This is a genomic window from Thermostichus sp. MS-CIW-23 (genome assembly GCF_054059455.1).
On record NZ_JBSSCC010000018.1, the window covers coordinates 1 to 55,181 of the forward strand.

The 55,181-nt window shown below is 59.6% G+C and carries 53 protein-coding genes and 1 pseudogene (1 of these 54 running past the window's edge); 22 read left to right on the plus strand and 32 right to left on the minus strand.

Translation table 11 applies throughout. From position 1 onward, the window contains the following. Nucleotides 1-122 precede the first annotated feature (122 nt). Nucleotides 123-719 (plus strand): hypothetical protein, encoded by a 597-nt coding sequence (locus tag ACVW0B_RS07915; protein ID WP_414426185.1) that lies wholly within the window; start codon nt 123-125, stop codon nt 717-719. Nucleotides 720-750: 31 nt separating this feature from the next. Next, a complete protein-coding gene (locus tag ACVW0B_RS07920) occupies nt 751-1,617 on the plus strand; it encodes a hypothetical protein (protein WP_457491394.1) in 867 nt (288 codons plus the stop codon). A gap of 129 nt (nt 1,618-1,746) precedes the next feature. Here the strand turns inward: ACVW0B_RS07920 and ACVW0B_RS07925 are convergent, their stop codons facing one another. The 15 genes from ACVW0B_RS07925 to rpmJ all read right to left on the minus strand — a co-directional run bounded on the left by ACVW0B_RS07925 (nt 1,747) and on the right by rpmJ (nt 14,179). Next, complete coding sequence (locus ACVW0B_RS07925; RefSeq protein WP_457491395.1) at nt 1,747-3,018, minus strand: class I SAM-dependent methyltransferase; 1,272 nt, start codon at nt 3,016-3,018, stop codon at nt 1,747-1,749. A gap of 52 nt (nt 3,019-3,070) precedes the next feature. Next, complete coding sequence (locus tag ACVW0B_RS07930) at nt 3,071-4,192, minus strand: ABC transporter ATP-binding protein (RefSeq protein WP_457491396.1); 1,122 nt, start codon at nt 4,190-4,192, stop codon at nt 3,071-3,073. A 261-nt stretch (nt 4,193-4,453) separates the two neighbouring features. Beyond that, nucleotides 4,454-4,894: an Hsp20/alpha crystallin family protein gene (locus ACVW0B_RS07935; protein ID WP_011433199.1), complete on the minus strand. Its 441-nt coding sequence runs from the start codon at nt 4,892-4,894 to the stop codon at nt 4,454-4,456. 196 nt (nt 4,895-5,090) lie between these two features. Beyond that, entirely contained in the window at nt 5,091-5,384 is a 294-nt protein-coding gene (locus ACVW0B_RS07940) for a PepSY domain-containing protein (protein WP_414355795.1), read from the minus strand. A gap of 67 nt (nt 5,385-5,451) precedes the next feature. Next, a complete protein-coding gene (acnB, locus tag ACVW0B_RS07945; protein ID WP_457491397.1) occupies nt 5,452-8,076 on the minus strand; it encodes a bifunctional aconitate hydratase 2/2-methylisocitrate dehydratase in 2,625 nt (874 codons plus the stop codon). Between the two features lie 102 nt (nt 8,077-8,178). Further along, on the minus strand, nt 8,179-9,261 hold the full coding sequence (gene prfA / locus ACVW0B_RS07950) for a peptide chain release factor 1 (protein WP_011433196.1): 1,083 nt from the start codon (nt 9,259-9,261) through the stop codon (nt 8,179-8,181). Nucleotides 9,262-9,315: 54 nt separating this feature from the next. Continuing rightward, nucleotides 9,316-9,540, minus strand: coding sequence for a 50S ribosomal protein L31 (gene rpmE / locus ACVW0B_RS07955; protein WP_011433195.1), 225 nt, complete (start codon nt 9,538-9,540; stop codon nt 9,316-9,318). A gap of 76 nt (nt 9,541-9,616) precedes the next feature. Then, on the minus strand, nt 9,617-10,027 hold the full coding sequence (gene rpsI / locus ACVW0B_RS07960) for a 30S ribosomal protein S9 (RefSeq protein WP_011433194.1): 411 nt from the start codon (nt 10,025-10,027) through the stop codon (nt 9,617-9,619). Continuing rightward, nucleotides 10,024-10,479, minus strand: coding sequence for a 50S ribosomal protein L13 (gene rplM, locus ACVW0B_RS07965; RefSeq protein WP_011433193.1), 456 nt, complete (start codon nt 10,477-10,479; stop codon nt 10,024-10,026). The genes rpsI and rplM overlap by 4 nt, the downstream gene beginning before the upstream one ends. 45 nt (nt 10,480-10,524) lie before the next feature. After that, the gene (gene truA / locus ACVW0B_RS07970) at nt 10,525-11,382 is read right to left on the minus strand and encodes a tRNA pseudouridine(38-40) synthase TruA (RefSeq protein ID WP_457491398.1); all 858 of its coding nucleotides are present in this window, start codon (nt 11,380-11,382) and stop codon (nt 10,525-10,527) included. 13 nt (nt 11,383-11,395) lie between these two features. Next, nucleotides 11,396-11,746 carry a 50S ribosomal protein L17 gene (gene rplQ, locus ACVW0B_RS07975; RefSeq protein ID WP_414355790.1) on the minus strand — a complete coding sequence of 117 codons (351 nt, stop codon included), beginning with the start codon at nt 11,744-11,746 and terminating at the stop codon, nt 11,396-11,398. A gap of 95 nt (nt 11,747-11,841) precedes the next feature. Beyond that, nucleotides 11,842-12,849: a DNA-directed RNA polymerase subunit alpha gene (locus ACVW0B_RS07980; protein WP_457491399.1), complete on the minus strand. Its 1,008-nt coding sequence runs from the start codon at nt 12,847-12,849 to the stop codon at nt 11,842-11,844. 135 nt (nt 12,850-12,984) lie between these two features. Beyond that, nucleotides 12,985-13,371, minus strand: a complete 387-nt coding sequence (rpsK, locus tag ACVW0B_RS07985; protein ID WP_011433189.1) for a 30S ribosomal protein S11 — start codon at nt 13,369-13,371, stop codon at nt 12,985-12,987. A gap of 84 nt (nt 13,372-13,455) precedes the next feature. Next, nucleotides 13,456-13,839 (minus strand): 30S ribosomal protein S13, encoded by a 384-nt coding sequence (rpsM, locus tag ACVW0B_RS07990; protein ID WP_011433188.1) that lies wholly within the window; start codon nt 13,837-13,839, stop codon nt 13,456-13,458. A gap of 223 nt (nt 13,840-14,062) precedes the next feature. After that, nucleotides 14,063-14,179, minus strand: a complete 117-nt coding sequence (gene rpmJ / locus ACVW0B_RS07995) for a 50S ribosomal protein L36 (RefSeq protein WP_011433187.1) — start codon at nt 14,177-14,179, stop codon at nt 14,063-14,065. A gap of 412 nt (nt 14,180-14,591) precedes the next feature. Between rpmJ and ACVW0B_RS08000 the strand changes: the two genes are divergently transcribed. Together ACVW0B_RS08000 and ACVW0B_RS08005 are read left to right on the plus strand one after the other, a co-directional pair. Next, a complete protein-coding gene (locus ACVW0B_RS08000) occupies nt 14,592-16,625 on the plus strand; it encodes a carboxypeptidase regulatory-like domain-containing protein (RefSeq protein WP_457491400.1) in 2,034 nt (677 codons plus the stop codon). A gap of 88 nt (nt 16,626-16,713) precedes the next feature. Beyond that, on the plus strand, nt 16,714-17,775 hold the full coding sequence (locus tag ACVW0B_RS08005) for a carboxypeptidase-like regulatory domain-containing protein (RefSeq protein ID WP_414351124.1): 1,062 nt from the start codon (nt 16,714-16,716) through the stop codon (nt 17,773-17,775). A gap of 733 nt (nt 17,776-18,508) precedes the next feature. Here the strand turns inward: ACVW0B_RS08005 and ACVW0B_RS08010 are convergent. The 3 genes from ACVW0B_RS08010 to ACVW0B_RS08020 are packed head-to-tail and all read right to left on the minus strand — an operon-like array spanning nt 18,509 to nt 21,044. Next, the gene (locus ACVW0B_RS08010) at nt 18,509-19,084 is read right to left on the minus strand and encodes a hypothetical protein (protein ID WP_457491401.1); all 576 of its coding nucleotides are present in this window, start codon (nt 19,082-19,084) and stop codon (nt 18,509-18,511) included. Continuing rightward, nucleotides 19,063-19,521 (minus strand): thioesterase family protein, encoded by a 459-nt coding sequence (locus ACVW0B_RS08015; RefSeq protein ID WP_457491402.1) that lies wholly within the window; start codon nt 19,519-19,521, stop codon nt 19,063-19,065. The genes ACVW0B_RS08010 and ACVW0B_RS08015 overlap by 22 nt, the downstream gene beginning before the upstream one ends. Continuing rightward, on the minus strand, nt 19,485-21,044 hold the full coding sequence (locus tag ACVW0B_RS08020; RefSeq protein WP_457491403.1) for a hypothetical protein: 1,560 nt from the start codon (nt 21,042-21,044) through the stop codon (nt 19,485-19,487). The genes ACVW0B_RS08015 and ACVW0B_RS08020 overlap by 37 nt, the downstream gene beginning before the upstream one ends. Nucleotides 21,045-21,269: 225 nt before the next feature. On the opposite strand from ACVW0B_RS08020, the gene ACVW0B_RS08025 reads away from it, so the two are divergent. The 3 genes from ACVW0B_RS08025 to ACVW0B_RS08035 all read left to right on the plus strand — a co-directional run bounded on the left by ACVW0B_RS08025 (nt 21,270) and on the right by ACVW0B_RS08035 (nt 25,642). After that, nucleotides 21,270-23,372 (plus strand): tetratricopeptide repeat protein, encoded by a 2,103-nt coding sequence (locus tag ACVW0B_RS08025; RefSeq protein WP_457491404.1) that lies wholly within the window; start codon nt 21,270-21,272, stop codon nt 23,370-23,372. Between the two features lie 102 nt (nt 23,373-23,474). Further along, nucleotides 23,475-24,656 (plus strand): 3-dehydroquinate synthase, encoded by a 1,182-nt coding sequence (gene aroB, locus ACVW0B_RS08030; RefSeq protein ID WP_457491405.1) that lies wholly within the window; start codon nt 23,475-23,477, stop codon nt 24,654-24,656. Next, nucleotides 24,635-25,642 (plus strand): aspartate-semialdehyde dehydrogenase, encoded by a 1,008-nt coding sequence (locus tag ACVW0B_RS08035; protein WP_457491406.1) that lies wholly within the window; start codon nt 24,635-24,637, stop codon nt 25,640-25,642. The genes aroB and ACVW0B_RS08035 overlap by 22 nt, the downstream gene beginning before the upstream one ends. A gap of 1 nt (nt 25,643) precedes the next feature. On the opposite strand, the gene ACVW0B_RS08040 is transcribed toward ACVW0B_RS08035, so the two are convergent. After that, a complete protein-coding gene (locus ACVW0B_RS08040) occupies nt 25,644-26,654 on the minus strand; it encodes a DUF7933 domain-containing protein (RefSeq protein WP_457491407.1) in 1,011 nt (336 codons plus the stop codon). A gap of 329 nt (nt 26,655-26,983) precedes the next feature. Here ACVW0B_RS08040 and ACVW0B_RS08045 point away from each other — a divergent pair, with 329 nt between their 5' ends. After that, nucleotides 26,984-27,757, plus strand: a complete 774-nt coding sequence (locus ACVW0B_RS08045; RefSeq protein WP_011433177.1) for a ZIP family metal transporter — start codon at nt 26,984-26,986, stop codon at nt 27,755-27,757. Nucleotides 27,758-27,798: 41 nt separating this feature from the next. Continuing rightward, nucleotides 27,799-28,605 (plus strand): alpha/beta hydrolase, encoded by an 807-nt coding sequence (locus ACVW0B_RS08050; protein WP_457491408.1) that lies wholly within the window; start codon nt 27,799-27,801, stop codon nt 28,603-28,605. Here ACVW0B_RS08050 and ACVW0B_RS08055 read toward each other — a convergent pair. Continuing rightward, the gene (locus ACVW0B_RS08055) at nt 28,571-29,380 is read right to left on the minus strand and encodes a DUF3598 family protein (RefSeq protein WP_457491409.1); all 810 of its coding nucleotides are present in this window, start codon (nt 29,378-29,380) and stop codon (nt 28,571-28,573) included. The genes ACVW0B_RS08050 and ACVW0B_RS08055 overlap by 35 nt on opposite strands. Nucleotides 29,381-29,432: 52 nt before the next feature. Between ACVW0B_RS08055 and ACVW0B_RS08060 the strand changes: the two genes are divergently transcribed. Together ACVW0B_RS08060 and ACVW0B_RS08065 are read left to right on the plus strand one after the other, a co-directional pair. After that, nucleotides 29,433-29,795 (plus strand): hypothetical protein, encoded by a 363-nt coding sequence (locus tag ACVW0B_RS08060; RefSeq protein ID WP_457491410.1) that lies wholly within the window; start codon nt 29,433-29,435, stop codon nt 29,793-29,795. 4 nt (nt 29,796-29,799) lie between these two features. Beyond that, a complete protein-coding gene (locus ACVW0B_RS08065) occupies nt 29,800-30,450 on the plus strand; it encodes a cadmium resistance transporter (protein WP_457491411.1) in 651 nt (216 codons plus the stop codon). Between the two features lie 49 nt (nt 30,451-30,499). On the opposite strand, the gene ACVW0B_RS08070 is transcribed toward ACVW0B_RS08065, so the two are convergent. The 3 genes from ACVW0B_RS08070 to murC all read right to left on the minus strand — a co-directional run bounded on the left by ACVW0B_RS08070 (nt 30,500) and on the right by murC (nt 33,368). Continuing rightward, entirely contained in the window at nt 30,500-30,766 is a 267-nt protein-coding gene (locus ACVW0B_RS08070; RefSeq protein ID WP_414342676.1) for a hypothetical protein, read from the minus strand. A 110-nt stretch (nt 30,767-30,876) separates the two neighbouring features. Further along, nucleotides 30,877-31,863 (minus strand): UDP-N-acetylmuramate dehydrogenase, encoded by a 987-nt coding sequence (gene murB, locus ACVW0B_RS08075; protein WP_457491412.1) that lies wholly within the window; start codon nt 31,861-31,863, stop codon nt 30,877-30,879. A gap of 29 nt (nt 31,864-31,892) precedes the next feature. Then, on the minus strand, nt 31,893-33,368 hold the full coding sequence (murC, locus tag ACVW0B_RS08080) for a UDP-N-acetylmuramate--L-alanine ligase (RefSeq protein ID WP_457491413.1): 1,476 nt from the start codon (nt 33,366-33,368) through the stop codon (nt 31,893-31,895). A gap of 294 nt (nt 33,369-33,662) precedes the next feature. Between murC and ACVW0B_RS08085 the strand changes: the two genes are divergently transcribed. The 3 genes from ACVW0B_RS08085 to ACVW0B_RS08095 all read left to right on the plus strand — a co-directional run bounded on the left by ACVW0B_RS08085 (nt 33,663) and on the right by ACVW0B_RS08095 (nt 36,967). Beyond that, nucleotides 33,663-34,814, plus strand: a complete 1,152-nt coding sequence (locus ACVW0B_RS08085; protein WP_457491414.1) for an ABC exporter membrane fusion protein — start codon at nt 33,663-33,665, stop codon at nt 34,812-34,814. 9 nt (nt 34,815-34,823) lie between these two features. Continuing rightward, nucleotides 34,824-36,008, plus strand: coding sequence for an ABC transporter permease DevC (devC, locus tag ACVW0B_RS08090; protein ID WP_457491415.1), 1,185 nt, complete (start codon nt 34,824-34,826; stop codon nt 36,006-36,008). Between the two features lie 221 nt (nt 36,009-36,229). Next, complete coding sequence (locus ACVW0B_RS08095) at nt 36,230-36,967, plus strand: DevA family ABC transporter ATP-binding protein (protein ID WP_414383324.1); 738 nt, start codon at nt 36,230-36,232, stop codon at nt 36,965-36,967. Here ACVW0B_RS08095 and ACVW0B_RS08100 read toward each other — a convergent pair. The 4 genes from ACVW0B_RS08100 to hisG form a co-directional block, all read right to left on the minus strand. Then, entirely contained in the window at nt 36,964-37,935 is a 972-nt protein-coding gene (locus ACVW0B_RS08100) for a GDP-L-fucose synthase family protein (protein ID WP_041436472.1), read from the minus strand. The genes ACVW0B_RS08095 and ACVW0B_RS08100 overlap by 4 nt on opposite strands. 97 nt (nt 37,936-38,032) lie before the next feature. Further along, nucleotides 38,033-39,217, minus strand: coding sequence for an NAD(P)/FAD-dependent oxidoreductase (locus ACVW0B_RS08105; protein WP_457491416.1), 1,185 nt, complete (start codon nt 39,215-39,217; stop codon nt 38,033-38,035). A 367-nt stretch (nt 39,218-39,584) separates the two neighbouring features. Next, entirely contained in the window at nt 39,585-40,379 is a 795-nt protein-coding gene (locus ACVW0B_RS08110; protein WP_457491417.1) for a photosystem II manganese-stabilizing polypeptide, read from the minus strand. A gap of 108 nt (nt 40,380-40,487) precedes the next feature. Beyond that, the gene (gene hisG / locus ACVW0B_RS08115) at nt 40,488-41,195 is read right to left on the minus strand and encodes an ATP phosphoribosyltransferase (RefSeq protein WP_011433162.1); all 708 of its coding nucleotides are present in this window, start codon (nt 41,193-41,195) and stop codon (nt 40,488-40,490) included. A gap of 283 nt (nt 41,196-41,478) precedes the next feature. Here hisG and ACVW0B_RS08120 point away from each other — a divergent pair, with 283 nt between their 5' ends. The 3 genes from ACVW0B_RS08120 (at nt 41,479) to ACVW0B_RS08130 (ending at nt 44,130) form a co-directional block, all read left to right on the plus strand. Further along, nucleotides 41,479-42,600 carry a sugar phosphate nucleotidyltransferase gene (locus ACVW0B_RS08120; protein ID WP_457491418.1) on the plus strand — a complete coding sequence of 374 codons (1,122 nt, stop codon included), beginning with the start codon at nt 41,479-41,481 and terminating at the stop codon, nt 42,598-42,600. Next, nucleotides 42,566-43,324, plus strand: coding sequence for a GvpL/GvpF family gas vesicle protein (locus ACVW0B_RS08125; protein WP_457491419.1), 759 nt, complete (start codon nt 42,566-42,568; stop codon nt 43,322-43,324). The genes ACVW0B_RS08120 and ACVW0B_RS08125 overlap by 35 nt, the downstream gene beginning before the upstream one ends. Nucleotides 43,325-43,467: 143 nt before the next feature. After that, nucleotides 43,468-44,130, plus strand: a complete 663-nt coding sequence (locus ACVW0B_RS08130; protein WP_457491420.1) for a hypothetical protein — start codon at nt 43,468-43,470, stop codon at nt 44,128-44,130. Nucleotides 44,131-44,217: 87 nt separating this feature from the next. Here ACVW0B_RS08130 and ACVW0B_RS08135 read toward each other — a convergent pair whose 3' ends face one another. Next, a complete protein-coding gene (locus tag ACVW0B_RS08135) occupies nt 44,218-44,460 on the minus strand; it encodes a hypothetical protein (protein WP_457491421.1) in 243 nt (80 codons plus the stop codon). 170 nt (nt 44,461-44,630) lie between these two features. Between ACVW0B_RS08135 and pyk the strand changes: the two genes are divergently transcribed. The 4 genes from pyk to dnaN all read left to right on the plus strand — a co-directional run bounded on the left by pyk (nt 44,631) and on the right by dnaN (nt 51,412). After that, a complete protein-coding gene (pyk, locus tag ACVW0B_RS08140) occupies nt 44,631-46,490 on the plus strand; it encodes a pyruvate kinase (protein WP_414408711.1) in 1,860 nt (619 codons plus the stop codon). A 138-nt stretch (nt 46,491-46,628) separates the two neighbouring features. After that, complete coding sequence (locus tag ACVW0B_RS08145; protein WP_011433156.1) at nt 46,629-46,859, plus strand: DUF4327 family protein; 231 nt, start codon at nt 46,629-46,631, stop codon at nt 46,857-46,859. A 152-nt stretch (nt 46,860-47,011) separates the two neighbouring features. Continuing rightward, entirely contained in the window at nt 47,012-49,294 is a 2,283-nt protein-coding gene (locus tag ACVW0B_RS08150; protein WP_457491422.1) for a RelA/SpoT family protein, read from the plus strand. Between the two features lie 741 nt (nt 49,295-50,035). Next, a complete protein-coding gene (gene dnaN / locus ACVW0B_RS08155) occupies nt 50,036-51,412 on the plus strand; it encodes a DNA polymerase III subunit beta (protein ID WP_457491423.1) in 1,377 nt (458 codons plus the stop codon). 493 nt (nt 51,413-51,905) lie between these two features. Here the strand turns inward: dnaN and ACVW0B_RS08160 are convergent, their stop codons facing one another. From ACVW0B_RS08160 to ACVW0B_RS08170, 3 genes are read right to left on the minus strand one after another with little or no spacing between them, the layout of a single operon-like run. Beyond that, a complete protein-coding gene (locus ACVW0B_RS08160; RefSeq protein ID WP_414380595.1) occupies nt 51,906-52,097 on the minus strand; it encodes a hypothetical protein in 192 nt (63 codons plus the stop codon). Between the two features lie 26 nt (nt 52,098-52,123). Then, the gene (gene queG, locus ACVW0B_RS08165; protein ID WP_457441908.1) at nt 52,124-53,125 is read right to left on the minus strand and encodes a tRNA epoxyqueuosine(34) reductase QueG; all 1,002 of its coding nucleotides are present in this window, start codon (nt 53,123-53,125) and stop codon (nt 52,124-52,126) included. A 2-nt stretch (nt 53,126-53,127) separates the two neighbouring features. Further along, nucleotides 53,128-54,543 carry an amidohydrolase gene (locus tag ACVW0B_RS08170; RefSeq protein ID WP_457441909.1) on the minus strand — a complete coding sequence of 472 codons (1,416 nt, stop codon included), beginning with the start codon at nt 54,541-54,543 and terminating at the stop codon, nt 53,128-53,130. Between the two features lie 118 nt (nt 54,544-54,661). Here ACVW0B_RS08170 and ACVW0B_RS08175 point away from each other — a divergent pair. Continuing rightward, nucleotides 54,662-54,845, plus strand: a pseudogene (locus ACVW0B_RS08175) (hypothetical protein); the annotation flags it as partial. Nucleotides 54,846-55,044: 199 nt separating this feature from the next. On the opposite strand, the gene tsf reads toward ACVW0B_RS08175, so the two are convergent. Continuing rightward, a protein-coding gene (gene tsf, locus ACVW0B_RS08180; protein ID WP_457384367.1) for a translation elongation factor Ts crosses the window boundary here: on the minus strand, nt 55,045-55,181 show its 3' portion. 655 nt of this gene lie beyond the right edge of the window; only the last 137 of its 792 coding nucleotides appear in the window; its start codon lies off the right edge, out of view; it ends in the stop codon at nt 55,045-55,047.

Consider the following 55,181-nt stretch of genomic DNA (forward strand, 5'->3'; position numbering starts at 1 on the left):
GCGGGATACCGCCATTCTGGTTGGAAACAAACAGAATGCTATCGCTGCATAGTTGAACAGTGATGTTCAGCAGTGTTCAGCGTAAATGTATCAGCGATGCCGCTTGTGGTTGAGGGATGTTCATGGTACGCCGTTTCCCCGTCTGGATTGCTGCTGCCGCCTTGGCAGGAGGGATCGCCTGTACGCAGGCAGCTCCTGTGCAGACTCCTGACCAGGTGGTGAGCACTTTCATCGCTGCTGCCGAGAAGGGGGACTGGGGCACGGCAGACAGCTACCTGACGGAGCGCTTCAGCAATGCCCTCAGGCCGGGATCCCTGCCTTCGATTTGGGGCACGGTGGGGGAGAACGTGCAGGTGCGCAACCAAGAGGTGACCGGGAAGACGGCCTATGTCTGGGTGGAGGGCACCGACTCGCTGGAGGATGCGGCCCAGCGCCTGGGGCTGGATCCCTTGACGTTGCGCAAGTATTTGACCCAGCCGGATCTGGCGGATCCCACCTATCAGCAGTTGGCCCCCCAGTTGGTGGGGATGCGCCTGGAGGGAGAGACGGTAACCTCCCGCGTCAAGATCACCCTCTACCAGCAAGATCGCGGCTGGCGAATTGAAGTGTGGCAGCCGGATAAGCCACCTGCTGCTTCGGGATCCCAGTCGGAAAACCCAGAAGAGACAGAAGCAGCGGATCCCGGTGAAAATTCTGCATCTCCAACCGAGAACCCCTAGGACTGCTACCTGCAGGGAGATTGGGGAGGGTGTGGATGTGAGAGCGTGGTTTTTCTTGGTGCTGGCTCTGCTGCCTCTGGGGGGCTGTTGGCAGGCCAAAACGGCTGAAGAAACGCTGCGGGAGTTTGTCCAGGCGGCCAATGCCCGCGATTTTGCCACCGCAGAAGCCCTGCTCACTCCGCGGCTGCTAAAAGGGATCCCTCCTGGAGCCTTGGATCAATCGTGGCCCTCGGCGGAGGAGTTTACCCTCACCCCCATTCAAGCGGTGGGCAATACAGCCGTTTTCCGGGTGGACTCGATCCTAAAGCCAGAAGCGGTGGTGCCAACGCTTCGCTTCCAGTTCACCGCCGAGGAGCTGCAACGATTTTTAACAGAGCCGGATCGGGAGGATCCCCGGTTTCGCCCTTTTCGCTCTCAGTTGGGCTTCTACGAGCCTTTGCCGGAGGGTCGGCTGCGCGCAGTTATGGAGGTTACCCTCTATCGCCAGGCCCAAGGGTGGCGGGTGGAGTTGGCTCGGCTGCAGCCTTTAAATACAGAGGTTCTCTACGAGCCAATCAAGTTAGCGGAAGAAGCACAGCCTTTCCAACTAACTGGGACGGTGCGGCTGCTCAACCGCAAGGAGGGCTGGATTGGGGTCAACTTGGAGAAAGTCAGTCCCAGCTTGGAGCGCTACGCGGGCACGTGGGTCTCGGTGGTTCCTGCTGAGGAGGTGCAAGTGACTCGCCTTGGCCGCTCTGCCAGCTGGCTGGATCTGCTCCCGGGAGATGTGGTGGAAATGGAAGGCACCGTTCGGTTCGCCGTCAACGTCGATGCGGAAGGATCGATCCCAGCGGCCATTCGGGCCGAGCAAATCAGGGTACTCAAAGCAGACTCAGAGGGATCCGGATCCCAGCCTTAGGTGGGACAGCGTGTGTGGCCATTGCAATTCCAACTGGGACACTGCACCCATACCTCAACCGTTTCTCCCAGAATGAGATAAGGGGGCGTCATAAATTGGGAAGGACAGCTCCTGGGGGAGCAACTCCTGTTAACGCAGAGGAGAGTCCAACAGCACCACCAGCCGCTCTTCCAGGAACTTGAGATTGGCCACCACTTGGTTAAAGGCCTCTTCGGGGGTCCAATCCATGAGATCTACCGCCTTGGCCGCCAGGGCCTGTACAGGAACAGGCTCTTCTCCAAAAACATCGATCAACCAGCGCACCGAGAAGGGATCGATGGTGATGTTGCCCTCGGAGCCGGGCCAGCCGTTGATGTTGACCGGGCCATTGTCGCGGATGGCATTCTCAAAGGCAGCCTTGGCGTTGAGCCTCAGCAGCAGAGGATGCGCCTGTACCAAGCCATTTCTCCATTCCTCGCTGCTGAAGGGTTGAGGAGAAGTCGCTCCGGTGGGGTGGCCACACCAGAAGTCGATCAGGCGGGTCAGGTTAGGAAAGATTAACTCGATAAAGTGCAGCAGCTCCTCTTGGTTGAGCTTTTTGATTTGGCGCAGAGCGTAGGGAACGGGCTTGGTGAGGACTCGCTCCAGCTTCCACTGCTGCCAATTGACCATGCTGATGAACTCCAGCCCGGCTTGGCGGAGCATCTCAAAGACCTGAGGTACGGTAAAGCCTTTGTCGCTGCGCAGCAGGAAGTTGGCCAGGATCCCATTGGTGGTTTTGATGGCATCCCCCTGCCAGTGGCTTTTGACGAAGCTGCCCTCGTGGAGGGCATCCATCACTTCCCTCAAGATGGGAACGGCTTTGGCAGCCGGCTCATCCATCACCCCCAGCAGCTCCATGGCATCCTGCATGTTGAAAATAAACTGGCGCTGGTAAAGGCTGTGGACATTGGTGCGGATGATGCCGTCCGGTTTGAGCACCTGGCGCATGCCTTTCAGCCCTGCCACCGGATCGTCCAGTAGGTAGAGCACATCGTTGCAGGCGATGAAATCGAACTGCTCCCCCAAGGCTTGCAGGTCGGTGATGTCCATCACCTCGAAACGCGCCTCTTTGATCTGGTGGAACTCGAAGCGCTGCCGGGCCATTTTCAGGGATTCTGCCGAGATGTCCACCCCGACGAAGGTGGCACCCGGATTGGCCGTGGCCAGCACGAGGGTCTCCCAGCCGGAGCCACAGCCGGCGTTGAGCATCACTTTGCCCTCGGGCTTGACCACCTTGCGGTTGCGGCGATAGTAAGCGGTGGTGAGGCTGTTGGCAAACAGCGCGAAGTTATCCGTAACCGTCTGCTCAATCGGGACATTCGGGTAGGGAAATTCGTCAAACTGCGCCTGAACCAACTTGGAAGTGGATTGCTCCGGCATAGGGATCCCTGCCTTTCTCAGCTTATCTAGGATTCTAAGGCGATCCCAGCGCTTATCCCAGCCGCTGCTCGGTTTCGGGATCGAACAGGTGGAAGCGATCCATGTCGAAGATCACTTCCGCCCACTGGTTGACGCGCAGCTGGGTACGGGGATCCACGCGGGCAATAAACTCCTGCTCGGCCAGGATCCCCTCTCGGTCGCTGGTGCTGAGATAGAGGATTACTTCATGGCCCACCAGCTCCGTTACCGAGACCTTAGCCCGCACCGGGGCAGGTTGGATCCCTGGGGGTTGGTACTGGGGATCGTGGATGTTTTCCGGGCGGATGCCGAAGATGACCGACTTGCCGACGTATTGCCAATAGGGATCCGCCTGGTGGGGCGGGATGGCCACGCGGAAGGCGCCGGTATCGATCCAGAGGGTGCCCTCCTGCTCCCGCAGCTTGGCCTGGAAGAAATTCATGGCGGGGCTGCCGATGAACCCGGCCACAAACAGGTTGGCCGGGCGGGTGTAGAGGGTGTGGGGGGTATCCACCTGCTGCAGGCGGCCATCCTTCATGACGGCGATGCGGTTGCCCATGGTCATGGCCTCCACCTGGTCGTGGGTGACGTAGATAAAGGTGGTGCCCAGTTGCATGTGCAACTTGCTGATCTCGGCCCGCGCCTGTACCCGCAGCTTGGCATCCAAGTTGGAGAGGGGCTCATCCATCAAAAACACCGCCGGATTGCGCACGATGGCCCGCCCGACGGCAACCCGCTGCCGTTGCCCACCCGAAAGTTCCTTGGGCTTGCGGTTGAGCAAGTGCTCGATCCCAAGGCGCTTGGCCACCCCCCTGACCCGGCTTTCGATCTCCGCCCGTGGCAGGCCGCGCAGCTTGAGGCCAAAGGCCATGTTCTCGGCCACGGTCATGTGGGGGTAGAGGGCATAGGATTGGAAGACCATGGCGATATCCCGATCCTTGGGGGGGACATCGTTCACCACCCGGTCGCCAATGTAGATGGAGCCGGCGCTCACTTCTTCCAAGCCGGCCAGCATGCGCAGGGAGGTGGTTTTGCCGCAGCCGGAGGGGCCGACAAAGACGAGAAATTCCCCGTCTTCGACGGTGATGTTCAGGTCATGGACGGCGGTGGTGTCTCCGTACCGCTTGGTAACGTGTTCGTAGGTAACGCTGGCCATGCTCTCAACCTTGGCTCCGTTGCGCACTCAAACCCTATCCAAACCGGCAGGCAAAAGTCAAATGGGGTTCGGTTTAAGTTCGCTAGGGAAGGCTGGGGATCCCTGCAGCGAACCCGATTTATTCCTGCTTGAAATGAGCGCAAGCTGAAAAACCAAAACGCAAAAAAGGACTAAAAAAGGGTAGGCGATGAGCCTACCCCTATGGGATCTTTTTTCCTCATGGAAAATTGCCTAACCTCAGAGCAGCTTCAGCTACGCCCATCAGGAGACAACGCTCACTTTAACCACTTGGGCTTTTTCAGAGTCTGCCTTGGGCAAGGTGAGGGTGAGGATCCCATCTTTGTATTCGGCTTTCACCTGATCGTGTTTGATCCGGTTCGGCAGTGGGATCACCCGTTGGAAGCGCCCATAACGGAATTCAGTCCGGGTTACCCCTTTGTCTTCAGAGCGCTTCTCAAATCGCCGTTCCCCGGTGATGGAGACCGCTTCGGCTGTCGCTTGGATATCCAAGTCGTTGGGGTTCAAGCCGGGCAGCTCCAGCTTCAGGGTAATGGTTTCGGGATCATCGTGCATCTCCACTGCCGGCATGAAGGCAAAGCCGTCGGCCTCGGTGGTGCGAGGGATCAGCCGGTCGAACATCCGGTTCATTTCCCGTTGAATTTCGTCAATTTCACGAAATGGATCCCAGCGGACAAGAGCCATAGAGCATCCTCCTCCTCTATTACTTTGCTTTTTTGACTTCCAGTTCGAGTTTGGAGCTTAGCTTTTGGGGCTCAACTTTAGAGGTGCAAGCAAAACCTCTATGCTTCTAGTGTAGTCAAATCCGTTCCGGGAAATGTAGGGTTTTCTGGAATGTTTCTTAGGTATTTACCCTACAGGTTTATCTATCCAAAACCCTCTAGGACTCCGTATGTTTGGGGCGGCGATGGGGTTTTGTGGGTAACCACATACTGAGACCGGTGGCCACCATCACCAGCAGCCCCAGTCCGTTTAAGAACGGGTAAACCGCTTGCAGGTCGAGGGGGCCCCACTGCCCTTTGTGGATTTGGATCAGCCAGTAGTAGTCGAAGTTTTCGTTAAGGCGGGCAATTTGATACAGGGATCCCGTTAGCACCGTTACCACCAAAGGCAAGGCCAGGATGGGGGCAAGGGTGCGGTGGATGCGGCGGATCCTCTTTGGATTCAGGGCCATTGAGCTTTCTCCAGGGCAATGGGGCGATCCCCGCCATGCTATCAGGGCAGCTAGCCCCTATTCTCGCTCAAGAACGGCTCCTGGACAGCTCCTCCACGTGCTGCCGCGGGATGACCCGTCCTTCGTCCTCAAAGCCAGGGATCTCGTGGAAGTTGAGGTAGCGGTACAGCTCGCCGGCAAAGGGCTGGATCTTGGTGGAGACGATCTCTCGGTACTCCTCAGGGGTGGGGATCCGGCCCAAAAGGGCGCAGGCGGCGGCCAGCTCGGCGGATCCCAGATAAACCCGCGCGTCTTTGCCCATGCGGTTGTTGAAGTTGCGGGTGGAGGTGGACATGACGGTGGCCCCGTCTTCCACGCGGGCTTGGTTGCCCATACACAAGCTGCATCCCGGCATTTCCGTTCTGGCCCCGGCGGCAGCAAAGATGCCGTATACGCCTTCCGAGCGCAGTTGTGCCTCATCCATGCGGGTGGGCGGACAGATCCAGAATTGGCGCACCTTGGCCCGCCCTTGGCCTTCCAGGATTTTGGCGGCGGCGCGGTAGTGGCCGATGTTGGTCATGCAGGAGCCGATGAAAACTTCGTCAATCTTGATCGGCGTATCGGGGTTGCCGGCGGCGTGTTGGGCATGGACTTCGCTCAGGGTCATCACCTTGTCGGGATCGTTGGGGGCACAGACAATTGGCTCGGTGATGGTGCTGAGGTCGATTTCGATGACTTCGGCGTATTCAGCGTCGGCATCCGCCTCCAGGAGGGCGGGGTTGGCCAGCCAGGCTTCCATTTTGGCGATGCGCCGCAGCAAGGTTCTCGCATCCTGGTAGCCGCGGGCAATCATGTTTTTCAGCAGCACCACGTTGGAGCGCAGATATTCTGAGACCGTCTCGAGGCTCAGCTGGATGGTACAGCCAGCACAGTTGCGCTCTGCCGAGGCATCGGTAAACTCAAAAGCTTGCTCCACCTTCAGATGCGGCAGGCCCTCGATCTCCATGATGCGCCCGGCAAAGACGTTTTTCTTGCCTTTTTTCTCAACGGTGAGCAGCCCCCTCTGAATGGCCACGTAGGGGATGGCATGGACAATGTCCCGCAGGGTGATCCCCGGCTGCAATTCACCTGTAAAGCGCACCAGCACCGACTCCGGCATGTCCAAGGGCATCACCCCCATGGCGGCGGCAAAGGCCACCAGACCGGAGCCTGCCGGGAAGGAGATCCCCAAGGGGAAGCGGGTGTGGGAGTCGCCCCCGGTGCCGACGGTATCCGGCAGGAGCATGCGGTTGAGCCAGGAGTGGATAATGCCATCGCCGGGACGCAGGACAACGCCCCCGCGGGAAGCGAAAAAGTCGGGCAGCTCTTTGTGGATCTGGATGTCCACCGGCTTGGGATAGGCGGCGGTGTGGCAGAAGCTCTGCAGCACCAGGTCGGCGTTGAAGCCCAGACAGGCCAGCTCCTTCAGCTCATCGCGGGTCATGGGGCCGGTGGTGTCCTGGGATCCCACCGTGGTTATCAGGGGTTCGCAGCTTGTGCCCGGGCGCACGCCTGGCAGCCCACAGGCTTTGCCCACGATTTTTTGCGCTAGGGTATAGCCTTTGCCGGTGTCTGCCGGTGGAGTGGGGCGGATAAACAAGGTCGAGGGAGGCAAACCCAAGGCTTGGCGGGTTTTGTCGGTGAGGGCACGGCCAATCAACAGGGGAATACGTCCCCCCGCCCGCACTTCGTCGGGGAGGGTCACGGGCCGCAGGGAAAAGGTGGAGAGAACCTGGCCGGCCTCAGAGCGGATCACGCCTTCGTAGGGGCAAATGGTAACCACCATGCCGGTTTCCAGGCGGGAGACATCGCACTGGATGGGCAAGGCCCCGGCATCTTCGGCGGTGTTGAAGAAGATGGGCGCAATGGTGCCCCCCAGGATCACCCCCCCGGCCCGCTTGTTGGGCACATGGGGAATGTCGTGGCCGATGTGCCAGAGCAGCGAGTTGAGGGCGGATTTGCGGGAGGAGCCGGTGCCCACCACATCCCCCACAAAGGCAACGGGATGGCCGCGGCGCTTTAGCTCGGCAATGGTGACCAGGGATCCCGGAGCGCGGGACTCCAGCATGGCTTGGGCGTGGAGGGGGATATCCGGGCGGGTGGTGGCGTGGGCGGCGGGGGAAAGGTCATCGGTGTTGATCTCGCCGGCAACCTTGAACACTGTTACAGTGATTGCTGCGGCCAGGGGAGCTTTGGCGGTAAACCATTCGCCCTTGGCCCAGGACTCGATCACCTGTTGGGCATAGGCATTGCCGGACTGGCTCAGCTCCAGCACGTCGTGAAAGGCATCGAAAACCAGCAGGGTGTGGCTGAGGGCGCGGGCTGCTGCCGCTGCAATCTCACTCCGGGGATCCCGCAACAGATCCAGCAAAACCTGGACGTTGTAGCCCCCCAGCATGGTGCCCAAGAGCTCCACCGCCCGCAGGGGAGTGATCAACGGGGATTCAACCTCCTCCTTGGCCACAGCGGCCAAAAAGCCCGCTTTCACATAGGCGGCTTCATCGACCCCCGGCGGGACGCGCTCTGTTAAGAGGTGCAACAAAAAGGCTTCTTCGCCAGCAGGCGGGGCCTTCAGCAGCTCGCACACCTGGCTGGTCTGGGCAGCGTTTAAGGGCAGCGGCGGGATCCCTTGGGCCTCGCGGGCAGCGGCGTGTTGGCGGTATTCGGCCAGCATGGGGGTTTAGGCACTCGACGTGGGTATTTATTCTACCGCTAGCTCGGCAGAGGAAAGGTCCTCGAGAAGGGATCCCATTCGCTGGCGGTAACTCAGTTTGGCCTAGGATAGCTCCGCCAACAGCTCTTTTTGGTAAAGGCCAATACAAGCCTGGATCAAGTCGTCCAGCTCCCCATCCAAGATGGGCTGCAGAGGGAAATTCTGGTTGAGGCGGTGGTCGGTAACGCGGTTGTCCTTGTAGTTGTAGGTGCGAATTTTTTCCGAGCGGGATCCCGTTCCCACCTGCATGCGCCGAGCAGAGCTAATGGAGGCCTGTTGCTCCTGCAGCTTCATCTCGTAGAGTTTGGCCCGCAAAATCTGCATGGCCCGCTGGCGGTTCTGCAGCTGGGAACGCTCCTCGGTACAAAACACCCGGATCCCGGTGGGCTTGTGGAGAAGATCCACCGCCGTCTCCACCTTGTTCACGTTTTGGCCGCCTGCCCCCCCAGAACGTGCCGTTTTGATTTCGATGTCTTTCGGGTCGATGACCACCTCCACCTCGTCCACCTCTGGCATCACCGCCACCGTGGCCGTCGAGGTGTGGACACGGCCTTGCGCTTCGGTGACGGGCACCCGCTGCACCCGATGCACGCCAGCTTCAAACTTGAGCTTGCTGTACACCTGATCCCCTTGAATCTCCAGGATCGCCTCTTTGTAGCCCCCCAGCTCTCCTTCCGAGAGGCTCGCCAGACGCACCGACCAGCCCAGCTTTTCGGCGTAGCGGGTGTACATGCGGGCCAGATCCGCCGCCCACAGCGCCGCCTCCTCCCCACCGGTGCCGGCGCGAATCTCCAACATGATGTTCTTGTCGTCGTTGGGATCCCGGGGCAGCAGCAGCAGGGTGAGCTTTTCCTCCAGTTGTTCTTGGCGGGCCCGCAGTTGCTCAAGTTCTGCTCTTGCCATCGCCTCCAGCTCCGGGTCGGAGGCCGATTCCCGCAAAAGTTCTTCCGTCTGTTGCAGATCGCGATTCAGCTTTTGCCAGTCGTGAAAAGCCTGGACGGTGGCCTCCAAGGAGGAGCGGGCCTTGGCAATCCGCTGCAGCTCAGCCGGATCCGTGGCCACGTCCGGATCGGCCAAGCGCACCGTCAGCTCCTGAAAGGTGGCTTCGACATTCTTAAGCTGGTCGATCAGTTGAGCAGAAGCCATAGACTTGCGATACCCAGGAATCCAAGTATTGCCCACACCCAGATGGGGGAACCTCTACTTGGCCTTTTTGCCACCGCTCATGCCGTATTTGCGCATGAACTTCTCCACCCGGCCTTCGCTGTCGATGATCTTCTGGCTGCCGGTGAAAAAGGGATGGTTGCCCGACCAAACATCCACCTTGAGCTCCGGCTTGGTGGATCCCACCGTCATCACCACTTCGCCGTTGCAGATGACTTTGGCTTCTGGATACCACTGCGGGTGCAATCCTTTCTTGGGCATAACCCTTTCCTCCTCTGGGCCTGTTTCTATACCCTTGTCTATCAACATCTTCCTCTAAAAACAACGGCAGGGATCCCTAGCGCTTCGAGTACTGGGGAGCCTTGCGGGCCTTGCGCAGGCCGTATTTCTTCCGCTCCACGGCGCGCGGATCCCGTTTCAGATAACCCTCTACTTTCAAAGGGCCGCGATTGGCCGGATCCACCTCACAGAGGGCGCGCGCCACCCCCAGCTTGATCGCATCCGCCTGGCCGTGAACGCCGCCGCCATGGGCTCGCACCAGGATATCGTAGGAGTTTTCCAGACCAAGGATCTCCAGCGGCCCCTTCACACTGGCCAGCAGGGCTTCTTGATACTGCAGATACTGGTCTCCCGGCCTGTCGTTGATGATGATTTTGCCCGTGCCGGGCACCAGACGCACGCGGGCAACGGCGGTTTTGCGGCGTCCCGTTCCCCAATAAACGGCTCGTTGGCTGCTCGCTTGAGTCATGCTTTGGCTCCTGGGATCGTGTTGAGGGGATAAACTTGGGGCTGCTGGGCCTCATGAGGGTGGTTTGGCCCGACATAAACTTTCAGCTTGGTGAATTGCCGCCGGCCCAAACGGGTGTGGGGCAACATTCCCTTGACCGCTTTTTCCACCACCCGCTCCGGCAGGCGCGCCTGCAGTTGGGCAAAGGTTTCCACTTTCATGCCGCCAGGACGGCCAGAGTGGCGGCGGTAGAGCTTTTGGGTGCGCTTTTTGCCGGTGACCACCACTTTCTCAGCGTTGATCACAATTACATAGTCCCCCGTATCCAGGTGAGGGGTGAAGTCCGGTTTATGCTTACCCCGCAAGAGGGTGGCCACAGCGGCGGCCAAGCGGCCCAGGCGCTGATTGGCAGCATCCACCAGATACCAGCGGGGCGCCAGAGTCTCGGGGTTGGGAAGGGGAGTTTTGTTCATGGCAGCCAAGGAAACATATCAGGACAAGCTTGGAGATCGCCCAGATCAACCGCAGGAATGGGCCAACGCAGCCGGCGACCGGAGGGCGGAGGGAGGCTCTGTGGGCAAGGCCCAAAAGAGCGGCGAGTGGGCGAACTGTTGACCGAAGGGATCCGCAGCATAGCCCACATCCGTCAGGCACAGCCCTTGCGGAGGAGCGCTGTAGCGGGTGCGCATCTGGCTCCAGTCGTTGTGTTGCCACAGGTGGACAAACTGTGCCGGGCTGAGCTGGCCCCGGCCCACCACCTCTAGGGATCCCACCAAGAGCCGCATCATCCGGTAGAGGAAGCCGCTGGCCTGCACCTCGATGCTGATCAAGTCCCCCAGCCGCTGGCAGAGCACCTCCTGCACCTGTACCCGCGAGTGGGGCCGATCCGATCCCCGCCGCCGGAAGGCTTCCAAGCTGTGCTCCCCCAGCAGGGAATTCAGGGCTTCCGCCATCGGCTCCACCTGCAGAGGCCAACGCACTTGCCAGCTAAAGAGGCGCCAGAACACATCCGGTCGCTCCCGGTTCAGGATCAGGTAGCGGTAGCGGCGCCAGCGAGCCGAAAAGCGGGCATGCCAGGAGTCAGGCACTTGAGCAGAAGCCAGCACTACCACATCTTCCGGCAGACAGTCGTTCAGCACCCTCGACCACTCCGCCGCAGGGATGCCGGAGGTGGTGTCGAAGTGGGCCACCTGGCCTGCAGCATGAACCCCCGTATCGGTGCGACCGGCCCCATAGAGGGTTACCGGATGCCCCGCCCGCGACGCAATCGCCTCCTCCAGCACCCCTTGCACGGTACGGCGGGCTGCCTGGCGCTGCCAGCCACAGAACCCGCTGCCGAGGTACTGAATTCTCAGGGCAATGCGACGGTACGGCATGGATCCCTTTCCGCTACACCAGCTCGATGACCGCCATTTCTGCTCCATCCCCCCGCCGATGCACGGTGCGCAGGATGCGGGTGTAGCCACCGGCCCGATCCCGGTAGCGCTCAGGAGCCTGCTCAAACAGGGAGCGCACCAAATCCTTGTCGTAGATATAGGCCAGCGCCTGTCGCCGCGCCGCCAGGGATCCCTCTTTGGCCAGGGTAATCATCTTCTCAGTGGTGGCCCGAATGGCCTTGGCGCGGGCTTTGGTGGTGGTGATCCGCCCTTCCCGCAGCAGAGCCGTGGTCAGCGCCCGCATCAGGGCCTTGCGCTGGTCGGCGGGCTTATTGAGGTGGGGGGTACGACGGCGGTGGCGCATGGTAACCTCTGCCTTTTGTCCTACAGTCTTCGGGGATCCTTGCGTTTTGACGCGGTTGTGCTAGCGGTGCAGATGCTTGAGACGGAACCTAAACTCTAGGCCTTGCCTTTTTCGCGGGTGCGGGGCAGTGTCAGACCAAAGCGGGCTTTCAAAGCCTGCACCACCTCTTCGGCAGACTTCTGGCCAAAGTTTTTGATCTCCAGCAGATCTTCCTCGGTATAGAGCAGCAGATCGGCCACCGTGTTGATCTGAGCTCGCTTCAGACAGTTGTAGGCCCGTACCGAGAGCTGTAGCTCCTCGATGGGGATCTGGTTTTTTTGGTTGTCCTCGGCTGGCTGGGGCGGCACAGGAGCATCGAAGCTGACCTCCTGCAGCGGTGCGAACAAGCCCACCAAAATGCGGGCCGCTTGGCTGAGGGCCTCTTGCGGGGTGAGGCTGCCGTTGGTCCAGATTTCCAATACTAGCCGATCTTTTTCCAGGAATTGGCCCACCCGAGCTGCTTCCACAGCGTAGTTCACCTTGCGCACCGGCATGAAGACAGAGTCGATCTGCAGAAAATCAATCGCCATCGCTTTGCTGTCGGAGTAATCGACGGCGCGGTAGCCATGTCCCCGGCCAATCATGAACTCCATTTCCAAAATCGCCCCTTCCGCCAGGGTGGCAATGTGGTGACGGGGGTTGATCACCTCCACATCGCTGGGCAATTGCAGCTTCTCAGCAGTAACTTCCCCTGGCCCCTGAGCCACCAAACGGCCCACCTGAGTCTCGGGGGAACTGGAGCGCAGCACCAGCTCCTTCATGTTTAGAAGGATCTCCATCACGTCTTCCCGCACCCCCGGCACCGTGGAAAACTCGTGGGTCACCCCGGCAATGCGTACAGCAGTCACCGCCGTCCCCTCCAGATTGGAGAGCAACACCCGCCGCAAAGCGTTGCCCACCGTGATCCCTTGGCCGCGCTCCAGTGGCCCCAGAGCAAATTTGCCGTAGTGAACGCCGTTATCATCCCGATGAGATTCAACACACTCGGTCTGGTAAGCAACAGCGCTTGAGCTCGCTTTGCTGCCGAGAGAGTGGGGGAGGGTTCGGCTGGTTTGAATCGTCATGGTGGCCCCGTCCGTCTGGCTCGATATCCGTTTGGAGAACTGATGAAACTTCGAGGTCATCTCACGCTTGGGCAGACCTGTAGCTCTGGAGAAAACCCCCTACAGACGCTCGACCGGCCCTCAACGCGGGATCCTTCAGACACGCCGCCGCTTGGGAGGACGGCAACCGTTGTGGGGAATGGGGGTAATATCTCGAATCAGAGTAATTTCCAGGCCCGTTGCCTGTAGAGCGCGAATGGCGGTTTCCCGACCGGCTCCCGGCCCGCTCACCATCACTTCGATCTGGCGCATGCCGTTCTCCATGGCTTGACGCGCTGCGCTTTCTGCTGCCATTTGGGCGGCGAAGGGAGTGCCCTTTTTGGCCCCTTTGAAGCCCGTAGAACCTGCCGAGGCCCAAGACACCACATCGCCGTTGGGATCCGTGATGGTGACGATGGTGTTGTTGAAGGTGGACTGAATGTAGGCCACTCCATTGGGGATGTTCTTTTTGACTTTACGTCCGCGCCGTTGCTGCCGAGCCATGATCCAGGTGTCCTTGCAATCGACTGTTTGGGGTTGGGATTCGGGATGGTGGAAGAGTTTTGCCTTCCGCGCAAAGCCGAGCGATTACTTCTTGGCAGGAGCTTTCTTCTTGCCGGCCACCGTCTTCCTGACCCCCTTGCGGGTGCGGGCATTGGTGCGGGTGCGCTGGCCACGCACGGGCAGACCCAGGCGATGGCGACGACCTCGATAGGTGCCGATGTCGATCAGCCGCTTGATGTTCATCGCCTCCTGGCGGCGCAGATCCCCTTCTACCTGGTATTCGCCCTCCACCACCGTCCGTAGGGCGGCCACCTCAGCGTCGGTGAGGTCGCGGGTACGAGTATCCGGATTGATGCCGGTCTTCGCCAAAATTTGGCGGGAGCGGGTTAGCCCAATGCCGTAAATGTAGGTGAGGGCAATCTCCACTCGCTTTTCTCGGGGGATGTCAACTCCCGCAATCCGTGCCATAGTCAGGGGTACCTTTCAAATCAAACCAACTCGAACACACTTGCCCAGTAAGGATTGAGTTGCCTGCCTGAGATGGGATCCTCATTCAGAGAAATGTTGCTGTAGAGATGCCGGTCTTGGGATCCATGCTCACCGAGAGGTCTAGCCGACGTTTTGCTCGGTTGTGTCGGAAGCCTTTGCCTCTGTCTCCCGTTGCAGGCTGAACCCACCCACCATCGACCCTCTAGCCCTGCCGCTGCTTGTGCTTCGGGTTGGAAGAACAAATGACCATCACCCGACCGTGGCGGCGGATGACCCGGCATTTTTCGCAGATCCGACGGACGGAAGGCCGTACCTTCATGGTTGATCCTGACAAAACCAGCGAATATCCATTCTATGTTCGTCTGGGCAACCTGTCAAAATGTGTTTGGGTTTGCTGACAGCGAGCGGACAGTCGGGTTGGCTATACTGGTTGGGCGAGGATCTGATACATTCACGCTGAACTCTCCTGAACATGGTTCAGGAAAGAAGCGATCGCATCCTGCCTATCTCTGTTCGCGTCAGCGGGACGGAGTCCAAACAGGAAGGCGGTATCCCGCAAAGCCCTGAGGAATACCCCCCGAGCGCTTTCCCCCTTCACTTCCCGGCAACCGTTGCGGTGGACTCAAGGATCAGGGGGAAACTTGGTCTACTATATCCCTCTCAATGACTTTTGCCAAACCGCCTAAAGCTCAGTAAATTCAGCAAAGTTCAGGGTTTTGGGGGTTAGAGGCATGCTCCTGAGTCAAAGTAGGCGCGACTGTGGGGTGGAGAAGGCCATGCGGTGGCAATGGCTGGTTGTGCTGAGTGGTGTGCTGGGGCTGGGATCCCCCGTGTTGGGGCAAGGGATCCCTTTGCCGGCAGCAGGCTCTTCCTCTGCTGGGAGGAACTTTTCTGCGGATGGGAACGGCCTGAGGACAGAGGGGGATTGGCTTTTGCCGTTGCGCAGCTCTGCCGATCGCATCGATGGGGTACCGGATCGGGGCTGGGTTGCGGTTGGGCTGTTGGAGGAGCAGGCGGTGACTCTGCTGGATGGGGCCAGCGGGGATCCCTTGTGGCAGGTGGCGGTGGGGTTTGCCCCCAGTGTGGTGCGGGTGGATGAGGCGCGGCAGGTGGTCTATGCCTCTGGCCCCAATGCCCCTGGGCTGGTGGCCCTCGATCTGCTGACGGGGGAGCTGATTCAGGCCTATGGGTTGCCGGCGGGAGTTTTGGATATTGCCGTGGATGCGGCCACAGGGCGGGTTTTTGCCTCCCTGCCCTCTGCCCAGAGTTTGGCGGTGATGGCTGCTCCCCTTCGCAGCAGCGGTGCGGAGCACAAACGCCAAAGCGACCCCTCAGAGCAGCCGCAAGCCCGCAATTTGCCGATGCCCGGCCCCCCTTTGGCGCTGGCCTACGATGCGGAGCGGGGATCCCTGTTTGTGGGTCTAGCCGGGGAGGATCCCCTCAGTTTGCTGGTGGTCAACCCAGACAATGGGGAGTTGTTGGCCCGTTGGCGCGGCGGCAATACTCCGGAAGCGATGGCTTTGGATGTGGAACGGCAACGCTTGGTGGTGCTCAACTCGGGCAGCCAAGACCTGACGGTGCTGGATCTGAGCCGCAGCGGCGAGGCCCTGCAGCGGGTTGGCCTGGATTGGCGACCGACGCGGCTGGCCCTTTCCCCGGATGGACGTTGGGCTTACGTGACCTCCCGCGATAGCGACCGCCTGCAACTGGTGGATTTGCAGACGGGGCGATTGGTGGCCTCACTGCGGCTGCAGGGACAACCGACGGGTCTGGTGATGTTAGACGGTCGGGATCTGTGGGTGGTGGCAGCAGGGATCCCAGCTTTGCGCCGTTTGCAGGATATTCAGGCTCAAGTTGGCGACGGCGGGACAGAGGTCCTGAACGGGGGAGTCCCCTCTCCAGGCAACCGCGGTGTGGTGACCGGGCGGGTGCTGGATATTGCCGGCCAACCTGTTCAGACGGGGGTTTTGCACTTGGCCGCCACGCCAACCCAACCCCAGCAAACTGTTCGCATTGCTGCCGACGGCACTTACGTGCTGCCGGAACTGCCGGCCGGCCTGTATTTGGTAGATGTGGAGGTGCCGGGTTTTCCGCTGACCAGCACCCAGGTGGAAGTCCGGGCCGGCTTTGTCTCCACTCAGGATATTCGTCTGCCGCCCGGGGAACCGACCCGCCAGCCGGAGGGCATTGGCCTTTTGCCCGATGAACCCGTTTACTCGGATGAGCTGGCCCGCCACCTCAGCATGGCCCTGAAGGAGTTGCAGCCCCAGCGACCGGTGATCCTCTTGAAGGGACCTTTGGGGCCGGATCCCCGGTTTGAGCCGCTTCTGCCCCTCACCCAGGGCCTGACTTTGTTGGATCGGGATGAGCGCTACACCGCCGACTTGGCCAAGCTGAAGGTGATCGGGGATGCCCTGGGATTGCGCTACATCCTCTTGACCCAGATGCAGATCTCGCGGGACTACAACCGCCAGGGCAACTCTCTGCTGAATACAGCCTTACGCTTTGTGGCCCCGACGGTGCCGGTGGAAATTCCCAATTTCACCCCCAACCAGCTGCGCAGCCGCGGGGTGGTGGTGGTGGTGGACTTGCAGAGGGATCGGCCTGGGGATCGGGCTCGCTACTACGAAGCCTATGGGCGGGATGATGTGGGCGGGGATCCGATGTTTGAAGATGCGGCAGCGGGCCTATTTCGGCTGCAGGTGCGCAACATGGTGCCGGTGTTTGTCCAACAATGGCAAACCAACAACCCCTTTTCTGGGTGAGGATCCCTGCAGCAGGATCTTGCCCTGTTCGCGTCAGGGGTGCGGAGCAGAATAGAACCGACTGCTACTACCGGATGCAACCTTCGCCATGCCTTTTTTCTTCTTTCATCCTCTCCGGCACAGGATTAGCTATCGCTACGCAACGCTCTCGCGAACAGGCAGTCTGGCCCTCTGCGGCTGGCTGGCACTGGCTTCAGGAGCGCTGGCTCAGGCTCCGGCCACCCCCATTCCGCGGTTGACGCCGTTGTTTCCCTCCCAAAACAGAGGGCAGCCCCAGGGAACGGCACGGCTGGTGGGGCAGGTGAGCAACAGCGTGGGACAACCTGTGGCGGGGGCACAGGTGCAGTTGGAGGGCATGGAGAACCCCAATCAGCCGATTCAAACCGATGAGCGGGGCGCTTTTGAGCTAGACCAAGCCCCAGCCGGGCGTTGGCTGTTGACGGTGTGGCACCCCGACTATGAAAAGGCAGAGCAGGAGATCCTCCTGCAAGCGGGCCTGACCACCCCTGTGGATGTGGTTTTGCAGGTGCCGATTCGGCCTCAACCCCGCCGTCGCCTTGGCATTTTGGGGGTGGGAGGGTTGGAGCATACCCAACTGTTGGGCCAGCGCCTGGCCATAGAGGCGGTGCGTCTGGGCTTGATCCCCAACGGCGAGAAGGTGGTGCCCCTGGACAACCGTCGCATTCAGCCCATTTTGCAGAAGGTGGGCTGGCCCATCTACGAGCTGTTTGAGTGGGATCGCCGCAAGCCGGAGGCGGTGGGCCAATTTTTCGATTACCTGGGCCTGGAAGCCATCGTCATCGCCCGCGTCGATGTCCTCACCCGACCGGCTTCGCCAACGGAGCTGAGCCTGCGTTCCCGCAGCCGCCTGGAACTGTGGCGGTTTGATGAGCAAGGCAACCTTGTGGTAGATATCCTGGCCGAGGCCAGTCGCGATCAGGTGGAGCGGAGCAACCTCAATGCTGCCGAGCTGGCCCAGCTTTATCAAATCCAAGTCACCCAGATGGCTGCTGAGGTGGGATCCCGCTGGAAGGAGCATCACCCGCTGGCCCAGTACCTAGAACTGGCTCAGGGAGAAGCCCCACCCCCACGCTCTCGCCTGGATACGGCTGTGGAGCTGCGCATCCCCTCTGCCACACCGACTCCCTAGGTCTTAAGCAGAACAGCTCCGGGATCTCTTCTGTTGTCGTGAAAGGGATCGTCCTCTGAGTTCGTCTAGCAACGACGGGAGGAGCCGCCCGAAGAGTGGCGAGAAGAGCTGCCCCCCGATGAAGGGCGGGAGGAGGAGCCGAAAGAGCCAGAAGAGCGCGAGGAGCCGCCACAACAGGAGCTTGCAAAGCTTGGATCTGGTTTTGCAGTTGTCTGCAGCGACGCTGCCTGCGCCAGTACATTGTGCCGCCGATTATCCCTGCAGCACCTGCCCCCACCCCTACCAACGGCCAGGGCGAAGGGGGAGCATGACTCTAGTCAATAATAAGCTCAACTATACTGAAAATAATGTATGTAAATGTATAATATGTTCAGTACGGATTACTACCAGTTGATCTTTCTGTTTACTTTCGAGTCTGCCAACATGGTAGCCAAAGCAAAGCAGAAAATTGGTAGTAAGACGACACGGAAACTGCGCTTTGGGTATTCTACTCAAAGCTTTGCGGGATACCGCCATTCTGTTTGGACTCCGTCCCGCTAACGCGAATGGAAACAAACAGAATGCTATCGCTGCATAGTTGAACAGTGATGTTCAGCAGTGTTCAGCGTAAATGTATCAGGCGGGTAGGTCATGCCTCTGTTGAATTGCTGCCCGGCGCTGCAGCCGGCCTGACCGCGTCAGCGCTGCAGTTCCCCCCCCAGCGCTTTGCTCCTGACGCCAGCTGTCCCATGGGCTATTTTTGCCGGGGATCCCCCCTGGTTGCCCGCAGGACTCTGTCCCACCGGCGCGATAGGGCGAGCCACCCCAGTTTCAAGGCCGGCCCCAGCACCTGCCAGCCGCGCAACCGGATCACCAGGGATCCCCATCCGTGCCAACCGATGCGAGCGAAGGTCAAGCGCAGGTGTTGGGCCAACTGAGGGGGTAGAGCGGCGATTAGTCCCAAGCATTGCCCCGTCAAAGCCGGATCGGCAAAGCCAATTTCCACCCCTCCTTGCCAAGATTGGATGTGGAGCTGCTTGCCCAGCTTCCACAGGTAGGGCCAATCTCTGGGGGAGCAACGTTCTCCCCGCTGCGCCGGCCAACGGCCGCGAAGGCGCAGGGATCCCCAACGCCATTCCCAGCCACGGCGGCTGCCCCGCACAGTCCACCCCCCCCACCCGTGCCATTTCCAGATCCAGGCGAGGGGTCCCTGCCAGGGCTTGCGGTAGCGCAGAATGAGCTGTTGAGGCCAGAACAAGAGAGTTCCCACAAAGACGGCCAGCAGCAATCCCAAAGGACTCCGTCCCGCTAACGCGAACAGCTTGAGCACCGACTGGGATCCTCCGCGGTCAATCCATAGCGGGCCAGAAAACGGGGCAAATCGACCACCAGGCAGGTGTAGGATCCCTGCATCACCAGCCGCTCCTGCTGGGTGATCTCCACCTGAAACTGAATGCGTCTCCCCTCCACTGCCACGACTTCGACCCGAACCTGCAAGGGATCCCCCGCCACCGCTGCCGACCGATGTTCCAAGGCAAAGCGGATCCCGACCGCCGCTTCCTCCGGCTCGTAGAAGGGCTGCAAGGTGTTGTGGCCGCACCGCTCGATCAACGTCAACAAAGCCGGGGATCCGATCACCTTCACACCGGGGTTGCCCAGAGCCTCAGCGGTTTGTTCTGGGCCGAGGATCCCTTGCCAGGTGCCGAGGGTGCCCAGGGGAACAGGTTTCATCAGCGGGCGGGGGCGCGCATTCTCCCAGAGTGCCATAGGCTCCAGCCTTGCCAGAGCAGGAGAATCAACGCCAGGATCCCGACCACCCCGGCCAGCACCAGAGCCCGTTCCAGGCGGGTGGCATGGAAGCCGGTTACCGTCCAATCGCGGCTGAGGTTGGATCCCAGAATGGCAAGCACAGCCAGGCCCAAACCTCGGATCCCCAGAGATTCCGCCCCTCTTCCCTCCTGCTGCAGGAGGATGGGCTGCAGCGCCGCCAGGATCAAGGCGGTGGTCAAGGCTCCCAACAGGAAGGCCGCTTGCGGCTGAGCGTGAATGAAGTAGCCCACCCCCACCGGCAGAGCCAGGCTGGCCAGCGTCAGAGCGATCCCCGTCTGCAGGGGTTTGTCTGGCCCATACAGCCAGTGCAGGAGCGCCGCCAGCGCCATGGCCGCCATTCCCAGGTACAGCGCCGCCGACACATAGGGTTGGGTGAGGTCGATCCCGGCAACCTGCAGGTTGAACTGGTGCAACAGGTTTTGCAGCAGAGGGCGGGCCGACAAAAACAAAGCGGCCATGGCCCCCCAACGGCTGGGAAAAGCCAGACACCCCAGCCCCAAGAGGGCCGCCCCGTAGGATCCCCCCAGCCGCAACGCCAGCAGCGCTCCTCCGCCCACCAGCGTTAGGCCCACACAGGCCCGCCAGAGCAGCCGTCCTTGTTGCTCGGCAACGCTGACGCGACCGGCTAAAGCCTCCGGCCCGCTGACATGAGCAGGTTCCCCTGGCGCAGGGATCCCCCGTCCCGTCTGGTTCTCCAAGGCAAGCAAGGCCCACGAGAGCAGCACCCCTGCCCCGTAGAGCAAGGCCCAGAAGGGATCCTGGTATAGGCCGTTGCGGGTCAAGGCCAAGGCCAGCGCCAACGCCACCAGCCACCCCACCCCATGCCCCACTGCCGACAGCAGCCCGGGGGAGTCTTCTGAGGCGGTCAAGAGCGGCACAGTGCCTGCCACCAAGCTGAGGGCGGCCAGCCCCACCGGCAACAGCACCTGCCAAGGGAGATCCGGCTGGGATCCCATTTCCAAAGGGCTCTGCCCCGCTAGCGCGAACAGGCGGGATCCCCAGGTTAAGGCGGCAATGCCGCTCCACCCCTGGCCCAGCGCCATCAGCAAGGACAGGGCTTCTGTTTCGGCCAAGACCCCCAGCAAAGGGATCCCCACCAAGCCCATCCCCAGGCCGCAGCCCCACAGAAAGAGCATTCCATGCTGCTCCGCAATGCCGATGCGACTGGGGGAGCCGATAGCCAGACTTTGCCAGGCCGCCAAACTGAGCAACAGCACCACCAGCCCTTGCCCGGCCCGACCGCAGCCACTCAACCCCAGTAAACCCACCCCCACCAGGCCCCCCAACAACAAAGCCAGGGGGATCAGATCCGGCAACTGACCCAGCCAGCACCCCAGCGCCGCCAAGGCCACCAAGCCCAGCCCCACTGCCGGTTGCCAGCGGCGAACGGATCCCCAGCGGCGATATCGAATCGCTTCCAACAGCAAGACCACCAAGCCAATCGCGGCCGCAATCGCCAAAACTCCACCCAGCACGTGCTCCCTCCTTTCAAGCCCTGCACCAACTATCGCCTATCGCTGTCCGGTCATCATCGCCATTCAGAACCAATCGAGCGGAAGCGTTGCCTAGCATCAGGTTTGCTCCTTGCCCCAGACCCGATGGGGAGCAAATGCGTTTGCGTTTGTGAAAGCATCGCGCAGCGATAACGCGAAGATAAGCTGGAGAAGAGCAGCGAGCGGGCGTTCATGTCTTCAGAGCATTACAAGTTCGACCTTTTCTTGCGCTACCACCGAGAGCAAGCCCGGTGGGCGCGTCAACTGGCGGAGCGGCTGGATCGCGAGGGTTTCAAAGTCTGGTTTGACCGCTGGATGCTGCAGCCGGGGGACAACCGCAAGCTGGAGCTGCAACTGGCCATCGAACAATGCCGTTGGGTGGGAGTGGTGGCCTCTCCAGAGTGGGTTGCCGATCCCTGGCCAAGGGATGAGCTGTACAGCGGGTTTCCCCATGCCCCGGCACGACAAAACCAGCGCCTGCTGACGCTGCTGCACACCCCCACTGAGCTACCCCGCCCCCTGGAAGAGGCGCCCCTGCTGGATTTTACTGGCTCAGAAGAGGATCCGGTGCTGTTTGAGTACCGCGCCTTGGAGCTAATGCACTTTTTGGATCCCAGCTTCCCTGCCCCCGGGGATCTGCAGCGGTTCCGGCTGCAATACCGCCGCCGTGAGGGGAAAGAGTCCCTGGAAGATGAAGAGGTGCAGGGATTTCAGGCCTTTTTGCGGGCCATCCAGATGGCCATCCTGCGCATTGCCACAGGCGAAACCCCCTCCGCCACGCCAGAAGAAGGAGCGCGTCAGATCGCCATTTTGCAGTTCATTCAGCGGCTGTTTCAGTGGAACAGTGCCGACATCCAATTCGAGCGGGGGGAAGACTGGCGTCGCCGCGGCAACCTGACGGAAGCCCTGGCCGCCTACGACCGGGCTCTGAACATGGATCCCAACTTCGCCCTGGCTTGGAGCCGCCGTGGGGATGTGCTGGTGCAGCTGGCCCGCTACCGCGAGGCGGTGGACAGCTACAATGGATCCCTGAGCATCAACCCCTACGACGAAGAAACCCGGCTGCGCCTGGCCCTGATTCTGGGGCGCCTGGGGCAGTACAAGTCGGCGGTGGTTAACTACGACAAGGTGCTGGAGAGCAACCCGGAAGATGCTCTGGCCTGGCATAACCGCGGCATCCGCCTGCTGCAACTGAAGCGGTCGAAGCTGGCCCTGAACAGCCTGAACAAAGCGCTGCGCCACAACCCCAAGCAGCCCCGCACCTGGCTGGCCCGTGGGATCGTGTTGCGACGGCTGCGGCGGCCCAGCTCGGCAGCGGCTAGTTTTGCGCGGGTTTTGAAGCTCAACCCCAGAAGTGCGCGGGTTTGGCGCTACCAAGGCAATGCCCTCTTCCACTGCCACCGGCTGCGCTCGGCTGTCGAGTGTTACAAGCGCTCGCTGCGGCTGCGTCGCCGGGATCCCATCACCCTGCACAACTTGGGGGTGGCCCTGCTGCGCTTGGGGCAGTATCGGCTGGCCAGCAAGGCCCTAGAACGCGCTCTGCGCTACGATGCCGACAACTACAAAAGCTGGTACGCCCGCGGTGTGGCCTTCCAGAAATTGGGCTACCTGAAAGAAGCCTGTATCCACTTCGAGGAAGCCCTCAAGATCAAGCCGGAGCACTTTCCAGCCCGCTATGCCTTGGCGGTAGCTCAGCAGGAGCTGGGGCAATATGAGGCCAGCCTACGGCATTTCCAGCGCTTGGTGCAGCAGCGTCCCGGCAGTTCTGCCTGCTGGTTTGGCCAGATCACCGGCCTGCGGCGCCTGGGCCGGCTGGAAGAAGCCCGTGCCGCCTGCCAGCAGATGCTCCGCCTCAACGAACGGGATCCCTGGGGCTGGTTTGCCCTGGGGTTGATCTACAGCGAGCTGAGGGATCCCGAACAAGCTGTGCAAGCCTACTCGCGGGTTTTGCAGCTCACCCCAGAAGATGCTGTGGCCCTCAACAACCGCGCCTGGGAAGCCTTGAAACTGGGGAAGCTGGAACCTGCTCTGGCAGACGCCCAACAGGCCACGCACCTGGATCCGCAGCGGCCCGCCTTTTGGCACACCCTGGGGCTGATTCAACTGCGCGCCGGCCAGCGAGAAGCCGCCCAGGCCAGCTTGCAGCGCTGTCTGGAGCTGGATCCCCAATTTCAGCCGGCCCAAGCTGCTTTGCAGGATTTGGCCCAAGAAGACTCGGCCTCCCCGGCGGGAATGGCTCTGCCGGAATTGGAAACCCTCACTCCCCAACCGCAGCCGGTTGACCCCAACCCCTAGCAGGATCCCCTGGGCTTTCAAACTCCCAAGGACAGTGCCTGCAGCACGCCGACGGGAGCAGAACATGCCACACTGGATCCCACCCCCTCAGCACCGACACGCATGGATCCCTATCTGATCCCTGTCAAGCTTCCCCACAGCTCCTACGATATTCTCCTCCAGTCTGCCGAAGGCCCCCCTGGCCACAGCCTCATCCAGCTGGGATCCCAAATGCGAGCTAGAGGGCTTTCCGGCAAGGCTCTGGTGGTGAGCCATCCCGGCATTGCCAAACACTTTGCCGAGAAGTTGCTGCAGGGGCTGCAACAAGCGGGGTTTGCCGCCCACCTCTGCCTATTGCCTGCCGGCGAACGCTACAAAACCCTGCGCTCGGTGGCCAAGATCTACGACGCCGCCCTAGCCTTTGGCCTGGAGCGCTCCTCCACCTTGGTGGCTCTAGGAGGGGGGGTCATTGGCGACATAGTGGGGTTTGCCGCCGCCACCTGGCTGCGCGGGATCCCTTTTGTGCAGGTGCCCACCTCACTTTTGGCCATGGTGGATGCGGCCATTGGTGGCAAGACCGGTGTCAACCATCCTGGCGGGAAAAACCTCATTGGGGCGTTTTATCAGCCGCGCCTGGTGTGGATTGACCCGACGGTGCTGAAAACTCTGCCCCCACGGGAGTTTACTTCGGCTTTGGCAGAAGTGATCAAATACGGCGTGATTCAGGCTGCCGACCTATTTGAGTTTTTGGAAGATCGACCCCAACTGAGCCGCTATACCGACTTTACTCCCGCAGACTTGCACTACCTGCTGCGCCGCTGTGCCGAGTGCAAAGCCTGGGTGGTGCAGCAGGACGAGAAAGAAGCGGGCCTGCGGGCCATCCTCAACTACGGCCACACCCTCGGCCATGCCCTAGAAGCTGCCACCGGCTACCGCCGCTATCTGCACGGAGAAGCTGTCGCCATCGGCATGGTAGCTGCCGGGGAGATCGCCCGCCGCCTGGGGTGGTGGAGCGCCGCTGAAGCCGAACGGCAACGACACCTGATCGAAAAAGCAGGATTGCCCAGCCGATGGCCCGCCGGGATCCCTTGGGAGGCAGTGCTGCAGGCGATGCAGGCCGACAAGAAAGTCAAACAGGGGCGGATTCGCTTCGTTCTGCCCCGCCGCATCGGCCAGGCCGAGCTGACCGATCAAGTCGAGCTGGCAGAGGTGCAGGCTGCTTTGGCCTCGATTACAGCCACCTCTGGAACCCTAGAATTAGGAAAACCTAAGGACAAGAAAGCATGGCACGGCAACAACGGGTAGCCATCTTGGGGGCCACAGGAGCAGTAGGGACGGAGCTGCTGACGCTATTGGAAGAGCGCCACTTTCCTGTAGCCGACCTCAAGCTTTTGGCCTCGCCCCGTTCAGCGGGCACTTATTTGACCTTCAAGGGGGAGCGGATCCCGGTGGAACCAGTTTCAGAAGCGGCCTTCCGGGGCCTGGATCTGGTGCTGGCCTCTGCCGGAGCAAGTGTTTCCAAAGCCTGGGCCAAGCCCATCGTCGAGGCGGGGGCGGTGCTGATTGACAACTCCAGCGCCTTTCGCCTGGATCCCAATGTTCCGCTAGTGGTGCCGGAGGTCAACCCCCAGGAAGCCTTCCGTCACCAAGGGATCATTGCCAATCCCAACTGCACCACCATCCTAATGTGCGTGGCCATCTACCCCCTGCATCGCCACATCCCCCTGCGCCGAGTGGTGGCCGCTACCTATCAATCCGCCAGCGGGGCTGGGGCCAGAGCCATGCAGGAACTTCAAGAACAAACCCGCGCCTACCTGCAGGGGCAGCCGTTTCCGCCCCAGGTGTTCCCTTACCCCATTGCCTTTAACCTCTTCCTCCACAACAGTCCCCTGCAAGAGAACGGCTACTGCCAGGAAGAGATGAAGATGGTGAACGAATCCCGCAAGATTATGGGATCCCCCAACCTGCGGCTGACAGCTACCTGTGTGCGGGTGCCGGTGCTGCGTACCCACGCCGAGGCCCTCAATCTAGAGTTTGAACAGCCCTTCCCTGTGGAAAAAGCCCGGCAAATCCTGGCCCAGGCCCCTGGGGTGGTGCTCATTGAAGATTGGCAGCAGAACCGCTTTCCCATGCCCATCGACGTGGCCGGCAAGGACGCAGTGGCCGTGGGCCGCATCCGCCAGGACATCTCCGAGCCCAAGGCCCTGGAGCTGTGGCTATGCGGGGATCAAATCCGCAAAGGTGCGGCCCTCAACGCCCTTCAAATTGCCGAGCTGCTTTTGAAGGACTAATTCACTGGAGCTTAACTCTCCAGGTTACTGGCCCCGCTGTAACAGGGGCAGCCTGAGTGCTGTTCAACGTCACCGGGGAGTTGGGGTAATCATAGTCACCGGGTAATGGCAAAGTTACCGCTGTTTGTACAGGGATGGCCACTGTGCAAATTTGTCCTGGGGCTACTGATCCTCCGGTGAATTTAATGGTGTTCGTAGGCAGCGGTGGCGGCGGGGGTTCGAGAGTGGGGGAGCCGCACGAAGTAGAAGTCCCCGCAGCGGCAACTTGCAAACCAGAAAACGGCGCTCCCGGCAAGGTGTGATTAAAGGCCAAGCCCGTCAATGGAATGGCTGCGCTGTTGGTGATGGTAAACATCAACATTCCGGTGCCGATACCGGGAGCCATGGATGGGCCAAACGGGTTGGGAGAAAAGGTCATGGTAAAGGTGGGAGCTGGCACCGTTACCGTTAAGCTGATAGCAGCAGCGGTGGCATTGAGCCCTTGGTTGTTGCTCAGGGTTACCGCGGGGCTGGTCAGGGATCCCGCTGTCGTGGCTGTAACCTGAAGATCCAGGCTGATGGTGCAGCTAGCGTTGGCTGCCAATGAGCCGTTGACCAACGAGATGGAAGTGGTTGTTGGTGAAGCTATCACCGTCCCCCCACAGCCATCGCTCAGGTTATTGGGACTGGCAATGACCAAACCGTTAGGCAAGGTGTCGGAAAAAGCTAGACCAGTCAGCGGCAGAGCGGCTGTGTTGGTAATCGTGTAGGTCAGAGTTGTTTTGGGAGTGGAGCCAAAAGCCAGCGAGACCGAGGTAGAACTAAATGCCTTGGCAAAAGTCGGGGCACCCGGCGTGGGTGTCGGAGTCGGCGTAGGTGTCGGAGTTGGAGTCGGCGTAGGTGTCGGAGTTGGAGTCGGTGTAGGTGTAGTCACTGTCGTCCCACCGCTTCCGCCGCCACCGCAGCCGGTCAGTCCTAGACAGGCCGCTCCTAGACTCAAGGCCACAAGAGTTGTAACTGCTTTTTTCTTCATCGCTCTCTCACTCCTCATCACTATCGGACTTGACTTTAGTTTTTATCGACCTGTCTTGCTGCAGTGTACTCCAGTCCAATTGCTGTTCAGGACGCTTCTGTGCCGAGGCAATTCACAATTATTGTAATAAACCTTGGCTTAGCTGGCAAACTCCAACTAGGGAATAGCTCCTTCAGACTTGCTCTTAGGTACCTTGCTTGTAAGCACAAAATCTGGCGCTCCAAGCCAACTTTCAGAACCTCGCCTATGCCGCTCGAGCCAGCAATGTTCACACAACGTTGGAAAGGGAGGAGAATTGAGAAGCATTCGGCCTTTGTGGAGAGGGGCTTGTGCATCCAATCGCGATGGGATCCCTGGCTAGCTTTATCGCCGGCTTGGCGACGGGGCTGGGGGCTTTGCCGGCCCTTTTTCTTCCCTCGCTCTCCGAAAGGGTACAAGGGATCCTGCTGGGGTTTGGGGGTGGGGTGATGTTGGCGGCCACCTCTTTTTCCCTGCTGGTGCCGGGCACCGAGGCAGCCATGGCGCTGGGGTATTCCCCATTTGGGGCGGCTGTGGTGATGGTGGCAGGCCTGTTGTTGGGGGCGATCTTCCTGGAGAGTGCCCACCGCTTTTTTCCCCACGAGCACTTTTTCAAAGGGGTTGAAGGGGAGAACCGCGCCCATTTGAAGCGGATTTGGCTGTTCATCATTGCCATTGCCCTGCACAATTTCCCGGAAGGACTGGCGGTGGGAGTGGGTTTCGCTACCGGCCAAGTCGGCGATGGGTTGGCGTTGGCGTTGGGGATCGGCTTGCAGAACATGCCAGAAGGGCTGGTGGTGGCTTTGTCACTGGTGGGCCAGGGGTACTCGCGGCTGTTCGCTTTTGGCATCGCCCTGCTGACCGGACTGGTGGAGCCCATCGGCGGGATCCTGGGAGCAACGGTGGTCTCTCTGGCGCAGCCCCTACTACCCTGGGGCATGGCTTTTGCGGCGGGGGCGATGTTGTTTGTCATTTCCGATGAGATCATCCCTGAGTCGCACCGGCAGGGGTTGGAGCGGGAGGGCACCTTTGGGGTCATCAGTGGGTTTGTGGTGATGATGTTGCTGGATATCACCTTGGGCTAGCAAGGGATCCCGTCGCGAAGTGGAACGGAGTTTTATTTTTTATGTTGAGTAACGAACCCTTTTTGTGGCGAGGAGCAGGGGAACACGCCTGTCTGCTGCTACATGGATTGGGGGGCGGTGTTTACGAGTTGCAATGGCTGGCAGAGCGGCTGTTGGCGGCTGGCCTGACGGTGCAGGGATTTAACTATCCCGGCCATGACAGTGCTCCGCATCGCTTACACGACCGCCGGTCTGCCCACATGCCCCCTTCCCGCTGGACGGAGTGGTACGGGCGGGCTTTGGAGCATTATCTGGCTTTGCAGCAGGAGTATCCCCGCGTTTCCTTGGTGGGCTTTTCCACCGGCTGTCTGCTGGCTTTGCACCTGGCTTTTGCCCATCCCATCCATAAATTGGTGCTGCTGGCGCCATTTTTCGCCATTCGCCACCGCTGGTACTATCTTTTTCGCCCTGAGCAGTACCTGAACAGCCTGGGTTGGCTATTGAAGGAGGTGCCCCGCCTCAGCTTGCCGATTCGGGATGGGGACGCTCGAGCCTTGGCAGAAAGAACGGCCTATTTCCGCAGCTTTAATCTGTCGGCAGTGCGCAGCGCCCTCGAGCTCATCGAGCGGGTCAAGGGGGAAGTGGCCAGCATCCGGGTTCCCACCCTGATCCTGCAATCCCGCCAAGATATGGTGGTGGACCCCGACCAGGCAATGTGGCTCTATCAAGAGCTGGGATCCGAGGAGAAGATCTTGCATTGGCTGGAGCACTCCGACCACATCCTCACTTTGGACTGCGAGCGGGAAACGGTGTTTGACCAGGTTTGCGCCTTTCTCAAACGGGATCCCTCTGCGCCCGGATCAGCGTAACCCGCTGCCAAGCACCGCGGGCATCGTAGTCCCGGATCAAACACAAGAGACAATGGCAGTCTTCCGGCTGCGGAAACCAGCTCAGGCTTACCGAAAAGCTGCGATCCCGCTGGGCAGTGGGGATGGGCAAGGGATCCGGCCCGCCAATCCACAGCCCTCCCGGCAAGGGATCCCAGTTGCTCAACCACTCTGCCCCCGAGCAGTCCACCTCGGTTTCGGCAAACCGGCCCTCGGCAACCGCAAAGCTCTGGGCGATCCCCCGCCATCTCCCCTGGAGGCAGGCCCTCAGCTGCTCTCTGCTCAGGGGTGCACAGTCTGCAACGGGATCCAAAGCTTGGCCGCGCCGCTCCAGGATCGCGGTTACCTCTACCAGACGACCTTGGACATCCCACTGTTGCACCAGCCGCGCCTTGCGATCCCTCCAGAGAAAGCCCTGCTCGACGGCAAAATCACTAAACGGCGCCAGTTGCAGCCGCCCATTGGAAAAAGATCCATCGGGGAAAAAGCGCAATCCCGGCGAGAAATCCTGGTAGACCCAGCTCTGGGAGCTTTCGGGAGTGGGGGATCCCTGTAGGGGGTAGTAGGCGTTGGTTTGGCGGATCGCGCTCCCTGCCGCCGGACTTCCTGAAGAAGAGGATGGAGCCAAGGCCTCAAAGGTGATGAGGCTGCGCTTTTGGCCCCCCAGCTCCCAGCCGCCGGCGGTGGGTCGATAGTTGGAGAAGAGACCGTGCCACACTCCCAGGTGGAGAGCCAGACATTGTTTTTGGGTTTTCATGAAGCAATGTGAAGCTAAGATTGTGAGGACGTAACGCTGGAGAGCAAGACCTATGGGGAAGGAGCTCCGAGGTGGCATTTTACTGGTTTTGGGGTTTATGCTGTCTCCCCTTTCCTGGTGGAATGACTTGTTTTTCAACCTGCCGATTGCCTATGGGTTGGGCTACCTGTGTAGCCTGTGGCAGCCACAGTGGTTTTTGGGCGGAACCCTCGTGGGGTACTGGCTCTCCAACTTGATAGGCATTCTCATGATGCAGTTTGGCGCTACGGATGTCGTCGAGAAAGGCGAGAAACCCCGCAATATGAAACGCGATCTCTTGATTGGGCTGGCTTCTTCTACCGCCTATACTTCGGCAATTGTTGGGCTGCTTCAGTTTCACCTCGTCGATATCAGCGCCATCTTCCCCATTTCTTAACCCTATGCCGCTGGCAATTTTCTGGGCAACTTTAGTCGAAGGGATCCTCGCTTTTGTTGCCACCCATATCGACGACTTTTTCTTGCTGGTTCTGTTGTTTGCCCAGGCGCAGCTGCAACCCCTGTGGAAGGGCTGGCACATTTGGCTGGGAGGCTACTTGGGCTTGGCAGGGTTGATCCTGCTCAGCTCTCTGGGATACCTGGGGGGCCTGCTGTTGCCGCCACCTGCGATTGGGCTGCTGGGGGTGATCCCGATTGCGGTAGGCGGTTGGAAATTGTGGCAACCTGAACCTGAAGAAACCTTGGAAAAAGAGTTGGAAGAGTTGCGAGAGCGCCCAACCCAAAAGGCTTGGCCGATCCTTTTGCCCTCGCCAGTTCTGATGTCCATGCTCTTCACCTTTGCCAACGGCGGAGATAATGTCAGCCTGTACGTTCCTTTGTTTGCCGGCAGCACCCCTCTCCAGTTGGCCCTCTTTGCCACAATCTTTTTTCTGATGAAGGGATTGTGGTTTGCAATGGCTCAAAAACTGACGATGCAGCCTGCAGTGGCGAAGGTTTTAACGGAACGGACAGAACACTGGGTGCCCTGGATTCTCATGGGCTTGGGGGTGTGGATCCTGTTCAAAAATGAGACTTGGAGATGGCTTTTGTCTTAGACTCTGGCCGGGATTTGTTCGTGATAGCGGGACGGGATTCTTTCGAGTTCTAGTCGTTGTGTCGGTCTAGGGAGGGATCCCAGTCCAGATCTTCGTGGCGGTGCTCCCGTTCCCAGCGATGCACCCAGTCCCAAATGCGATAGTGCTGCTCGGCGGTGAGTTGCTTGGGATCTTGGGCCAAAGCGGCAGCCTCTTCTGGGGTGAGCAAAGCAGCCAGGCTGCCGATCTCCACCAAATAGCGGCGTTCTTCCGCAGTGGTGTGGGACTGATTGAGCCGTTGAATTAAACGACGTAAAGTGGCTACATCTTGACTCATAAGCCGATAGGAAAGAATCGACGAGCATCTAAGCTGGTAAGAACAGTTTAAGAGCAGAATCATCAAAATCACCAAAAGAAAACAGTCCAAATTGTCTGCCCAATGCTCCTCTAATCCTCAAAGGATCCCAGAATGCGCACTTCTGGCTCCAAAAGCACCGACCATTGTTGATAGACCTTTTCCTGGGCCAAGCGAATCAAGCGGTAAATGTCCTTGGCACTCGCCTGATGGCAATTGAGGATGAAGTTGGCATGGCGCTCTGAAATTTGGGCCCCACCGATGCGGTACCCCTTCAAGCCGACCTGCTCGATTAGCCAGCCGGCAGGGTGAGACTCTGGGTTGCGAAAGACGCTGCCACAACTGGGCAAATGATAGGGCTGAGAGCTTAGGCGTTGGTTGAGGTAGCGCTGGGTTTCCCACTGCACCTGGGCCGGATCCCTGCTTGGGATCAACTGCAGCGTCGCTCCTGTCACCGTCCAGGGGGAGTCCTGTAGGCGAGAGCGGCGATAGCCAAATTGCAGATCGGCAGGTTCTAGGCGGCAGGGCTCCTGCTCCTCATCCAAAATCTGTACTTCCGCCAGCACATCCGCCATGGCGCGTCCGTGGGCACCCGCATTCATCACCACGGCTCCCCCTAGCGTGCCCGGGATCCCGATGGCCCACTCCAAACCGCTCCAGCCTTGCTTGGCGGCTGCCCGCGCCAGATTGACCAAAGGCTCTCCGGCAGCGGCCCACATTCTCCCCCCCGCCAACAGTTGCATCCCGCGCAGACGGCGGGTACCGATCACCAGCCCCTTCAACCCCGCATCGCTGATGAGCAGATTGCTACCTGCCCCCAGCAGCGTCGTGGGGATCCCTTCTGCTCGCGCCCAAGCCAAACACTGCTGCAGCTCCAGATGGCTACGGGGCTCACAATACCACTCGGCCTTGCCGCCCACACGAAAGGTGGTCAGAGGAGCCAACGGGATCCCCGATTGAATTCGTCCAGATAGCAGAGCCGCCGGCCCGCGGGGGAGAAGCCTGTCTTCAGCGGTAAGACTTGCCGCCTCAGACTCACAGGAACCGTCCCGCTGAGGCACCACCGGAGCCGTCGTCATGATTCAATACCTCAGAAGCAGCTATCTTTTCAGCTGAAGTTTGGATTTTTGGCTTGCCCAGGCTGTTCCCTCACCTGAGCCGCATATGCCCGCATCGTAGCGATTATCTGCTGATTTAGGTCCCCTGCGCCCAAAAAAACGGCGAGATCTCCAGGGTGCAGGACGGACGGCAACACCTCCGGCAATCGCGGCAAAGACGACACATAGCGCACATGGGGATGGTGCTCCGCCACCGCCACGGCCAAGCGCAAGCTGTCGGAACCCTCAGGCGCCGGCTCTCCCGCTCCATACGTAGGCACGATCACCACCACGTCCGCCTCCCCAAAGCAGCGGGCAAAATCTTGGAACAGGGCAGCCAAGCGGCTGTGGCGATGGGGCTGAAATACCGCCACCACCCGCCGCTGCTGTAGCCGTGCTGCCTGCAGGGTGGCTCGAATCTCGCTGGGATGATGGGCATAGTCGTCGATAAAGGTGACTCCACCCACTTCCCCCTTGTGCTCAAAGCGGCGATGCGCCCCCCGAAATTGCGCCAAAGCTGAGGCAATCACCGCAAACTCCAAGCCCAACTGTCGCCCAACGGCAACCGCCGCCAGGGCATTGCTGAGGTTGTGGGATCCCAACACCTGTAGGCGAAGCTGTCCGAGCAGGGATCCCCTTTCCCAAATCTCGGCGCAGGTGAAACTGGCAGTGTAGAGGATTTGGCGAGCTTGGTACTGGGCTTGGGGATGACCGGTCAGGCTGTAGCCCACATCCACCCTCAGGTGAGCCGCCACGTTGGGACAGTCCAGACAGGCCACCAGGGTTTGGCTTTGCTGCCCATACTGTTGAAAAGCCCGGATCACCTGCCCCAAATCGGCGTAGTGATCGGGGTGATCCAGCTCAATGTTGGTGATCACCCCAATCTTGGGATAGAGCCGCACCAGGGATCCATCCGACTCATCCACCTCCGCCACCCAATACTCCCCCTTGCCCAGACGGGCATTGCCATCCCAGGCATCCACTTCCCCGCCGATAATCAAGGTGGGATCCCAGCCCGCCGAGAGCAACACATAGCCGATCATGCTGCTGGTGGTGGTTTTGCCGTGGGTGCCGGCCACCCCAATGCCGGAGCGATGGTTAAACAGAGCCGCCAACAAGTCCGCCCGATGCCAAACCGTCAATCCTTTGCCCAGGGCAGCGGCCAATTCTGGATTGGTGGGGCGAATGGCGCTGGAATAGACCACCTGCGGATCCCCGACCAACCCCTCCAAGCTGTGGCCCTGAAAGAAGCGCACCCCCAAAGCTTCCAGGCGGCGGGTACGGCCATTGGCGACAATGTCGGATCCGGAAACGCGAAACCCTTGCTTAGCCAGAATATAGGCCAGAGCCGACATCCCCACTCCACCAATGCCCACAAAGTGATAGGTGGACAGAAAGGGATTTAAGGGATCCAAATGCAGGGGCAGAGGCTGAGACGGAACCGGCAACGGCGGGATGGGATCCCCTCCTCCAACTGTTTCCACCATCGCAACTCCACCCCACTCCTAAAACCGCCACACTCCAAAAAAAGGACTGCGTTCTGCTGACTACAAACAGGTTCGAACAGGCCACATCATATCAGGAATCCCCAGAGCTAGGTAGGCTGCGCCCCACCGGTTGCCGTGATCTGCCGGCACCTTGGGGAACCCACAGGGGGTGAAAATACGGTGAGCACAAGCAACACAGAATACAGCTGGACATTTTCATCCCAAAAACTTTACACTTGTTTAAGAAAAAGAGGCGGCGTTTGTCGTCTGCAAAGCCACAGCGGGTAAAAGGCCATGAACCCACGAGCGCTTTGGTCGCTGGCAGGAGTCGGGCTGCTTGGTTGTGCCGGTCTGGCATGGCTGGGATTGAGCCAACAGGGAGCCACACAGTCGGTATCGGGAAGTGCAGAGGCAACGGTGGAAATGCGGCTGCCTCTGCAAGTTGGTGCTTTGGGTCGCCTGGAGCCGGAGGGGGAAGTGCTGCGCATTGCCGGTTCCCCCGGAGAACGGCTGGGAGAGCTGCTGGTGGCCGAGGGGGATCGCGTGGTGGCAGGCCAAGTGCTGGCCCGCTTGGAAAGCTACGCCGAGCGGTTGGCGGAGCGAGAGTACGCTGCCGCCCAACTTCAAGAGGCCCGCGCCCGGTTTCAGGCCGAGACCCGTTTCAGTCAGGCCCAAATCCAAGAGGCACGCACCCGCCTCAGCCGTCTGGACGAGCCGCAACAGATGCAAATCCGCTCCCAGGAAGCGGTGGTGGAACGTATCCGGGCAGAACTGGCCGATGCCGAGGCCAATCTGGCCCGCTTTCAGGAGCTCTGGCAGGAAGGAGCAATCTCGCAACAAGAGCTGGATCAACGCCGGCTGCTGGTGCGGCAACGACAGGAGGACTTGCGGGCTGCCGAAGCCACCCTGAGCCAACTGCGCCTGGCCCGTGAGCGGGATCTGCTCAATGCCCAAGCCCAAGTCCAAGCTGCCGAGGCGGGACTGAGTCTGGCCCAAGCCCAAGTCCAACTGGGATCCCTGGCCCGCAATCTGGAACTGGCAGAAGCTCGCCTAGAGCGCACCCTCATCCGCGCTCCCCGTGCTGGACAGGTGCTCAAGATCCACACCCGCCCTGGAGAGGTCATCCCCGCCGGCGAGGGCATTCTCGAGCTGGGCAACACTGACCAAATGATGGTGGTGGCCGAGGTCTACGAAACAGACATCTTGCGGGTTCGGCCAGGCCAGCAGGCCACCATTAGCAACCGCGCTCTGCCAGAAACCCTGCAGGGCCGAGTGGAGCGGGTAGGCCTGCAGATTGGCAAGAAAGATGTGCTCAACACCGACCCAGCTGCCGATGTGGATGCCCGTGTGGTAGAGGTGTATATCCGCCTGGATCCGGAGAGCAGCGCCCGCGTGGCTGGCCTGACCAACCTGCAGGTGAATGTGGCCATCGATGTCGAGGGGTAGGCTCAGCCCATGTACAGTCTGTTCAGTGTGGCTTTTATCGCCCATCGGATCCCGTTGGCCTGGCTGCAGTTGACGCGGGAGAAGATCCGCCTGCTGGTGGCCCTGGCGGGCATTGCCTTTGCTTGCATCTTGATGTTCATGCAGTTGGGCTTCCAAGACAGCCTGCTGGAAAGTGCCATCCGCTTCCACGTGGCCCTGAAGGGAGAGATCTTCCTGGTCAGCCCTCAGTCCAACGCCCTGATTGCCATGAACACCTTCTCCCAGCGGCGACTCTATCAGGCTTTGGGCTTTGAGGGGGTGCGGGCCATCTCGCCTGTCTATGTGGGCTTTGCCCTCTGGAAAAACCCGGAGACCCGCCGTACCCGCAGCATTTTCGTGGTGGGAGTGGATCCCTCGGCTGATCTGTTGGACTTGCCGGAACTAACACCGGACAAGCTGGAAGAGATCAAAAAGGCGGACGTGGTGCTGTTTGACCGCCGTTCCCGCAGCGAGTTTGGCCCCATCCCAGAGTGGTTTGAGTCCGGGCGAGAGGTGGTTACTGAGGTGGGAAACCGCCGCGTCCAGGTGGGGGGCCTGTTTGAGATGGGGGCCACCTTTGGAGCCGACGGCACCATTCTCACCAGCGATCTCAATTTCCTGCGCACTTTTCCGCAGCGGGGGCGCGGCCTAGTGGATATCGGCGTGGTGCAACTCCAGCCGGGTGTGGATCCGGATCCCTTGGTGCGGCAGATGCGGGCTTTGCTGCCGGAAGATGTGCGGGTGCTCTCACGGGCGGAGTTTATCGATATGGAGCAAACCTACTGGGAAGAGGGCACAGCCATCGGCTTTATTTTCGGCCTGGGGGTGGGCATGGGCTTTATTGTCGGCATTGTGATTGTCTATCAAATTCTCTACACCGATGTGTCGGATCACCTGGCGGAATATGCCACTCTCAAAGCCATGGGCTATACCGATACCTACCTGCTGGGGGTGGTATTTCAGGAGGCGCTCCTGCTGGCCGGCTTGGGGTACATTCCTGCCTTTGCCCTGTCGGTTTTGCTCTACGATTTGACGGCCAATGCCACGTTGCTGCCTATTGCCATGACCTTCAACCGGGCAGTGCTGGTGCTGGGGCTGGCGGTGAGCATGTGTTTCATCTCAGGAGCGATTGCCGTGCGACGGCTGCGGGCAGCCGATCCTGCCGACATTTTCTAGAGTTTTGGCTGTGGGTGAAGCGCTAGGGTGTTGAGCAATAGTCTGTCAAAGGGTGCTGGATGGATGGTGAAGGGTTTGAGCTAGGCTGTCTAAAAACTTCTGGGATCCTCATCAACGCTCTCCGGCCAAAGGTTTCTAAATGGTCTCATCTCAACGCTCCAAATGACGGCCTAAGTGGTCAATGAGTTGTCAACGCAAAGTTTTGAGATTTTGAGTTTCCTATGCTGACTCCTCTTCTCGATCAAGCTGCCCTTGCTTCTGCCCAGAATGCCGTTGAGCCAGTGGTGAAAGCCGAAGGTGTAAACCACTATTTCGGCGAGGGATCCCTGCGCAAGCAGATTCTCTTCGACATTAGCTTTGCCCTGCAGCCAGGGGAGATCGTGCTGCTGACTGGCCCTTCCGGCTCCGGCAAAACCACCCTGCTGACGCTGCTGGGGGCCTTGCGCTCGGTGCAGGAGGGCAGCTTGCGGGTGTTGGGACAGGAGCTGCGGGGAGCTCAGCCCAGTACTCTCATTCAAATCCGCCGCCAGGTCGGGTACATTTTCCAGGCCCATAACCTGCTGCGATCCCTGACGGCAGCCCAAAACGTGCGCATGGCCCTGGAGCTGCACAACGGCCTCTCTCCTCAGGAAGCCCAGCAGCGAGCGGAAGCAATGCTGGCGGCGGTGGGCCTGGGGGATCGCGTCCACTACTACCCGGAACAGCTTTCCGGCGGACAAAAGCAGCGGGTGGCCATTGCCCGCGCCTTGGTTAGCCATCCCAAGCTGGTGCTGGCGGACGAGCCCACGGCAGCCCTAGATAGTAAGTCGGGCCGCGAGGTGGTGACCCTGATGGAGAAGCTGGCGCGGGAGCAGGGCTGCACCATCCTCATGGTGACCCACGACAACCGCATCCTGGACATCGCGGATCGGGTGCTGCACATGGAGGATGGCCGGCTGGAGAGCCAAGGGGTTGCCTAGCTTTGCCCAGAGCAGGCGTGGCGGCGGTACCAGTCGATGGTGCGCTGCAGCCCTTCCCGCAAGCCGACTTTGGCCACAAAACCCATCCTCTCTCGGGCCTTGGAGACATCCAGACAGCGGCGGGGTTGGCCATTGGGCTTGTCCGTTTGCCAGCGGATCTCTCCCCGGAACTCCATCAGCTCGCAGATGAGAGCAATCAGATCCCGGATGGAGATCTCTTCACCGGTGCCCAGGTTCAAGGGATCCGCCCCGTCGTAAAGCTGGGTGGCCATGACAATGCCGCGGGCCGCATCTTCAGCGTAGAAAAACTCGCGGGTGGGGCTGCCATCCCCCCACACTTCGACATAGTTTTGGCCCCGTTGCTGTGCTTCATGCACCTTGCGGATCAAAGCCGGGATTACGTGGGAGCTTTCGGGGTCGAAGTTGTCCATCGGGCCATAGAGGTTCACCGGCAGCAGGTAGATGCCGTTGAAGCCGTACTGCTGTCGGTAGGCTTGCAGTTGCACCAGCAGGGCTTTCTTGGCGATGCCGTAGGGGGCGTTGGTCTCTTCCGGGTAGCCGTTCCAGAGATCCTCTTCCTTGAAGGGGACGGGGGTAAACTTGGGGTAGGCGCAGATGGTGCCCACGCAGACAAACTTCTCCACCCCGGCCAGATAGGCGGCGTGGATGAGCTGGGATCCCATGATGAGGTTGTCGTAGAAGAGTTCTGCCGGCTTGGCTTGGTTGAGGCCGATGCCACCCACGTGGGCGGCCAAATGGATGACGATATCTTGCCCTTGCACCACCTCTTGGCAGACTTCCCAACGGCGCAGATCCTGGGTGCGGGAGCGCGGGATGCGCACCTGCTCCGGCTTTACCCCCAGCACCTGCAACTGTTGCAGCACATGTTTGCCCAAAAAGCCGCTGCCCCCTGTGAGCAAAATGCGCTTCTGGCTGAGATCGACGGAGCTGGGCAAGCTGTTGGGCATAGATCCGACGCAGAGAACTTCCGGCTTTCATTATGCTGCAGACAGGATAGCCGTATTCCAGACTTGTTGGCGATGGTCATCGAGAATAGGCAAGGCATCAACTCAAAACCTGGGCAAACCGCGCCGGCGACAGAGTAGGGATCCATTCATCCGCTTGTCCATAGGCTTGTTGGGCGAAGCGACGGGCCAAAGCGGGCAGGATGGGCAGGGGATTGCTGAAGCCGGAAAACAGTTGTAAGCCTTCCCAGCCGGGCAGGGATCCCACCAGAGGCTGGTGATCAGCGCTGAAGGCCACCAAGCAGTGATACCACCGTCCAGGCAGGTGGGCCAACTTGGGCAGGTAGCGACCGGCTTGTGCCCGGATCTGGGCTTCGCTGGCGGCTGCATCCACCTCGGCATGGGGATCCGTCAATACCCGGCTGATCTGGCCCATGCGAATGCTGCCATCTACAAATTGCAGGATCCCGGCATCCAGAATCGGCGGGCAAAGCTCGTGCCCTGGCTCGTCCCAAAGGGGATCCCGATCGGGATGGGCGGCTTGTCGTTCCAGTTCCAAGCGTTGCACGGGCACGCTCATCACCAACGCTTTCAATTGCAAATCCGAGGGCTCCAGCTCCAGGGATTCGGCATGGGTGTAGTAGATGGGCACCCGGATTCCCGCTTGGCGCAACAGAGCCCGTGTCCAGCCGCCGGCGCACACCACCACTTGGCCTGCTCCGTAGCAGTCGGCTCCGGACTCTACGCCCGTGATGCGCGCTCCCTGCCGCCGCAGGGCCGTTGCTGTTGCGATCAAGAGGGATCCCCCCAATCGTTGAAAGGCTTTTTGAAAGGCCAGCGCCGTCAACAAGGGGTTGATGTGGCCATGCCGAGCCCAGAGGACTACTTCCAGAGCGGCCGGATCCAGCAGCGGCTCCAGCTCGCAGGCTGCCGCCACCGAAATCCGCCGGGGTGGGATGCGACAGTCGGCCAGATCCGCCTCAACGGCCTCTGCATCGTAGCCGGGGGCAATGGGCATGAGCAGATCCAGCTCGCGAAATTGAATATCTGCCTCCAGCTCTTCTGACAGGGTGCGGTAGCGTTGGATCCCTTCTTCCCCCAAAGCTTTGAGCAGCGGCGTTTTGCCCGCCCAATGGGCCAAGCCCCCGTAGCTGTAGCGGGTTGCTCCGTTCAGCACTCCATCTTTCTCCATCAGCAGAACGGATCCCCCCTGGCGGGCCAGTTCATAGCTTAGGGCTGCCCCGGTAATCCCACCGCCGATCAGAATCCAGTCGTAGTTGGCCATCACTTCCCTCTTTGCCCTGAACCTCATCTTGCGGCAAAGAGGCTCAGTTTGGGGTAGCGAGCGCAGCAGAACTCGGATCCGCACTGGTGGCGGTACTGGCTGAAGCGGAACTCACAAAGGGCTTCCTTGAGTCCAGATTGAGAGTCCCCTTGGGTCCAGAGTCAACATAAAAGGCAGGTTAGTGGCATCGGCCATCTGCAAATGAACCTGTGGCGGCATCTGGCCCAGACTTTATCGCTGCACACTTCCCCAACAGGCAAAAGGGGCCAACCTGGACAGAGAACATAGCCAACAGAAACGGGCGGAGATCTCCGGGATCCCTGCCCATCCTGGTTTGAGGCGGGTTATTCTCTGCCCTCAGGCGCTTTCAAGACTCTCCCGCCAGGCGGGCGTAAAACAGGCCTTGAATGCGAACAGTGTGGGGTTCCATCGCCCCTTGCTCGGTGCTGGAAGGCTGAATGCTAACAAAGGATCCCGCCATTTCGCCAGTGCTGGGATCCACGCGAGCAATCCGCAGCGACATTTTCCCCTGGGAAACCTCGTCCACCTTGCGGTTGGTGGCAAAATCATCTTTGGCAGCCTGTAGACCTACCGCAGTGTCGTAGCCGGTGTTGGATCCCCGCCCGCGCGGGTCGAGGAAGGTGCTGCTGTGATAGCCGGGCACCAAGAACTCCCCTTCAAAATCGGTCGAAGGGTCAATGGCGGAGCCCTGGGCAGTGGCGACCAAGTCTTTCACGCTAAACAGAAACGGCACCAGCTCGCGGCGGGGCATTTGGCCGGTGGTCGGCTGAAAGGTGATCCCATCCACCACTTTGAGCTCCAGCACGCCGTCTTTGGGAGTCACCTCGGCTTTAATCGGCCCCAGAGTGGCCGCTGAGATCATGATGTTTTTGGCCTTGATGAACTCTTTCTCGCCGTTCCGCTTTTCCTCTTCCACCTCAATTTGCACCGGCTGGAAGCAGACATCCGTCAGCTTCAGGGATCCCCCCCTAGGCACTTCGATACGGCCCCGGGCGTTGTCCGAGACCGAAGGGCAAATGGCGGCCTTGCCGGTGTTGCGGATCTGGTCATAGGTCAGCGGCGCCTTGGCAGCCTTAGCCGGAACAGCAAAGACGCTCAAACAAAGCGCCAACAGGATGGCGAGCAGTGGACGGTACCGCATAATCAACCTCGAAAAACCTTTTTTGAATCTGAACGCTGCTGGGGGAAATAAGCCCGAATGCCCCCATTGTACGCAATCGTGATCCCCCTCAGAGGAAGTGCCTCAAAATTAGCCACCCACCAACAGGGATCCCAGCCAGCGTTCCCGAATCTGGGTGATCAACTCGCGGATAGGCTGTTGGTTGACACGGTAGCTGATGGGATGGGCAATCAGGCGAGCTGTACTCTCGAATAGGCAGTCTCGCTCAATCAGGCCGTTTTCCCTCAGGGTGCGCCCTGTGGCTACCAAGTCGACGATGGCATCGGCCATGCCGGTGAGGGGGGCCAACTCCACCGAACCATAGAGAGAGATAAGCTCCACCGGCAAATCCAGGCGGTCAAAATACTCCCGGGCGCAGCCGACAAACTTAGAAGCCACGCGGGCATGAGCAGGCAACTGAGCTGCCGAGTGGTAGGGGCTATCTTGGGGAAGGGCCACCGACATGCGACAGTGGCCAAATTGGAGATCCAACAGGTGGGCCACCCGCGCTTCGGTGCCGGCATAGCGCTCCCGCAAGACGTCGTAGCCGACAATGCCCAACTGCGCCTGCCCGTACTCCACGTACACCGGCACATCGTGAGTGCGCACCAGCAGCGCTTCGTAGCGTTGTCCGTTCAGCCGGGTGGGGGATTCAATCCGCAGCAGGCGATTGCCGGGATCCAAAAAACGGCTGAAATCGATCCCCACCTGCTGCAGGCATTGAATGGCCTCAGGCAGCAAGGCCCCCTTGGCCAGGGCAATCGTGATGGGTGGGCTGTCGGGACGGCCATCCAGCATCTTCCTCTGCCGATCTGAGTTCTGAACTTGAGCTGGGAGCAATCGATATAAGAATGTTGGGATCCCCGTCTGCCGGGTGGAACTCTCAGGAGAGACGGGGCAAAACGAGGGGCTCAGGGGAAACCCTTGGCGAAATGCCCAGAAGAGCAAGCCCCCTTGATTGTAGGGGATCGGAATCCCAGCAGCGATTCCCCAGCCTCTTGAAAGCCCCGCCGGTTCTCTGGAATGCCGATCCTGGGATGATAAAGTCAGAGCACGGTTAGCCCGGAGGAGTGATGACGGCATGAAAGCCATGATCCTGGCAGCAGGCAAAGGCACGCGGGTGCGGCCCATCACCTACATGATGCCGAAGCCGATGATCCCCATTTTGCACAAGCCTGTCATGGAATTTTTGGTGGAGCTGCTGCGGGAACACGGCTTCGACCAGATCATGGTCAACACCAGCCACTTGGCCCACCAAATCGAAGACTACTTTCGAGATGGGCAGCAATGGGGGGTTCACATCGGCTTTTCCTTCGAAGGCCATTTTGAGAACGGCCAGCCGGTGGCCGAACCTCTGGGCTCCGCTGGCGGTATGCGCAAGATCCAGGATTTCTCCGGATTTTTCGACAGTACCTTTGTGGTGCTCTGTGGGGATGCGCTAATCGACCTAAACCTCACGCAGATCGTCAACTTCCACAAAGCCAAGGGAGCGCTGGCCACCGTGGTGTTGCGGGAGGTGGATCCCAGCCAGGTCTCCAGCTACGGAGTGGTGGTAACCGATGAGACGGGTCGCATCACTGCCTTCCAAGAAAAGCCCAGGCGGGAAGAGGCCCTCAGCCACACCATCAACACCGGCATCTACGTTTTCGAGCCGGAAGTGTTCGACTACATTCCCCCCGGCTGCCCCTACGACATCGGCAGCGATCTCTTCCCGGCCTTGGTGAAAGCGGGCGCTCCCTTTTATGGGATCACGGCTGACTTTCAGTGGGTGGACATTGGCCGCACCCACGACTACTGGCTGGCAGTGCAAAAAGTGCTGCGCGGCGAGATCAAGGGGGTCAAGGTGCCCGGGATCCAGATTCAACCCGGCGTATGGACGGGGATCAACATCCGCGCCAACTGGGATCGCATCCACATCGAGCCACCGGTCTACATCGGGGCCAGCAGCTATTTGGCGGACGGGGTCAAACTCATCGGCCCCACGGCAATTGGCTACGGATGTGTGTTGAATGAAGGGTGTACGCTGGATGGCAGCTTGATTTTTAACTACACCCAGATTGCGGCAGGCGTGACCCTACGCCACCAGATGGTGATGGGTCGCTACTGCATTTCCTCGGATGGCAATGCCATCGACACCGAAGAGTCCAACCTCACGTGGCTGATCGGAGATGCCCGCAGCAATGCCAACGGCAAATCCCCATAGCTCCCTCTACCTCTACGGGATCGTCGCTGCCCCCGGCCCGCGTCATCTGAGTGTGGTGGGGCTGGACAAGCAGCCGGTGCAGGTTCATGGGCTGGGATCCCTGGCCTTCTTGTACTCCCAGGCTCGACAGGAGCGCTACCTGGCCAGCCGGGCCAACTTGCTCGCCCATGAGGCCGTGCTGGAAAAAGTGATGAACGAGGGACACCGGGCTCTGCTGCCTCTGCAATTTGGCCTGGTGGTGAGCGGCTGGGAGCAGGTGGAACGGGACTTGGTGCAGCCCCGCTTGGCGGATCTGCTGGCTCTGCTGGAGCGCCTGGAGGGCAAGCGGGAGGTGGGAGTCAAAGTCTTCTGGGATCCCGAGCAGGAGCTCAAGCTGGGGCTAGAGGAAAACCCTGCCCTCAAAGCTCGGCGGGACGAAATGGCCGGCGCTCCTCTGGGGCTGGACGCGGTAGTCGAGATCGGACGGGCTCTAGAGCAACTCTTGGAGCAGCGGCGTCAGCGCATTGCCCAGACCTTTACAGCAGCCCTCAGCCCCTTGGCCAGCGACCGCGTGGAAGGAGATCTGCTCACCGAAAACATGGCCTACAACGGCTCGTTTTTGATCAATTGGGAAGATGAGCCGGTTTTTGCCCAAAAAGTGGAGGAGCTAGACCACACCTTTCAAGGGCGGCTGCGCATTCGCTACAACAACTTCACCGCTCCCTACAATTTCGTCAAACTTTGACACACTCAGCTGTATTGGGTCACTTCTCTACAAAAGACAAGAGGAGACCGCTCGGCTGAATGGTCGAAGGCAGGGATCCTTTTGGGGATCCGCTCAGGTATTGTGGGGATAGGCACTGCAGTGGCTAAGCCGAGGGAGACGGTATGGGGTTGCTTATTTTTATCTTGTTTTTAGCTCTGGCTGCCGGGATCTTGGCTCTAGCCCTTTACCACGAAAAGAAACGTCGAGAAGCTCTGGAGCGGGTAGCTGCACAGCTAGGAATGCGCTTTTCTGCCCAGTTGCCTGAAGAGATTCGATCTCGCTTGTTGCAAGCAGGCTTTGGACTGTTTGAACGAGGCCATGGGCGGCGTTTCTATAATTCGATGTCCAAGCGGCTGATCGATGGCACTGAGATTACCGTTTTTGATTACCAATACACCAGCGGCAGTGGCAAGAGTTCCAGCACTTATCGCCAGTCCGTCTTCTACGCCTATCACGAGGATCTTCATCTGCCGCGTTTTCGGCTGCACCCCGAAAATGCCCTTTTCCATGGCATCGCCAAAGCTTTTGGCATGCAAGATATCAATTTCGAGAGCCACCCTAAGTTCTCCCGGAGCTATCTCTTGCGAGGAGAGAATGAAGCCCAAGTTCGGCTGCGGTTCCATCCTGGCGTCCTTGGTTTTTGGGAGCAGCATCCCAACTATTGCGCCGAAGGAGCTGGCGCCCACCTCATTCTTTGGCAAAATGACCGACAGGTGAGTCCCGAAGAGATAGCAAAATGGATGCGCTTGGGGGAAGAGTTGACGCAACAGCTGCGGCGTAGGTAGCAGCAGAGCCTACGGCCCGCTGCCGCAAGCAGCTAACCTCAGCCTAAACCTCAACCGCAGAGGGTGGCCTCTCTACTGGGTGCTGATCTACTGGGCGCTGAGAGCGGCCAACAAATCATCCGCCAATGACACCGCCGTATAGACCAAAGCCTGTCGTTGCTCAGGAGACAAATCACCAACAGGAGTCTGGGGATTGCTCACGATACCCTGCAGTACTCTGCTGGCTATGTATTCCCGCTTGGAAACCCCTGGGCTGGAGATGGTGGGGTTATCCAGAGAGAACTTCTGATGGTGCTCGAAGGGGAAGGCGTATTCGGGGGCAACCGGCATCGCTCGACTCCAGATGGATCTCTACACTCTGCTTTGCCTATTTTCCCATCCTCTCTCGCTGGGGATTTTAAAAAAGCGGTGCCTCAAAAAAGACATAACGGGTTATCGTAATCAGAGAGATCCCTATGTGGGGGAAGGATCTGGGCTGCTCTCCCTTGGGAACAGTGGACATGCATTTGAGGGATTCTTTTCGACGCACCAAAATTGTTGCCACCATCGGCCCTGCCAGCTCAAATCCAGCCATTCTCAGGGAGATGATCCTGCAAGGGGCAACCACCCTTCGCCTGAACTTCTCCCATGGGGATCACGAGCTACACCGCCGCAGCATTCGCCTGATCCGCCAAACCGCGATGGATCTGGGCATCCAGGTCGCCATTTTGCAAGACCTGCAGGGGCCGAAAATCCGCCTGGGCAAGTTCGCCGAAGGCTCGATCACCCTCAAGGCAGGGGATCCCTTTGTGTTGACCAGCAAACCTGTCTTGGGATCCCAAGAGCGCAGTTGGGTCACCTACGACAAGCTGGCCCAAGAAGTGCCCGAAGGAGCGACGATCCTCATCGACGATGGTCGAGTGGAGATGCGGGTGGAAGCCGTGGATCCGGAAGCGGGCGAACTCTTCTGCCGCACCATTGTCGGGGGTACCCTCTCCAACAACAAGGGGGTCAATTTCCCCGGTGTGCGCCTGAGCATCCGCGCCGTGACCCCAAAGGATAAAGAAGATCTCTACTTCGGCCTCAACCAAGGGGTGGATTGGGTGGCCCTCAGCTTTGTGCGGGATCCCTCTGATGTGCTGGAGCTGCGGGAGCTCATTGCCTCAGCCAAACGGCCTTCTTCCGGCTCAGCCGACAAGCGGGTACCCATCATCGTCAAGATCGAGAAACACGAGGCCATCGAACAGCTGCCCCAGATTTTGGCCCTCAGCGACGGTGTGATGGTGGCGCGGGGAGATCTGGGGGTAGAGCTGCCTGCGGAAGAGGTGCCGATCCTGCAGAAGCGGGTGATCGCCCTGGCCAACTCCCTGGGGATCCCGGTAATTACGGCCACCCAAATGCTGGACAGCATGGTGCACAGCCCCCGGCCTACCCGTGCCGAAATCTCCGATGTGGCCAACGCCATTTTGGATGGCACCGATGCCGTCATGCTCTCCAACGAGACGGCTGTGGGCAAATACCCTGTCGAGGCCGTTGCCACCATGGCCCGCATTGCCGTGCGCACCGAGCGCGATTACTTTGACCTGACCTCCGCCGACCGACGACAACGCCTTCGCGCCCTTGCCATGCAGGAGCTGAGCCAAAACAACGGCAACAGTCCTGCCGGAATGCGGCCCAAAACCCTGATCACCGACTCGATCAGCCGCGCCGTGGGGGAGATCGCCCAAGAGTTGGATGCCGTAGCCGTGATGACCCTGACCAAAACAGGGGCTACTGCTCGCAATGTCTCTAAGTTTCGCCCCCGCACTCCCATCCTAGCCGTAACCCCCCATGTGGAAGTGGCACGGCGGCTGCAGTTGGTTTGGGGGGTACATCCGCTGTTGGTTATGGATTTGGCCACCACCCGCCAGACCTTTCAAGCGGCCATCAGCTTGGCTCAGGAAGATGGCTTGCTCAAGGATGGCGACTTGGTGGTGCTCAGTGCAGGAACCCTGCCAGGCGTTGCGGGATCCACCGATCTGATCAAGGTGGATGTGGTGAAAGCGGTGGTGGCTCAAGGCAAAGGGTTTGGCAAAGGCATTGTCAGCGGCCCGGCCCGCATCTTGAGATCCAGCCTCGATGCCAGCAAAATTACCGCCGGAGACATTTTGGTTGCCCAATCCACCGACGCCAACTATGTGGAGGCGATCAAACAGGCAGCCGGGGTGATTACCGAGGAAGAGGGAGCCTCCTCTCATGCAGCAGTCATTGGCCTGCGGCTGGGGGTGCCGGTGCTGGTGGGGGTCAAGGATGCTACCCGCTTAATCCGGGATGGATCTATCGTCACTCTGAACCCAGAAAAAGGCATAGTGACCGCAGGAGCCGATGGCTTGGGCTTTTAAGCGGGCCTTAAGGTTGCCTGCAATACAAACTTGTATCTCTTGCTACGAAACGAGACCCAGTTCTATGATGGGGGTAGCGAGGCAAGATTTTCCCTGACCCTTCGGTACGTCCCATCCATTCCACGTGTAGGTTAAGCTATGCCCACTTTACAAGCCACCCACTATGCGGTTGAGGCCATCCAGGAGGAAGCTCGTCGCCTCATTCAGCAGGGGGTCTTACGCCGCTCTGCAGCCATTGCCCACCTGCAACCCTTTTTCCCGCAGCGGGAGTGGCAGGCGATTGCCCAAGAGCTGGAGCTGCAAGACTACTGCCCCTCGGATCCCCTCTGCGATTTGATCGGCGACTGCGAGGAGTGGGGCGAAGACTAAGCCTCGATCTGCCGAGGATGGCAAGCGGTCGGCGTTGGCAGACAGCCAATGCCTCTTTATTATTCCAGCCGTTTTTTCCTCCTCTAATCTGTCGGCGGCTAAGCTGGATGAACTATAGTCAGTAATCAAACATCCCTTTTCGCCGGGTTCGCATGGGTCAGACGGCTGTCATTGCCACCTCAGATGGAGGTCTCGACCTGAATAGCCTCGGTTTTGAGGTGCCAGGGTGGCTGCGTGCTCTGCTTTCCGGTGCCGAGGATCCCGGCGATGGGTTGCGGCCTTACACGGCTGAAGAAGCCGATCTGCTGCGCCGTGCCTTTGAGTTTTCCTATTGTTTGCATCAGGGCCAAAAACGCAAATCAGGGGATCCCTACATTGCCCATCCGGTAGCCGTGGCCACTCTCCTGCGGGAGCTGGGGGGAGATGCGGTGACGGTGGCAGCGGGCCTTTTGCACGATGTTATTGAGGATACAGAAGTTACCCCAGAAGCCCTGGAAGCTGAATTCGGCTCTGAAGTTCGCCTACTGGTAGAAGGAGTTACCAAACTCTCCAAGTTCAATTTCTCCAGCAAAACCGAGCAGCAAGCGGAAAATTTCCGCCGCATGTTTGTGGCCATGGCCAAAGATATTCGAGTCATCGTGGTCAAGCTGGCGGATCGCTTACACAACATGCGCACGCTGCAGTATCTCTCCCCCAGTAAGCAACGGCAAATTGCAGCCGAAACCATGGAAATTTTCGCCCCTTTGGCCAACCGGCTGGGGATCTGGCATTTCAAATGGGAACTGGAGGACCTGGCTTTTAAGTATCTGGACTACGAGGCTTACCGGAAGATTCAGGAATTGGTCAACGCCAAGCGCGCCGAGCGAGAGGCCGAGATCCAAGCTTTTATCGAAGAGCTGCGGCAGAACCTTCTTCAAGCGGGACTGGAACGCTTTGAGATCAGCGGACGGCCCAAACATTTGTACAGCATCTATCGCAAGATGCAGCAGCAGCACAAAGAATTTCACGAGATTTACGATCTCTCGGCAGTTCGGGTAATCGTGCATACCAACAGCGAGTGCTATCGGGTGCTGGCAGTCGTTCACAACTGCTTTCGCCCCATCCCTGGGCGTTTCAAAGACTACATTGGTCTGCCCAAGGCCAATCGTTACCAATCTTTGCACACGGCAGTGATCGGCCTGCAGGGACGACCGGTGGAGGTGCAGATTCGTACCGAAGAGATGCACCGCGTGGCTGAGTACGGGATCGCCGCCCACTGGAAGTACAAGGAGGCCGGCAGCACCACTGTCAAGCCCGACGAGGAGCGCTTCACCTGGCTGCGACAGCTGTTGGAGTGGCAAAACGACCTCAAAGATGACAAGGAGTATCTGGACACCCTTCGCGAGAATCTGTTTGAGAGCGAGGTTTACGTTTTCACGCCCAAGGGGGACTTGCTGGCCCTGCCCCAGGGATCCTGTCCGGTGGACTTCGCCTATCGCATCCACTCCGAAGTTGGGGATCACTGTGCAGGAGCGCGGGTGAACAACAAGATCGTGCCTCTGGATACCCGCCTGCGCAACGGCGACATCGTGCAGATCATTACCCACAAGAATGCCCATCCCAGCCTGGACTGGATCAATTTCGTTGCCACCAGCTCTGCCCGCAATCGCATTCGCCAATGGTTTAAGCGCTCAAATCGTGAGCAAAACATCGCGCGGGGCCGGCATTTACTGGAGCGGGAGCTGGGCAAAACGGGCTTTGATGCCCTGCTCAAATCAGAGCGGATGCAGAAGGTGGCCGAAAAGCTCAACTACGCCAGCGTAGAGGATTTGTTGGCCGCTCTGGGTTATGGCGAGACGACCCCCACGCTGGTGATCCATCGGCTACAGGAGGTCAGCAAACCGGCAGTATCCCCCCCTACAGAGGAGGAATCGCTTGAGGGATCCAAGCTGTTGTTGCCGCGGGCTTCTGTGGCTTCCAGTTCCGTCAAATCCCAATCTCCCATTCTGGGGGTGGAGGGTCTGAAACACCAGTTGGCCAAGTGTTGTAACCCGCTGCCGGGGGATCCGATTTTGGGCGTAGTCACCCGCTTTAAGGGGATCAGCATCCATCACCGGGATTGCCCAAGGGTGGCTCAGGTTTCGGGGGAACGCCTGGTGCCAGTACGCTGGAACGAAGAGCAACTGCGGCAGAGCACCCAGATCTACCCGGTAGAACTGCATCTGGAGGTTATCGACCGCGTCGGGGTGCTGCGGGACATCCTTTCCCGCCTATCGGATCAAGGTATCAATGTTCGCAATGCCAAGGTACAAACTTTTGCCAACCGCACCGCCCTGATCGATCTCTGTATCGATGTACGTGATAAAAAACAGCTCACCCAGGTTCAAAGTCAACTGCGCCAGCTTTCTGACGTGCTCGTGCTGCGCTCCCGCCATCACCAAAACGGATCCCGTTGACCTACGCCTGGCCCTTCGCGGGTACGGACTCTAGACCGCATCCCTATTGCGACTCGCTCCTGCAGCAGCCCAATTTTGGGTCAGGCGCTGTCCCATCCTCATCCTGACCTCCTTTGCCGCTTCTGGTGCGCAGAGCGCTTTCCCGCTCCTCTGGGGTCTTGCCAAAAATCCCGTGTCAGCTCACAGGTGGCCAGGCAAGGCCGACAAGCCCAGAGCAATATCCCAGGCTTTCTTCGACAGCCTGTGGAAAACCTGGGGAAATCCAGCGAAGCCCGCCCCAGCTCCGGTGGAATCCCCAGCCATATCTAGGGGGAAGGATTCACTACCTTAGGGGATCTCACACTGACTGTGCGTTAATTTTTATGAATTTGTCAGAAAACCATAACATTAGCCTGTGGAAAACCTGTGGAAAAACCTGGAAAATCTGTGGAAAACCTGTGGAAAAACCCCCCAAGTTATTAACAGGTATAAATACCCTGTGGAAAAGTGGCCAAGTTATCCACAGTTTTTCCACAGGTGGGGAATAGGCTCAAAAGCTCATGGCACAAGGTGTTGACGATCACTTTCCACAGTTTCCACAGCCCCTACTACTACTAGATCAAAAAATTAAATTAGGCAGGGATCGAAATTTCAGATCTGTCCTACGCGCGAGGCAAATTTTCCAAAACTCGACCGCAAGGGGAGGGATCCAACCGGGGCAGTCGGTGTAGGATCTGCGTGTGCAGCCCTCAAGTGCCCCCCATGGTGCAAGCTCAACGTCCTGTGGATCGAGAACTCGAGGCCGAGTCATTTGCGGCAGTGTTGCGCAGCAGCAAGACTGCAGCTCCTCAGCGTGGGGAGGGATACCTTGACGGGGCCGTGGACTCGTCTCCGGAGGGTTTCAGCTTCACCTGCGAGCAAGCCGATCTCAGCCACCACCTCACTTCCGTTGGACGGGCTGTGGCCAGCCGCCCCGCCCTGCCCGTTTTGGCCAATGTGTTGGTGGAGGCCGACGCGGAAACTCAGCGGGTTGCTTTGACCGCCTTTGACTTGAACTTGTGCATTCGCAGCGAGTTCGAGGCTCAGGTCAGGGGATCCGGTCGCACCACCCTGCCGGCCAAGCTGCTCAGCGACATCGTCAGCCGTCTGCCCAGCGGCCCAGTGACTCTTGACGCGAGCAGCCAAGCCAAGGAGAGTGCCCCTGTGATTCTCATGTCGGCAGCCGGCCAGTACCAAGTGCGCAGCATGTCGGCTGAAGAGTACCCCACCCTACCGGAAATACTGCTCCGCACCGCCGACGCAGATGGCGATTTTGTGGGGGAGGAAAGCCCAACAGCTCAGGCCCTGGAGCTGCCCATCGAGAGCCTGTTGCAAGGGATCGGCCAAACCCTTTTTGCGGCCTCTGGAGATGAGACCAAGCAGGTGCTCACAGGAGTGCATGTCAAGCTCTTGCCAGGGGATCCCCCTTGCCTGGAGTTTGCAGCCACCGATGGGCACCGTCTGGCGATGGTGCAGGTGGAGGCCGAAGGGATCCCGGTTGCTTCGGCCCATGGGGAAATAGGGTTGGATTTCACCATTCCCGCTCGCACTTTGCGAGAGGTGGAGCGCATCCTCGGCACCCAGACCGCGGCCTCTACGGTGGAATTGCGGTTTGACCGATCCCAGGTGCAGTTTGTGCTGCCTCCTCGCGCCAGCAAAACGCAGTGCCAACAGCGGATCACCAGCCGTCTCTTGGAGGGCCAATATCCCGACTACAACCGCCTGATTCCCAGGCAATTTGAGCGGCAGATAACCCTGGAGCGTCGGCCTTTGATTGAGTCGCTGGAACGGGTGGGAGTACTTGCTGCCCAAAGAAACGACATCGTCAAGTTCAATCTTTCTGCCGCAACCCAAACCCTGCGCATCAGCACCGAGGCGCCCGATGTGGGCAGTGGCGAGGAATCGTTGCCAGTGCAGATGTCTGGTCCTGACCTGGAGCTGGCCTTCAATGTGCGTTACCTGCTGGATGCCCTCAGGGTGTTTCATACGCAGCAGGTGAGCCTGGAGCTAAACGGCGCCACGCAGCCGGCCATCTGGAAGCCCCTTGGGGCAATGCGGCTCTGTTATTTGGTTATGCCGGTGCAGCTACGGGCTACCTAGTCTTAGGAGAGCTCCACCCAGCTCTAGTCCAAAACTCTCAAGATCATCTCAGTACAAATCTACAGTTGTTTGTACAAATCTACAGTTGTTTGCATTGCCCCCTCTCCCAGAGGGAAAGGAGCCAGGGATGGTCGCGGAAGCGGCGCCGAGCGTTCAGGGAGCATGCCTCTAACCCCCAAAACCCTGAACTTTGCTGAATTTACTGAGCTTTAGGCGGTTTGGCAAAAGTCATTGAGAGGGATATAGTAGACCAAGTTTCCCCCTGATCCTTGAGTCCACCGCAACGGTTGCCGGGAAGTGAAGGGGGAAAGCGCTCGGGGGGTATTCCTCAGGGCTTTGCGGGATACCGCCTTCCTGCTCAGAGATAGGCAGGATGCGATCGCTTCTTTCCTGAACCATGTTCAGGAGAGTTCAGCGTGAATGTATCAGTGTCCTAATCTAGCTTGAAATGACCGTGTTTTAGGTGGGGCTACTGTGTTTGAGTCGATCCAGCTCAAACAAAGCGGTGGGTAAACTCCTGCACCAAGTCCACACGTCCTTTGCGCAAAACCGCTCCTACGAGAGCAAGACCATGGCGGCCCAGCACTGTGGCCTCAGAAAGAGGGTAGGGCATGTATGTTAGCTTGCGTCCCTGGCCCAGAGACAATAGCCCCACCATTTTCTGGCGCCGGCCTCGAGGCCGCAAGATCCTGCTAGGAAAGCGTATCCAAGTTAAGTAGAGGGGGCTTCCAAATCGTTGCTGCCAGCTGCAGAGCTGGAATTGCCTTCCAGGGCTGCTTGGGCGTTGCGGCGCAGGCGGTGGGCCTTGAGCCGGCGCAAGGCAGAGGCGGGAAACTTCTGGTCGAATTCCCCATCTTCCATCTGGGCCAGTTCTTGGAGATCGGGGGCAACGTTCCAAGGGTAAGGCTGAAAATCCGGGATCCGGCTGGGTTGGGCAAAGCGTTGGTTCCAAGGGCAGACCTCTTGGCAAATGTCGCAGCCGGCCACCCAGTTGTGCAGGTTCTGGGCAATCTTGGCAGGGATCCGCTCGGCGTGGCTTTCTAGGGTGTGGTAGGCAACGCAGCGGCGGGAATCCACCACCCCCGGACTGACGATGGCCTGCGTGGGGCAAGCCTCTAGGCAGCGGGTACAGGTGCCGCAGTGAGCGGTGTGGGGCTGGTCAGGAACCAGCTTAAGGGTGGTCAGGATGACCCCCAGAAAAATCCAGGAGCCGTACTCGCGGGTGAGCAACAGGCTGTTTTTGCCGATCCAACCCAAGCCCGCCTGCATGGCCCAGGGCTTTTCCGCCACCGGGCCGGTATCCACGTAGAATCGACCCGTATGATTTGGGAACTGGGCTTGCATCCAGAGGTGGAGTTGTTTGAGCCGCCGTCCCAACACGCGGTGATAATCTCGACCCCAAGCGTAGCGGGAGATCTTGCCTTTGCCGGGATCCTGGCTGTGGCGGATGGGGGTGTAGTAATTCAAAGCCACACAGACCAACGACTGCACCCCCGGCAGCACCTGCTTTGGATCCATTCGCCTAGGATCCGCCATCCAGGCCATGTCGGCGGCCATGCCCGCAGCCAGCCAAGCTTGCAGGCCCCGCAAGTCGGGGGGATCCTCTATGCTGGCAATGCCGACTTTGTCAAAACCCAGGGCCAGGGCCTGTCGTTTCACCTGCGCAGTGGCTCTGGCCCAGTCGACCTCTGAACCCGCAGGGATCCCTGCCATGGCTATGCCGGCAAACCCATCACGCGGCGGTAGCGGGCCTCCAGCTGTGCCACCTGCTGGGATCGGCGGAAGGGATCCCAGGTGCTGTGGGCAAACAGATCCTGCCGCAGCTTGGCCACATCCACCGTCGTCACGGCTCCGCCGGACACCACCTGTTTTCCTCGCACCCAAACGCTATGCACTGCCTGGGTGGGCCGACCCAACACCAGCAGCCCAATGGGATCGGTACGGGGCAACAGCGACAGTTGGGTGAGATCGTACAGCACCAGATCCGCTTGCTTGCCCACTTCCAGGGATCCCAGCTCCTCCCCTAGCCCCAGGCCAATGGCCCCACCTCGGGCTGCCATCTCGATGCTCTCGCGGGGAGAAATCCAGTGGCGGTAGTCGGGATCGGTGATGTTGTGCAGGATGGTGCCGATTTTGATGGCCTCCAGGAGATCCTGGGAATCGTTGCTGGCAGCCCCATCGCAGCCAAAGGCCACGTTCACCCCTGCCCGGCGGTATTTCAAGATGGGGGCAATGCCGCTGCCTAGGCGCAGGTTGCTCAAGGGGTTGTGAACAACCGTAGAGCCGGTGCGGGCCAAGATCTCGATATCGGCATCGCTGAGCCAGACGCAGTGGGCCAAGGAAGTTTTCCGGTCTAGGTAGCCCAAGCGCTCCAGATGCTCCACAGCACTACAGCCGTACTTTTCCTGGGCCAACATCTGCTGGGCGCGGGTTTCCAACAGGTGGGCGTGGCGGGGTAGGTCATACTTCTGGCTTAACTCCGCACAGCCCTTGAACAGCTCGTCTGAGCACAGTTGGATCCCTGTGGGAGCCACCATGAGGGTAATGCCCTCTTCTGGCCGGTGAAAGCGCTGCACCGCCTCTTCCACAATGGCCAGCACCTCTGCTGTGGAGAGGGGATAGGTTTCCGGCTCCCGATCCCAAGAGGAGCTGCTGGGCAACCCCCGAGAGAGAGCCTGATCCTGGATCAAGGGGCCCACGAAGGCGCGGATCCCGACTTCTCGGTAGGCCCGTACCGCCGCCTCAATGGTGGCCAACTCTTGGCCTGGGATCAACACCAGATGATCCACCACCGAGGTGCCCCCCGTCAGCAGGGTTTCCACCGCCGTCCCCAGCGCGCTGAGATAGATTTTTTCCGGATCCGGCGGCGAGTACTCGTGCAGTTGTGCCAGCCACAGCTCCAGCGGATAGGGCGGTATGATCCCTCGTTGCCACATTTCGGGAGAATGGGTGTGGGCATTGACAAAGCCCGGCAGCAAGAGTTGGTTACTGGCATCCAGTTCCAGGCTGTCTGCGCCCGTTGCGGGTAACCCTCTGCCTATGGCAGCAATCCGTTCCCCCTCGATTCGCACATCTGCGGTTTCGTAGCCGGTGGCGGTGGGAATTAACGCATTGCGCAAGATAAAACTCATGCCCGGGATCCAAAAAGGCCGTCTGCTACCTTAGCGTGCTGGAGTTAACCCTGCCAAGGCGGGAGCATGACTCTAGTCAATAATAAGCTCAACTATACTGAAAATAATGTATAATATGTTCAGTACGGATTACTACCAGTTGATCTTTCTGTTTACTTTCGAGTCTGCCAACATGGTAGCCAAAGCAAAGCAGAAAATTGGTAGTAAGACGACACGGAAACTGCGCTTTGGGTATTCTACTCAAAGCTTTGCGGGGTACCGCCATTCTGTTTGGAAACAAACAGAATGCTATCGCTGCATAGTTGAACAGCGATGTTCAGCAGTGTTCAGCGTAAATGTATCAGGATCAGAACATTTGCATGCATAACCTAGCCTTTCCCCCAAGGGATACCCAAGCGTAGTGGTTATAGAACTGCCGACATAGAGGTGCCCACACTCTCCATAACGCAGTTTCAACGCCTCTGCACCGCCGACATGGCCCTACAGCTCAGCCTTGACCGGCTATTTCTTTTTCTTGGCGGAGCCTTTTTTGGCCGGCTTGCTCTCGGCAGCAGGGGCCGGTTCTGGGGCAGGTTCTTCAGGAGGAGCGGGTGGAGTCTCTTCCACTTTGGGGGCCTCTGCCGGCTTGAGACCGGCTT

Excerpts from the sequence above, each read along its gene's own strand:
- hisG (WP_011433162.1), bottom strand. The coding sequence starts at position 41,195 with ATGCTGGATGGCCGTCCCGACAGCCCACCCATCACGATTGCCCTGGCC.
- ACVW0B_RS07935 (WP_011433199.1), bottom strand. The coding sequence starts at position 4,894 with ATGGCTCTTGTCCGCTGGGATCCATTTCGTGAAATTGACGAAATTCAA.
- ACVW0B_RS07915 (WP_414426185.1), top strand. The coding sequence starts at position 123 with ATGGTACGCCGTTTCCCCGTCTGGATTGCTGCTGCCGCCTTGGCAGGA.
- devC (WP_457491415.1), top strand. The coding sequence starts at position 34,824 with ATGTACAGTCTGTTCAGTGTGGCTTTTATCGCCCATCGGATCCCGTTG.
- ACVW0B_RS08135 (WP_457491421.1), bottom strand. The coding sequence starts at position 44,460 with ATGCCGGTTGCCCCCGAATACGCCTTCCCCTTCGAGCACCATCAGAAG.
- ACVW0B_RS08150 (WP_457491422.1), top strand. The coding sequence starts at position 47,012 with ATGGGTCAGACGGCTGTCATTGCCACCTCAGATGGAGGTCTCGACCTG.
- ACVW0B_RS07925 (WP_457491395.1), bottom strand. The coding sequence starts at position 3,018 with ATGCCGGAGCAATCCACTTCCAAGTTGGTTCAGGCGCAGTTTGACGAA.
- ACVW0B_RS08125 (WP_457491419.1), top strand. The coding sequence starts at position 42,566 with ATGCCCGCAGCAATGCCAACGGCAAATCCCCATAGCTCCCTCTACCTC.
- aroB (WP_457491405.1), top strand. The coding sequence starts at position 23,475 with ATGGATCCCTATCTGATCCCTGTCAAGCTTCCCCACAGCTCCTACGAT.
- ACVW0B_RS08070 (WP_414342676.1), bottom strand. The coding sequence starts at position 30,766 with ATGAGTCAAGATGTAGCCACTTTACGTCGTTTAATTCAACGGCTCAAT.
- murC (WP_457491413.1), bottom strand. The coding sequence starts at position 33,368 with ATGGTGGAAACAGTTGGAGGAGGGGATCCCATCCCGCCGTTGCCGGTT.
- ACVW0B_RS08035 (WP_457491406.1), top strand. The coding sequence starts at position 24,635 with ATGGCACGGCAACAACGGGTAGCCATCTTGGGGGCCACAGGAGCAGTA.
- rpmJ (WP_011433187.1), bottom strand. The coding sequence starts at position 14,179 with ATGAAGGTACGGCCTTCCGTCCGTCGGATCTGCGAAAAATGCCGGGTC.
- ACVW0B_RS08060 (WP_457491410.1), top strand. The coding sequence starts at position 29,433 with ATGGGGAAGGAGCTCCGAGGTGGCATTTTACTGGTTTTGGGGTTTATG.
- rpsM (WP_011433188.1), bottom strand. The coding sequence starts at position 13,839 with ATGGCACGGATTGCGGGAGTTGACATCCCCCGAGAAAAGCGAGTGGAG.
- ACVW0B_RS08105 (WP_457491416.1), bottom strand. The coding sequence starts at position 39,217 with ATGGCCAACTACGACTGGATTCTGATCGGCGGTGGGATTACCGGGGCA.
- ACVW0B_RS08170 (WP_457441909.1), bottom strand. The coding sequence starts at position 54,543 with ATGAGTTTTATCTTGCGCAATGCGTTAATTCCCACCGCCACCGGCTAC.
- ACVW0B_RS08005 (WP_414351124.1), top strand. The coding sequence starts at position 16,714 with ATGCCTTTTTTCTTCTTTCATCCTCTCCGGCACAGGATTAGCTATCGC.
- ACVW0B_RS08015 (WP_457491402.1), bottom strand. The coding sequence starts at position 19,521 with ATGGCACTCTGGGAGAATGCGCGCCCCCGCCCGCTGATGAAACCTGTT.
- ACVW0B_RS08130 (WP_457491420.1), top strand. The coding sequence starts at position 43,468 with ATGGGGTTGCTTATTTTTATCTTGTTTTTAGCTCTGGCTGCCGGGATC.
- truA (WP_457491398.1), bottom strand. The coding sequence starts at position 11,382 with ATGCCGTACCGTCGCATTGCCCTGAGAATTCAGTACCTCGGCAGCGGG.
- ACVW0B_RS08055 (WP_457491409.1), bottom strand. The coding sequence starts at position 29,380 with ATGAAAACCCAAAAACAATGTCTGGCTCTCCACCTGGGAGTGTGGCAC.
- ACVW0B_RS08095 (WP_414383324.1), top strand. The coding sequence starts at position 36,230 with ATGCTGACTCCTCTTCTCGATCAAGCTGCCCTTGCTTCTGCCCAGAAT.
- dnaN (WP_457491423.1), top strand. The coding sequence starts at position 50,036 with ATGGTGCAAGCTCAACGTCCTGTGGATCGAGAACTCGAGGCCGAGTCA.
- rplQ (WP_414355790.1), bottom strand. The coding sequence starts at position 11,746 with ATGCGCCACCGCCGTCGTACCCCCCACCTCAATAAGCCCGCCGACCAG.
- ACVW0B_RS07980 (WP_457491399.1), bottom strand. The coding sequence starts at position 12,849 with ATGACGATTCAAACCAGCCGAACCCTCCCCCACTCTCTCGGCAGCAAA.
- pyk (WP_414408711.1), top strand. The coding sequence starts at position 44,631 with ATGCATTTGAGGGATTCTTTTCGACGCACCAAAATTGTTGCCACCATC.
- rpsI (WP_011433194.1), bottom strand. The coding sequence starts at position 10,027 with ATGACTCAAGCGAGCAGCCAACGAGCCGTTTATTGGGGAACGGGACGC.
- ACVW0B_RS08050 (WP_457491408.1), top strand. The coding sequence starts at position 27,799 with ATGTTGAGTAACGAACCCTTTTTGTGGCGAGGAGCAGGGGAACACGCC.
- ACVW0B_RS08065 (WP_457491411.1), top strand. The coding sequence starts at position 29,800 with ATGCCGCTGGCAATTTTCTGGGCAACTTTAGTCGAAGGGATCCTCGCT.
- rpmE (WP_011433195.1), bottom strand. The coding sequence starts at position 9,540 with ATGCCCAAGAAAGGATTGCACCCGCAGTGGTATCCAGAAGCCAAAGTC.
- queG (WP_457441908.1), bottom strand. The coding sequence starts at position 53,125 with ATGGCAGGGATCCCTGCGGGTTCAGAGGTCGACTGGGCCAGAGCCACT.
- ACVW0B_RS08025 (WP_457491404.1), top strand. The coding sequence starts at position 21,270 with ATGTCTTCAGAGCATTACAAGTTCGACCTTTTCTTGCGCTACCACCGA.
- ACVW0B_RS08085 (WP_457491414.1), top strand. The coding sequence starts at position 33,663 with ATGAACCCACGAGCGCTTTGGTCGCTGGCAGGAGTCGGGCTGCTTGGT.
- acnB (WP_457491397.1), bottom strand. The coding sequence starts at position 8,076 with ATGCTGGCCGAATACCGCCAACACGCCGCTGCCCGCGAGGCCCAAGGG.
- ACVW0B_RS08120 (WP_457491418.1), top strand. The coding sequence starts at position 41,479 with ATGAAAGCCATGATCCTGGCAGCAGGCAAAGGCACGCGGGTGCGGCCC.
- ACVW0B_RS08100 (WP_041436472.1), bottom strand. The coding sequence starts at position 37,935 with ATGCCCAACAGCTTGCCCAGCTCCGTCGATCTCAGCCAGAAGCGCATT.
- rpsK (WP_011433189.1), bottom strand. The coding sequence starts at position 13,371 with ATGGCTCGGCAGCAACGGCGCGGACGTAAAGTCAAAAAGAACATCCCC.
- ACVW0B_RS08000 (WP_457491400.1), top strand. The coding sequence starts at position 14,592 with ATGCTCCTGAGTCAAAGTAGGCGCGACTGTGGGGTGGAGAAGGCCATG.
- ACVW0B_RS08040 (WP_457491407.1), bottom strand. The coding sequence starts at position 26,654 with ATGAAGAAAAAAGCAGTTACAACTCTTGTGGCCTTGAGTCTAGGAGCG.
- rplM (WP_011433193.1), bottom strand. The coding sequence starts at position 10,479 with ATGAACAAAACTCCCCTTCCCAACCCCGAGACTCTGGCGCCCCGCTGG.
- ACVW0B_RS07930 (WP_457491396.1), bottom strand. The coding sequence starts at position 4,192 with ATGGCCAGCGTTACCTACGAACACGTTACCAAGCGGTACGGAGACACC.
- prfA (WP_011433196.1), bottom strand. The coding sequence starts at position 9,261 with ATGGCTTCTGCTCAACTGATCGACCAGCTTAAGAATGTCGAAGCCACC.
- ACVW0B_RS08145 (WP_011433156.1), top strand. The coding sequence starts at position 46,629 with ATGCCCACTTTACAAGCCACCCACTATGCGGTTGAGGCCATCCAGGAG.
- ACVW0B_RS08110 (WP_457491417.1), bottom strand. The coding sequence starts at position 40,379 with ATGCGGTACCGTCCACTGCTCGCCATCCTGTTGGCGCTTTGTTTGAGC.
- ACVW0B_RS07940 (WP_414355795.1), bottom strand. The coding sequence starts at position 5,384 with ATGGCCCTGAATCCAAAGAGGATCCGCCGCATCCACCGCACCCTTGCC.
- murB (WP_457491412.1), bottom strand. The coding sequence starts at position 31,863 with ATGACGACGGCTCCGGTGGTGCCTCAGCGGGACGGTTCCTGTGAGTCT.